The organism is Rhizobacter sp. P5_C2 (assembly GCF_054049715.1).
The window spans coordinates 1-55,205 of record NZ_JBFULV010000028.1 but is presented as its reverse complement, the minus strand read 5'-3'; the positions used below and the strand labels follow the sequence as shown (position 1 = coordinate 55,205).

General features: G+C 68.8%; 54 protein-coding genes (1 of these 54 running past the window's edge). 26 read left to right on the top strand and 28 right to left on the bottom strand.

Going from position 1 to position 55,205, the window contains the following annotated elements; all coding sequences use genetic code 11:
- Both ACXJLU_RS12855 and ACXJLU_RS12850 read right to left on the bottom strand, forming a co-directional pair.
- Positions 1 to 448, bottom strand: the start of a protein-coding gene (locus ACXJLU_RS12855; RefSeq protein WP_457331421.1) for a glycoside hydrolase family 3 N-terminal domain-containing protein. It extends 2,795 nt beyond the left edge of the window; the window shows 448 of its 3,243 coding nt (coding positions 1-448); its start codon is at positions 446 to 448; its stop codon lies off the left edge, out of view.
- A 323-nt stretch (positions 449 to 771) separates the two neighbouring features.
- A complete protein-coding gene (locus ACXJLU_RS12850; protein WP_457331419.1) occupies positions 772 to 1,614 on the bottom strand; it encodes a 23S rRNA (adenine(2030)-N(6))-methyltransferase RlmJ in 843 nt (280 codons plus the stop codon).
- A 168-nt stretch (positions 1,615 to 1,782) separates the two neighbouring features.
- Between ACXJLU_RS12850 and ACXJLU_RS12845 the strand changes: the two genes are divergently transcribed.
- Positions 1,783 to 2,790, top strand: coding sequence for a zinc-binding alcohol dehydrogenase family protein (locus ACXJLU_RS12845; protein ID WP_457331417.1), 1,008 nt, complete (start codon positions 1,783 to 1,785; stop codon positions 2,788 to 2,790).
- A 129-nt stretch (positions 2,791 to 2,919) separates the two neighbouring features.
- A complete protein-coding gene (locus tag ACXJLU_RS12840) occupies positions 2,920 to 3,972 on the top strand; it encodes an AbrB family transcriptional regulator (protein ID WP_457331415.1) in 1,053 nt (350 codons plus the stop codon).
- A gap of 6 nt (positions 3,973 to 3,978) precedes the next feature.
- Here ACXJLU_RS12840 and ACXJLU_RS12835 read toward each other — a convergent pair whose 3' ends face one another.
- On the bottom strand, positions 3,979 to 4,548 hold the full coding sequence (locus tag ACXJLU_RS12835; RefSeq protein ID WP_457331446.1) for an MOSC domain-containing protein: 570 nt from the start codon (positions 4,546 to 4,548) through the stop codon (positions 3,979 to 3,981).
- A gap of 13 nt (positions 4,549 to 4,561) precedes the next feature.
- The gene (locus ACXJLU_RS12830; RefSeq protein ID WP_457331413.1) at positions 4,562 to 5,371 is read right to left on the bottom strand and encodes a substrate-binding domain-containing protein; all 810 of its coding nucleotides are present in this window, start codon (positions 5,369 to 5,371) and stop codon (positions 4,562 to 4,564) included.
- Positions 5,372 to 5,691: 320 nt separating this feature from the next.
- Between ACXJLU_RS12830 and ACXJLU_RS12825 the strand changes: the two genes are divergently transcribed.
- Positions 5,692 to 7,569 carry a phosphoenolpyruvate carboxykinase (GTP) gene (locus tag ACXJLU_RS12825; protein WP_457331411.1) on the top strand — a complete coding sequence of 626 codons (1,878 nt, stop codon included), beginning with the start codon at positions 5,692 to 5,694 and terminating at the stop codon, positions 7,567 to 7,569.
- Positions 7,570 to 7,635: 66 nt separating this feature from the next.
- On the opposite strand, the gene ACXJLU_RS12820 is transcribed toward ACXJLU_RS12825, so the two are convergent.
- Genes ACXJLU_RS12820 through ACXJLU_RS12810 form a run of 3 tightly spaced genes read right to left on the bottom strand, consistent with a single transcriptional unit; the run spans position 7,636 to position 8,458 of the window.
- Complete coding sequence (locus ACXJLU_RS12820) at positions 7,636 to 7,872, bottom strand: hypothetical protein (protein ID WP_457331409.1); 237 nt, start codon at positions 7,870 to 7,872, stop codon at positions 7,636 to 7,638.
- Positions 7,873 to 7,915: 43 nt separating this feature from the next.
- Positions 7,916 to 8,173, bottom strand: a complete 258-nt coding sequence (locus ACXJLU_RS12815; RefSeq protein WP_143171277.1) for a hypothetical protein — start codon at positions 8,171 to 8,173, stop codon at positions 7,916 to 7,918.
- Between the two features lie 51 nt (positions 8,174 to 8,224).
- Positions 8,225 to 8,458 carry a hypothetical protein gene (locus ACXJLU_RS12810; RefSeq protein ID WP_457331407.1) on the bottom strand — a complete coding sequence of 78 codons (234 nt, stop codon included), beginning with the start codon at positions 8,456 to 8,458 and terminating at the stop codon, positions 8,225 to 8,227.
- Between the two features lie 142 nt (positions 8,459 to 8,600).
- Between ACXJLU_RS12810 and ACXJLU_RS12805 the strand changes: the two genes are divergently transcribed.
- From ACXJLU_RS12805 to hutI, 5 genes are all read left to right on the top strand, one after another.
- The gene (locus tag ACXJLU_RS12805) at positions 8,601 to 9,536 is read left to right on the top strand and encodes a LysR family transcriptional regulator (protein WP_457331405.1); all 936 of its coding nucleotides are present in this window, start codon (positions 8,601 to 8,603) and stop codon (positions 9,534 to 9,536) included.
- Between the two features lie 104 nt (positions 9,537 to 9,640).
- The gene (gene hutU / locus ACXJLU_RS12800; RefSeq protein WP_457331444.1) at positions 9,641 to 11,356 is read left to right on the top strand and encodes a urocanate hydratase; all 1,716 of its coding nucleotides are present in this window, start codon (positions 9,641 to 9,643) and stop codon (positions 11,354 to 11,356) included.
- Positions 11,356 to 11,946 (top strand): HutD/Ves family protein, encoded by a 591-nt coding sequence (locus ACXJLU_RS12795; protein WP_457331403.1) that lies wholly within the window; start codon positions 11,356 to 11,358, stop codon positions 11,944 to 11,946. Before hutU ends, ACXJLU_RS12795 begins: the two co-directional genes overlap by 1 nt.
- Positions 11,943 to 13,328, top strand: coding sequence for a formimidoylglutamate deiminase (locus tag ACXJLU_RS12790; protein WP_457331401.1), 1,386 nt, complete (start codon positions 11,943 to 11,945; stop codon positions 13,326 to 13,328). Before ACXJLU_RS12795 ends, ACXJLU_RS12790 begins: the two co-directional genes overlap by 4 nt.
- Positions 13,325 to 14,548, top strand: coding sequence for an imidazolonepropionase (hutI, locus tag ACXJLU_RS12785; RefSeq protein WP_457331399.1), 1,224 nt, complete (start codon positions 13,325 to 13,327; stop codon positions 14,546 to 14,548). The genes ACXJLU_RS12790 and hutI overlap by 4 nt, the downstream gene beginning before the upstream one ends.
- On the opposite strand, the gene hutG is transcribed toward hutI, so the two are convergent.
- Positions 14,495 to 15,301: an N-formylglutamate deformylase gene (hutG, locus tag ACXJLU_RS12780; protein ID WP_457331397.1), complete on the bottom strand. Its 807-nt coding sequence runs from the start codon at positions 15,299 to 15,301 to the stop codon at positions 14,495 to 14,497. The two genes, hutI and hutG, sit on opposite strands and share 54 nt — an antisense overlap.
- A 99-nt stretch (positions 15,302 to 15,400) precedes the next feature.
- Between hutG and ACXJLU_RS12775 the strand changes: the two genes are divergently transcribed.
- From ACXJLU_RS12775 to ACXJLU_RS12765, 3 genes are read left to right on the top strand one after another with little or no spacing between them, the layout of a single operon-like run.
- Positions 15,401 to 16,351, top strand: a complete 951-nt coding sequence (locus tag ACXJLU_RS12775; protein ID WP_457331395.1) for an ABC transporter substrate-binding protein — start codon at positions 15,401 to 15,403, stop codon at positions 16,349 to 16,351.
- Positions 16,348 to 17,121 (top strand): ABC transporter permease, encoded by a 774-nt coding sequence (locus tag ACXJLU_RS12770; RefSeq protein WP_457331393.1) that lies wholly within the window; start codon positions 16,348 to 16,350, stop codon positions 17,119 to 17,121. Before ACXJLU_RS12775 ends, ACXJLU_RS12770 begins: the two co-directional genes overlap by 4 nt.
- Positions 17,118 to 17,921 (top strand): ABC transporter ATP-binding protein, encoded by an 804-nt coding sequence (locus tag ACXJLU_RS12765; RefSeq protein WP_457331442.1) that lies wholly within the window; start codon positions 17,118 to 17,120, stop codon positions 17,919 to 17,921. Before ACXJLU_RS12770 ends, ACXJLU_RS12765 begins: the two co-directional genes overlap by 4 nt.
- Here the strand turns inward: ACXJLU_RS12765 and ACXJLU_RS12760 are convergent.
- The 3 genes from ACXJLU_RS12760 to hutH form a co-directional block, all read right to left on the bottom strand.
- Positions 17,905 to 19,191, bottom strand: a complete 1,287-nt coding sequence (locus ACXJLU_RS12760; RefSeq protein ID WP_457331391.1) for a type II toxin-antitoxin system HipA family toxin — start codon at positions 19,189 to 19,191, stop codon at positions 17,905 to 17,907. The genes ACXJLU_RS12765 and ACXJLU_RS12760 overlap by 17 nt on opposite strands.
- Positions 19,181 to 19,531, bottom strand: a complete 351-nt coding sequence (locus ACXJLU_RS12755) for a hypothetical protein (RefSeq protein ID WP_457331389.1) — start codon at positions 19,529 to 19,531, stop codon at positions 19,181 to 19,183. Before ACXJLU_RS12755 ends, ACXJLU_RS12760 begins: the two co-directional genes overlap by 11 nt.
- A gap of 160 nt (positions 19,532 to 19,691) precedes the next feature.
- Positions 19,692 to 21,200, bottom strand: a complete 1,509-nt coding sequence (gene hutH / locus ACXJLU_RS12750) for a histidine ammonia-lyase (protein WP_457331387.1) — start codon at positions 21,198 to 21,200, stop codon at positions 19,692 to 19,694.
- A 75-nt stretch (positions 21,201 to 21,275) separates the two neighbouring features.
- Between hutH and hutC the strand changes: the two genes are divergently transcribed.
- Genes hutC through ACXJLU_RS12735 form a run of 3 tightly spaced genes read left to right on the top strand, consistent with a single transcriptional unit; the run spans position 21,276 to position 23,606 of the window.
- Complete coding sequence (gene hutC, locus ACXJLU_RS12745) at positions 21,276 to 21,998, top strand: histidine utilization transcriptional repressor HutC (protein ID WP_457331385.1); 723 nt, start codon at positions 21,276 to 21,278, stop codon at positions 21,996 to 21,998.
- A 56-nt stretch (positions 21,999 to 22,054) separates the two neighbouring features.
- The gene (locus tag ACXJLU_RS12740) at positions 22,055 to 22,828 is read left to right on the top strand and encodes a UPF0149 family protein (protein WP_457331383.1); all 774 of its coding nucleotides are present in this window, start codon (positions 22,055 to 22,057) and stop codon (positions 22,826 to 22,828) included.
- A gap of 10 nt (positions 22,829 to 22,838) precedes the next feature.
- A complete protein-coding gene (locus ACXJLU_RS12735; RefSeq protein ID WP_457331381.1) occupies positions 22,839 to 23,606 on the top strand; it encodes a metallophosphoesterase in 768 nt (255 codons plus the stop codon).
- A 35-nt stretch (positions 23,607 to 23,641) separates the two neighbouring features.
- Here ACXJLU_RS12735 and ACXJLU_RS12730 read toward each other — a convergent pair whose 3' ends face one another.
- The 3 genes from ACXJLU_RS12730 to ACXJLU_RS12720 form a co-directional block, all read right to left on the bottom strand.
- On the bottom strand, positions 23,642 to 24,229 hold the full coding sequence (locus ACXJLU_RS12730; RefSeq protein ID WP_457331379.1) for a hypothetical protein: 588 nt from the start codon (positions 24,227 to 24,229) through the stop codon (positions 23,642 to 23,644).
- Positions 24,230 to 24,339: 110 nt separating this feature from the next.
- Positions 24,340 to 24,555, bottom strand: coding sequence for a hypothetical protein (locus tag ACXJLU_RS12725; protein ID WP_457331377.1), 216 nt, complete (start codon positions 24,553 to 24,555; stop codon positions 24,340 to 24,342).
- Positions 24,556 to 24,659: 104 nt separating this feature from the next.
- Positions 24,660 to 25,580, bottom strand: coding sequence for a LysR family transcriptional regulator ArgP (locus ACXJLU_RS12720; protein ID WP_457331375.1), 921 nt, complete (start codon positions 25,578 to 25,580; stop codon positions 24,660 to 24,662).
- 110 nt (positions 25,581 to 25,690) lie between these two features.
- Here ACXJLU_RS12720 and ACXJLU_RS12715 point away from each other — a divergent pair, with 110 nt between their 5' ends.
- Positions 25,691 to 26,314 carry a LysE/ArgO family amino acid transporter gene (locus ACXJLU_RS12715; protein WP_457331373.1) on the top strand — a complete coding sequence of 208 codons (624 nt, stop codon included), beginning with the start codon at positions 25,691 to 25,693 and terminating at the stop codon, positions 26,312 to 26,314.
- A 10-nt stretch (positions 26,315 to 26,324) separates the two neighbouring features.
- Positions 26,325 to 27,632, top strand: a complete 1,308-nt coding sequence (locus ACXJLU_RS12710; RefSeq protein WP_457331371.1) for a D-amino acid dehydrogenase — start codon at positions 26,325 to 26,327, stop codon at positions 27,630 to 27,632.
- Between the two features lie 7 nt (positions 27,633 to 27,639).
- Here the strand turns inward: ACXJLU_RS12710 and ACXJLU_RS12705 are convergent, their stop codons facing one another.
- The 3 genes from ACXJLU_RS12705 to ACXJLU_RS12695 all read right to left on the bottom strand — a co-directional run bounded on the left by ACXJLU_RS12705 (position 27,640) and on the right by ACXJLU_RS12695 (position 29,559).
- Complete coding sequence (locus tag ACXJLU_RS12705) at positions 27,640 to 28,134, bottom strand: tetratricopeptide repeat protein (protein WP_457331369.1); 495 nt, start codon at positions 28,132 to 28,134, stop codon at positions 27,640 to 27,642.
- A gap of 109 nt (positions 28,135 to 28,243) precedes the next feature.
- Positions 28,244 to 28,975 (bottom strand): anti-sigma factor, encoded by a 732-nt coding sequence (locus tag ACXJLU_RS12700; RefSeq protein WP_457331367.1) that lies wholly within the window; start codon positions 28,973 to 28,975, stop codon positions 28,244 to 28,246.
- Entirely contained in the window at positions 28,972 to 29,559 is a 588-nt protein-coding gene (locus ACXJLU_RS12695) for a sigma-70 family RNA polymerase sigma factor (protein ID WP_457331365.1), read from the bottom strand. Before ACXJLU_RS12695 ends, ACXJLU_RS12700 begins: the two co-directional genes overlap by 4 nt.
- 56 nt (positions 29,560 to 29,615) lie before the next feature.
- Here ACXJLU_RS12695 and ACXJLU_RS12690 point away from each other — a divergent pair, with 56 nt between their 5' ends.
- Entirely contained in the window at positions 29,616 to 30,923 is a 1,308-nt protein-coding gene (locus ACXJLU_RS12690) for an Hsp70 family protein (protein WP_457331363.1), read from the top strand.
- Here ACXJLU_RS12690 and ACXJLU_RS12685 read toward each other — a convergent pair.
- The 3 genes from ACXJLU_RS12685 to ACXJLU_RS12675 all read right to left on the bottom strand — a co-directional run bounded on the left by ACXJLU_RS12685 (position 30,920) and on the right by ACXJLU_RS12675 (position 33,452).
- On the bottom strand, positions 30,920 to 31,654 hold the full coding sequence (locus ACXJLU_RS12685) for a YecA/YgfB family protein (RefSeq protein ID WP_457331361.1): 735 nt from the start codon (positions 31,652 to 31,654) through the stop codon (positions 30,920 to 30,922). The genes ACXJLU_RS12690 and ACXJLU_RS12685 overlap by 4 nt on opposite strands.
- Positions 31,655 to 32,053: 399 nt before the next feature.
- Positions 32,054 to 32,467, bottom strand: a complete 414-nt coding sequence (locus ACXJLU_RS12680) for a PaaI family thioesterase (protein WP_457331359.1) — start codon at positions 32,465 to 32,467, stop codon at positions 32,054 to 32,056.
- Positions 32,454 to 33,452: a LysR family transcriptional regulator gene (locus tag ACXJLU_RS12675; RefSeq protein WP_457331357.1), complete on the bottom strand. Its 999-nt coding sequence runs from the start codon at positions 33,450 to 33,452 to the stop codon at positions 32,454 to 32,456. Before ACXJLU_RS12675 ends, ACXJLU_RS12680 begins: the two co-directional genes overlap by 14 nt.
- Positions 33,453 to 33,553: 101 nt before the next feature.
- On the opposite strand from ACXJLU_RS12675, the gene ACXJLU_RS12670 reads away from it, so the two are divergent.
- The gene (locus tag ACXJLU_RS12670) at positions 33,554 to 35,074 is read left to right on the top strand and encodes a CoA-acylating methylmalonate-semialdehyde dehydrogenase (protein WP_457331355.1); all 1,521 of its coding nucleotides are present in this window, start codon (positions 33,554 to 33,556) and stop codon (positions 35,072 to 35,074) included.
- Positions 35,075 to 35,077: 3 nt separating this feature from the next.
- Here ACXJLU_RS12670 and ACXJLU_RS12665 read toward each other — a convergent pair whose 3' ends face one another.
- From ACXJLU_RS12665 to ACXJLU_RS12650, 4 genes are all read right to left on the bottom strand, one after another.
- The gene (locus tag ACXJLU_RS12665; protein WP_457331353.1) at positions 35,078 to 35,764 is read right to left on the bottom strand and encodes a peptidylprolyl isomerase; all 687 of its coding nucleotides are present in this window, start codon (positions 35,762 to 35,764) and stop codon (positions 35,078 to 35,080) included.
- Between the two features lie 98 nt (positions 35,765 to 35,862).
- Positions 35,863 to 36,690, bottom strand: a complete 828-nt coding sequence (locus ACXJLU_RS12660; RefSeq protein ID WP_073462733.1) for an ABC transporter permease — start codon at positions 36,688 to 36,690, stop codon at positions 35,863 to 35,865.
- A 4-nt stretch (positions 36,691 to 36,694) separates the two neighbouring features.
- Complete coding sequence (locus tag ACXJLU_RS12655; protein WP_457331351.1) at positions 36,695 to 37,501, bottom strand: ABC transporter ATP-binding protein; 807 nt, start codon at positions 37,499 to 37,501, stop codon at positions 36,695 to 36,697.
- A complete protein-coding gene (locus tag ACXJLU_RS12650) occupies positions 37,498 to 38,532 on the bottom strand; it encodes an ABC transporter substrate-binding protein (RefSeq protein WP_457331349.1) in 1,035 nt (344 codons plus the stop codon). Before ACXJLU_RS12650 ends, ACXJLU_RS12655 begins: the two co-directional genes overlap by 4 nt.
- A gap of 231 nt (positions 38,533 to 38,763) precedes the next feature.
- Here ACXJLU_RS12650 and ACXJLU_RS12645 point away from each other — a divergent pair, with 231 nt between their 5' ends.
- From ACXJLU_RS12645 to ACXJLU_RS12630, 4 genes are read left to right on the top strand one after another with little or no spacing between them, the layout of a single operon-like run.
- On the top strand, positions 38,764 to 40,692 hold the full coding sequence (locus tag ACXJLU_RS12645) for a hypothetical protein (protein ID WP_457331347.1): 1,929 nt from the start codon (positions 38,764 to 38,766) through the stop codon (positions 40,690 to 40,692).
- A 56-nt stretch (positions 40,693 to 40,748) separates the two neighbouring features.
- Positions 40,749 to 42,110 (top strand): S1 family peptidase, encoded by a 1,362-nt coding sequence (locus ACXJLU_RS12640; protein WP_457331345.1) that lies wholly within the window; start codon positions 40,749 to 40,751, stop codon positions 42,108 to 42,110.
- Entirely contained in the window at positions 42,092 to 43,093 is a 1,002-nt protein-coding gene (locus tag ACXJLU_RS12635; RefSeq protein ID WP_457331343.1) for an FHA domain-containing protein, read from the top strand. Before ACXJLU_RS12640 ends, ACXJLU_RS12635 begins: the two co-directional genes overlap by 19 nt.
- Positions 43,059 to 43,871, top strand: a complete 813-nt coding sequence (locus ACXJLU_RS12630) for an SDR family oxidoreductase (protein WP_457331341.1) — start codon at positions 43,059 to 43,061, stop codon at positions 43,869 to 43,871. Before ACXJLU_RS12635 ends, ACXJLU_RS12630 begins: the two co-directional genes overlap by 35 nt.
- 14 nt (positions 43,872 to 43,885) lie before the next feature.
- Here the strand turns inward: ACXJLU_RS12630 and ACXJLU_RS12625 are convergent, their stop codons facing one another.
- Entirely contained in the window at positions 43,886 to 44,899 is a 1,014-nt protein-coding gene (locus tag ACXJLU_RS12625; protein WP_457331339.1) for a septal ring lytic transglycosylase RlpA family protein, read from the bottom strand.
- A gap of 50 nt (positions 44,900 to 44,949) precedes the next feature.
- Between ACXJLU_RS12625 and ACXJLU_RS12620 the strand changes: the two genes are divergently transcribed.
- From ACXJLU_RS12620 to ACXJLU_RS12605, 4 genes are all read left to right on the top strand, one after another.
- Positions 44,950 to 45,822, top strand: coding sequence for a class II glutamine amidotransferase (locus ACXJLU_RS12620; RefSeq protein ID WP_073462744.1), 873 nt, complete (start codon positions 44,950 to 44,952; stop codon positions 45,820 to 45,822).
- Positions 45,800 to 46,771: a LysR family transcriptional regulator gene (locus tag ACXJLU_RS12615; RefSeq protein WP_457331337.1), complete on the top strand. Its 972-nt coding sequence runs from the start codon at positions 45,800 to 45,802 to the stop codon at positions 46,769 to 46,771. Before ACXJLU_RS12620 ends, ACXJLU_RS12615 begins: the two co-directional genes overlap by 23 nt.
- 333 nt (positions 46,772 to 47,104) lie before the next feature.
- Complete coding sequence (locus ACXJLU_RS12610) at positions 47,105 to 50,167, top strand: di-heme oxidoredictase family protein (RefSeq protein ID WP_457331335.1); 3,063 nt, start codon at positions 47,105 to 47,107, stop codon at positions 50,165 to 50,167.
- A gap of 142 nt (positions 50,168 to 50,309) precedes the next feature.
- A complete protein-coding gene (locus tag ACXJLU_RS12605) occupies positions 50,310 to 51,257 on the top strand; it encodes a rhodanese-like domain-containing protein (protein WP_457331440.1) in 948 nt (315 codons plus the stop codon).
- Positions 51,258 to 51,370: 113 nt separating this feature from the next.
- On the opposite strand, the gene ACXJLU_RS12600 is transcribed toward ACXJLU_RS12605, so the two are convergent.
- The 3 genes from ACXJLU_RS12600 to ACXJLU_RS12590 all read right to left on the bottom strand — a co-directional run.
- Entirely contained in the window at positions 51,371 to 51,919 is a 549-nt protein-coding gene (locus ACXJLU_RS12600; protein ID WP_457331333.1) for a hypothetical protein, read from the bottom strand.
- Between the two features lie 8 nt (positions 51,920 to 51,927).
- Positions 51,928 to 53,010, bottom strand: coding sequence for a hypothetical protein (locus tag ACXJLU_RS12595; protein WP_457331331.1), 1,083 nt, complete (start codon positions 53,008 to 53,010; stop codon positions 51,928 to 51,930).
- Positions 53,011 to 53,429: 419 nt separating this feature from the next.
- Positions 53,430 to 55,205: hypothetical protein (locus tag ACXJLU_RS12590; RefSeq protein WP_457331329.1), on the bottom strand; the 1,776-nt coding region annotated here is incomplete at its 5' end.

Below are 55,205 nucleotides of genomic sequence, written 5' to 3'. Positions count from 1 at the left end.
TGCCCCAGATCAGCGGGATCGGGTTCGGGTTCGCAGGGTCCATCGACGCGGCCCACAGCGTGTCGGCCAGCGCCAGCCAGTCGGCGACCGGCGCATCCTTGTGCTGGCCGGGGAACGAGCCGCCACCGTTCAGCACCGAGCCGAGGTGGTAGGTCTTGATGTCGTCCGGCGTCACGCCCTGGATCTCGACCTGCGTCATCTGGCCGACCTTCTCGGCCAGGCTCATCTTCGCGAGCAGGGCGTCCACCTGCGCCTCGATGCCGGCATCGCGGGCCACCGCGCTCTTGATCGCGGGCCAGTCCTGCAGCGGGGTGGTCGGGATGTCGGTGCTCACGGGGGGCGGCGGTGGCGGCGGGCTGTCATCGGAATCGCCCCCGCCGCAAGCGCTCAGCGTCAGCGCAACGGCCCAGGCGAGCCCGTGCAGGGCAACGCGGGAAGAACGGATCATGGCTTGTCTCCTCTTGTGGGGTTGTGTCGCCCGCATCGGCGGACCGTGCGAACGCGGCGCGAGCATAGCCACGGCTGAAAGCGCTTGCAAGAAGACGTTTACCAATCGTTAAGGCGACGACAAGCCCAGCCATCCGTTTTGGAGACTGTGAAAAAACGCACATGACACGGTGCGACACAAGCACCCGCGCGCCCTGGCGCGGATTGCGGCGCTGCAGCTACGGCACTGCAGCAAAAAACCGTCTGACAGGGAATCTACCGAGCGTTTCGTGAAACTCGGCTGAAACCGCTTGCAACCTCATTTACCTCGGTTTGAGGCGCCGCTCAGGCGGTCTTCTGGTCGAGCAGGTAGTTCGCGTCGTCGTACTGTCCCAGCACATCGACGAGGTAGGGCAGCACGGCGAGCAGTTCGTCGTGCAGCGTGTACGGCGGGTTCAGGATGAACATGCCGCTGCCGGCCAGGCCGAAGCCTTGCGAATCGGGCACCTGCACCGTCAGGCGCACGTGCAGCCAGCCCTTGGGCGCCAGGCTCTCGAGGCGGCGCGGCAACTGCGCGGCCTCGAGCTTCTGGACCTGCGGGTACCAGACCATGTAGACGCCTTCGTTGAAGCGCAGCAGCGCCTCGCGCAGCGAGGCGATCACGCGGCCGTAGTCGCCGTGGCCTTCGTAGCTCGGGTCCATCAGGATGGCCCCGCGCCGGCTCGACGGCGGCACCTGGCCCTTCAGTCCGTCGAAGCCGTCGGCGTTGTAGATCTCGACGTTCTTCGTCTCGCCGAGGAAAGACGCGAGGATGCGGTGGTCGGTGTTGTGCAGCTCGAACAGCCGCAGCTGGTCTTGCGCGCGCATCACCATCTGCGCAAAGGCCGGCGAGCCGGGGTACTGGCGCAGCTTGCCGTCGGAGTTGAACTGGCGCACCGCGGCCACGTAGTCGGCCACCGGGCCGGGCAGGTCGTCGCGGCCCCACAGGCGGGCGATGCCTTGCTCGAACTCGCCCTTCTTGGTCGCGTACTGGCCTTCGAGCGAATAGCCGCCGGCGCCGGCGTGGGTGTCGACCAAGCGGTACGGCTTGTCTTTCTGGTTCATGTAGCGCAGCACCATGCCGAGCACGGTGTGCTTGAGCACGTCGGCATGGTTGCCGGCGTGGAAGGCGTGTCGGTAGGCGAGCATCGGCGGCTTTCTGGAGAGCGGGTCAACCCCGTATTGTCGTTGGCGCGGTCGCCCTCGTCGCCGGCTTCAAATCTTGTTTGAAGGTGATAGTTCGCGAGACCGGATTATCAATTTTTGCCAAGCGGCCTACAGTGCCGGGACTGAACACTTCCCTTCCGGAGTCGCCCCATGAAAGCCGTTGCCTACCGCCGCCCGCTTCCGATCACCGATGCCGAATCGCTGCTCGACGTCACGCTCCCCGACCCGGTCGCCGCCGGCCGCGACCTGCTGGTGCGGGTGGAAGCGGTCTCGGTGAACCCGGTCGACGTGAAGATCCGCGCCGGCAGCACGCCCGCCGAGGGGCAGCTGAAGGTCATCGGCTGGGATGCCGTCGGCACCGTCGAGACGGTGGGCGAGAAGGTCACGCTGTTCAAGCCGGGCGACCGCGTCTGGTATGCCGGCGACATCACGCGGCCGGGCAGCAATGCCGAGCTGCAGCTGGTCGATGAGCGCATCGTCGGCCACGCGCCCACGTCGATCCCGGCCGCGCAGGCCGCCGCGCTGCCGCTGACCGCGATCACCGCATGGGAGCTGCTGTTCGACCGCCTGGGCACGACGGCCGACTCCGAAGGCGCGCTGCTGATCATCGGCGCGGCCGGCGGTGTCGGCTCCATCCTGACGCAGCTCGCGCGCCGGCTGACGAAGCTCACGGTGATCGGCACCGCGTCGCGCCCCGAAACGCAGGCCTGGCTGCGTGAGCTCGGCGCGCACCATGTGATCGACCACCATCAACCGCTGCTGCCGCAGTTGCAGGCGGCTGGCGTGCCGCAGGTCACCGCAGTGGCCGGGCTCACGCACACGCCCACTTACTACACGCAGATCGTCGAAGCACTCGCGCCGCAGGGCAAGCTGGCGCTGATCGACGACTTCAAGGAGCCGCTCGACGTGATGCCGATGAAGCGCAAGAGCCTGTCGCTGCACTGGGAGCTGATGTTCACGCGGTCGATGATGCAGACCGCCGACATGCACAAGCAGCATGAGCTGCTCGACGAGGTCGCGAAGCTGGTCGACTCCGGCAGGCTGCGCAGCACGCTCGGCGAGCACTTCGGTGCGATCAACGCCGCCAACCTGAAGCGCGCCCATGCGTTCATCGAGAGCGGGAAGGCCCGCGGCAAGGTGGTGCTGGAAGGGTTCTGACGCATCGCCTTTCGCGCAGCGCTTCGACAGGCTCAGCGCGAACGGCTTGTATGCGCAGGCCCTTCGACAGGCTCAGGGCGAACGGGGGGTGTCCTCAGAGCGAACGGAACGGGCGGCTAGCATTCGCCGGTGCATTCCCTTCTTTCGCGGCGCCCGGCCCGCCTTGCCCTGACCCTCCTCGCCGGCGCCGCGGCCGCCGGCTTGTGCCTGCTGCTGCACACCCCGCTGCCGTGGATGATCGGCCCGCTGATCGCGACCGCCATCGGCTGCATGGCCGGCCTGCCGCTCGTCGCCGCCACGCCGCTGCGCAATGCCGGCCAGTGGGCCATCGGCACCGTGCTCGGGCTCTACTTCACGCCGCAGGTGGTCGGCATCGTCGCAAGCCACTGGGCGGTGATCCTCGCCGGCATCGCGTGGGCGCTGCTGCTCGGTGCCGGCTTCGGCCTCTACCTCGCGCGCGCCAACGCCGGCATGGCGCTCGACCGGCCGACGCTGTTCTTCGCCAGCGCGATCGGCGGCGCCTCCGAGATGGCAGTGCTGGCCGAACGCTTCGGCGGGCGCATGGACCTGGTCGCGAGCGCCCATTCGCTGCGCATCCTGCTGGTCGTGCTGACGATTCCGTTCGGCTTCCAGTTCGCCGGCCTGCACGGGCTCGACCCGACGCTGCCCGGCCCGCAGGTCGTCGAGTGGCACGGGCTGCTGCAATTGATCGCGATGACGGCCGCCGGCGGCGCGTTCCTGCGCTGGCGCGGCGTCTCGAACCCCTGGGTGCTGGGCCCGCTGTTCGTCGCGTTCGGGCTGACCGCCACCGGTGTCGAGCTGTCGGCGCTGCCGAAGTGGATGACCAACCTCGGCCAGCTCTTCATCGGCGTCGCGCTCGGCACGCGCTTCACACCGGCCTTCCTGCACACCGCGCCGCGCTGGCTGCTCAGCGTGGGGGCGGGCACGCTGGTGATGATCGCGCTGTCAGCAGGCTTTGCGCTCGGCGTCGCGCAGCTGAGCGGCCTGCACCCGGCCACCGTGCTGCTCGGCACCTCGCCCGGCGGCATCGCCGAGATGTGCCTGACGGCCAAGGTGCTGGAGCTGGGCGTGCCGGTGGTGACGGCGTTCCACGTCACGCGGATGGCGGCGGTGGTGCTGCTCGCGACGCCGATGTTCCGCTGGTCGGCCCCGAAGGCCTGAGCCTCGTCAGCCCTTCTTCATGCGGGCGCGGAACAGCTCCGGAATGCCGACCTCGCGCGGCCCCGGCAGCAGCTCGAAGGCCTGCCCGGCGCGCAGTGTGCCGGGCGATCGCACCGACAGGTAGAAGCCGCACCAGGCACTGGCCGCCATCATCTTCACCGCCTGGTTGAAGCCCATCGCCGCATTGAACTTGAAGCACGGAAAGCGCGGCTCGCTGACCGCGAGTTCGCAATCGGGAAAGCGCAGCACGTCGCCGATCCAGGCCTGGTTTTCAAGCATCCCGGCGAGCGTCAGGTTCTCGCCAATCGAGCCGGGCGGCAACGGCTCGTCCCAGCCGGCCACCTGCGCCTGCGCACGCACCGTCTGCCAGAACGGGTAGTGCTCGCTCGGGTAGGCGTAGACCGCCTTGCCGAGGCCGCCGTGCACGCTGAGGTCGGCCTGCTCGTCGCCGTCCAGCCCCATCGGCTGCGCCGCGACCGGGCCGTCGACGGGCTGCTTGCCGATCGCCGTCAGCACCGGCCGGCCGTTGATCAGCCGCTCGCTCGCGCGGGCGACGTTGACGCTGACGAGCCGCATCGACACCGGCGGCTCAGCCGGTCGCCGAGCGCCAGCCGCGCACGCCGGCCGCGACGCGGCGACCCTGCGGACCCGACACCCAGGTCGTGAACAGCTTGGCCGCCGGGTGGTTGACGCGGAATGCACGCATCACGTGCACCTCGGTCGCCAGCAACGGATCGCCTTCGACGACGATCGCGAGCGGCTTGGCCGGGTGGCTCAGCCAGACGCCGCGCTCCACCACCGCGTAGGCGTTCTGCGCCGCGGCCTGCGCGATGATCGAACTCTTCGGATCGGCCGCCACGTACCACGGTGCGACCGGCGCGACCTTCGACGCGCGCCACAGCGGCAGCTCGGCCAAGGCAGCGCCGCTGCCGTTGTTGTTGCCGAGGAAGCGCGCCTGCGCATTCGCGATGCCCATCAGCGCGGCACCGATGTCCTTGCCGCCGAGCACGCCGGCCGGGTCCTTGGCCTTCTTGCCCTTGCCCTCGACCGGGCCGATCAGCACGTAGTCGCCGAGCGCGACGCGGTGGCGGTCGTGCGCCAGGCCCTGCTTCTCCAACGCCATCTCGAGTTCCGGCGCGTTCGTCATCGCCATGTCGATCTCGCCGCGCTCCAGCGCCTGGATCAGCGCGGCGCTCTGTCCGCCCGACACCTGCACCGCGACGCCGGTGTCGCGGCCGAATCCTTTCTGGAAGGCCTGGCCGAGGCCGGAGTCGAGCAGCGCCTGCTCGACGCCCATCAGCAGCGGGTCCGCCAGCGACTTGCGCTGGGCCGCACGGGTGGTGAACGGGACAGCCAGACTGCTGGCGGCTGCGAGGGAAAGGAGAAGGCGTCGTCGCATCATCCGACGATCTTAAGCGGCCGCAGAAACGGCCACGAAGCGGCCGGATCAAGCGCCGCGCCGCCGGGCCAGCCGCCGCGCATAACCGCCGAAAAAGTCACAACTGCTTTGCATGTCCGTATTCCCAATTTGCATGGCCCCCCGAGCCCCGGTGGTTACGGCACGATTACAGTCGCACGACAATGCCTTGCCCGGTGGCGGCACGCCGATTGCCCTTTCGGCATGAAACCGCCTGTTCCTGGTGACGGTCACTTGCGGCATGGGGCGAGCCCGGAGGCTCGCCCGATTCCGCACTTTGACTTTGATGATTGGAGCCCACGATGAACCGACCCGCGATGGAGGGGCTGCGCCTGAACGCGCCCGCCTATGTCAACCATGCCCGGCTGATGGCCTGGGTGGCCGAGATGGCCGCATTGACCGAAGCCCGCGACGTGCACTGGTGCGACGGCAGCACCGCCGAATACGACCGGCTCTGCGCCCAGCTCGTCGCCGCCGGCACCTTCAAGAAGTTGAACCCCGAGCTGCGCCCGAACAGCTACCTGGCCTGCAGCAGCCCGAGCGACGTGGCGCGCGTCGAAGACCGCACCTTCATCTGCAGCGCGAAGAAGGAAGAGGCCGGCCCGACCAACAACTGGATGGACCCGGCCGAGATGCGCGCGCTGCTGCAGACCGGCCGCGCCGACGGCACGCCGGCGCTGTTCCGCGGCGCGATGAAGGGCCGCACGATGTACGTCGTGCCGTTCAGCATGGGCCCGCTGGGTTCGCCGATCGCGCACATCGGCGTCGAACTCTCCGACAGCCCGTACGTCGCCGTCAACATGAAGATCATGACGCGCATGGGCCGGGCCGTGATCGACGTGCTCGGCACCGATGGCGAGTTCGTGCCGTGCATGCACACCGTCGGCGCGCCGCTGGAAGCGGGCCAGAAGGATGTGGCCTGGCCGTGCAACACGACCAAGTACATCGTCCACTACCCCGAGACGCGCGAGATCTGGAGCTACGGCTCCGGCTACGGCGGCAATGCGCTGCTGGGCAAGAAGTGCTTCGCGCTGCGCATCGCGAGCACGATGGGCCGCGACGAAGGCTGGCTGGCCGAGCACATGCTGATCCTCGGCGTCGAGAGCCCCGAGGGCAGGAAGCACCATGTGGCCGCTGCCTTCCCGAGCGCCTGCGGCAAGACCAACTTCGCGATGCTGATCCCGCCGGGCGGCCTGCCGGGCTGGAAGGTGACGACCATCGGCGACGACATCGCGTGGATCAAGCCGGCCGCCGACGGGCGCCTGTACGCGATCAACCCGGAAGCGGGCTACTTCGGCGTCGCGCCCGGCACCAACGAGAAGACCAATTTCAATTGCATGGCGAGCCTGAAGCGCGACGTGATCTTCACGAACGTCGCGCTCACCGACGATGGCGACGTCTGGTGGGAAGGCATGACCGACGTGCCGCCGGCCCAGCTGACCGACTGGCAGGGAAAGCGCTGGACCCCGGCGATCGCGAAGGAGACCGGCGCGAAGGCGGCGCATCCGAACGCCCGCTTCACGGTGCCGGCCACCAACAACCCGGCGCTCGACCCGGCTTGGGACGATCCGGCCGGCGTGCCGATCGACGCGATCATCGTCGGCGGCCGCCGCTCGACGACCGTGCCGCTGGTCACCGAGGCGCGCGACTGGACCGAAGGCGTCTACATGGCCGCGACCATGGGCAGCGAAACCACCGCCGCGGCCGCCGGCCAGCAGGGCGTGGTGCGCCGCGACCCGTTCGCGATGCTGCCGTTCATCGGCTACAACATGAGCGACTACTTCCAGCACTGGCTGTCGCTCGGCGCCAAGCTTGAAGCCAAGGGCGCGACGCTGCCGAAGATCTTCTGCGTGAACTGGTTCCGCAAGGGCGACGACGGCAAGTTCGTCTGGCCCGGCTACGGCGAGAACATGCGCGTGCTGAAGTGGATGCTCGAGCGCGTCGAAGGCCGGGCGCAGGGCGCGGAGAACGTGTTCGGCGTGACCCCGAACTACCAGGACCTGACCTGGGAAGGGCTGGACTTCAGCGCGGCGCAGTACCAGCAGGTGACGGGCGTCGACCAGGGCGCCTGGAAGGCCGAGCTGGCGCTGCACGACGAGCTGTTCAAGCAGCTCGCGTGGCACCTGCCGGCGGAACTGAGCGCGACGAAGGCACGCATCGAGGCGCGGCTGGCCGGCTGACGCGACCCGCGATCGCCCATGAAAAAGGCCCGCAGATGCGGGCCTTCTCGTTGCAGCGCCGGGCGCTCAGACCTGGGCGTCGGCCCGGTCGGCTGCGGCACGCAGGTCGGCGGCGTAGCTCGGCTGGCCGTCGCTGTAGGCCTCGGCCATCGAGCGCAGGCGGCTCGCGGCTTCGGCCGGGCTTTCGAGGGCCGGGCTCAGCAGGTTGGCGAGCGCGGCGGTGGCGAACGCGTAAGCGTCCGAGAGGCGCTGGACGAAAGCCGTCGAGGCTTGCGAGTCAGCGAAGAAGGTCGATTGGTTCATGGTGGTCTCAGTGTGTGCCGCCGCCCGTGGCAGCGGCACAGGTTCAGTTGCCGTACAGCTCTTCGTGCCGGTCGGCGGCTGCGAACAGGTCTGCAGCGAAGCCGGGATCGGTCTTCAGGTACTGGCGAGCCATCACTCGCACATCGGCGGCCTCACGGGCGGCCTGGTTCTCTTCCACGTTCACGCGCTCGGCGGGCTTCAGGGCGTTCAGCAGCGCGGCGAAAGCGGCGGCGAACGGTGCGGCCAGGCGCGGGGCGGTACGTTGTTGGGGGACTTGCAGGTCCATCGTCGTCGTGGTCATCATTTTTCCTTCGGGGTTGGGGTCGCTCGTGGCGAATTCGGGGGAGGTCGGTCAGCGCTGGCGAACGGAAGCCATGGAACGCAGCTGGGCTGCAAGTTCGGGCTGCGACGCTTCGTAGCGGCTGGCCAGCGCCAGCAGTTCGGGACGGGCGCGGGTCTGGCCGGCGCCTTCCAATGCGGCCCAGACACGGCGGCCGATGCGGCCCCACACGTCTTGCGATGCCGAACCGGACGCGACGGCGCCGGCGGGCACTTGCGGGAGATTCAGGCTGATCACGGGGTTCATGGAAGGGTCCTTTCAAGACTCGCGAAATCGTTTTCGACCTCGCATGCCGCAATCCTAGGGTTTACCCCAGGGGTTGGCTACTGAAAGCTGTGAATCAGTGATATACACGCCAGTGATATCCCGGTATCGAGGAGTACGAAACATGAATTTCCGCACACTTGACTTGAACCTGCTGCGCGTGTTTGACGCCGTGATGGCGGAAGGCAACCTGACCCGTGCGGCCGAGCGGCTGGCGCTGACGCAGCCGGCGGTCAGCAACGCGCTCAAGCGCCTGAAAGACTCCGTCGGTGAGGAACTGCTCACTCGCACATCGTTCGGGGTAAAGCCCACGCCGCGTGCCGAGCAGCTGTGGCCGGAGGTGCAGGCTGCACTGGCCGCGTTGCGCCAGGCTTTCGCGCCGGGCGACTACGACCCCCAGAAGGATGTGGCGAACTTCCGACTCGCGATGGCCGACGCGACCGCGGCGATGCTGATGCCCTCGCTGGTTCAGCAGATCGAACAGGGCCAGGCGCTCGCGAACCTGCGGGTGATCCCGCTGACCACCCGCGACCCGCGGCCGCTGCTGGAACGCGGCGAGGTCGATTTCGCGGTCGGCTACTTCCCCGATGCGGTGGCCAACCTGGTCGCGCAAGGCAGCGTGAGCCCGATCCACCACGAGCGCCTGTACGACAGCGAATACGTCTGCGTGATGCGGCGCGGCAACCCGCTGGCCGACGGCGAGCTGACGCTGGACCGCTTCTGCGAGGCGCACCACCTGCTGGTCAGCTTCTCCGGCCGGCCGCACGGGCTGGTCGACCAGGCGCTGACGCAGCTGCACCGCACGCGGCGCATCGTGCTGACGGTCAACCAGTTCTTCACCGCCGGGCGGGTCGTCGCGAGCAGCGACCTGCTGACCGTGCTGCCACGCACCTTCATCGCGGCCACCGGCTACCAGGACAAGCTGGTGCAGCGCCCGATCCCGCTGCCGCTCGCCGGCATCCACGTCGAGGCGCTGTGGCACATGCGGCACGACCGGGCCAGCGCGCACCAGTGGCTGCGGGCGCGGCTCGTCGATGCGGCGCAGTCCGCCATCGACTGAGCCACGGGCTTGACGAGCAGGGCAAGTCCCGGCATCCTGCGCAAAGTGGTCTAGACCACTTCCAGGAACCCCCACGAAGGCCGCCGATGAACTCCACCACCGACATGAAGACCGTGGCCCACGCCGCGGCACAGGCCGCGCGCTCGGCCCCCGGCCGCGTCGTGCGGGCCCCGCGCGGCAGCACGCTGAGCTGCAAGTCGTGGCTCACCGAAGCGGCCTTCCGGATGATCCAGAACAACCTCGACCCGGAAGTGGCCGAGCGCCCCGAGGAGCTGGTGGTCTACGGCGGCATCGGCCGGGCGGCGCGCGACTGGGCCTGCTTCGACCAGATCCTCGCGTCGCTGCGCGAGCTGGAAGACGACGAATCGCTGCTGATCCAGTCCGGCAAGCCGGTCGGCGTGTTCAAGACGCATCCGGATGCGCCGCGGGTGCTGCTGGCCAATTCCAACCTGGTGCCGAAGTGGGCCACCTGGGAGCACTTCAACGAGCTCGATCGCCAGGGCCTCTTCATGTACGGCCAGATGACCGCTGGCTCGTGGATCTACATCGGCACGCAGGGCATCGTGCAGGGCACCTACGAAACCTTCGCCGAAGCCGGCCGCCAGCACTTCGGCGGCACGCTGGCCGGGCGCTGGGTGCTGACGGCCGGCCTCGGCGGCATGGGCGGCGCGCAGCCGCTGGCCGCGAGCTTCGCCGGTGCGGTGTCGCTGAACATCGAATGCCAGCAGAGCAGCATCGACTTCCGCCTGCGCACCCGCTACCTCGACAAGCAGGCCAAGGACCTGGACGACGCGCTCGCGCTGATCCAGCACCACACCGCGCAGCGCGAGGCGGTGTCGATCGGCCTGCTCGGCAATGCCGCCGAGCTGCTGCCCGAGCTGGTGCGGCGCGCAAAGGCCGGCGGCATCCGCCCCGACATCGTCACCGACCAGACCTCGGCGCACGACCTGATCAACGGCTACCTGCCGACCGGCTGGAGCGTGGCGCAATGGCGCGATGCGCAGCGCGACCCGCACCAGCACGATCGCCTGAAGCAGGCGGCCGCCGAGTCGTGCGCGGTTCACGTGCAGGCGATGCTCGACTTCCATGCGATGGGCGTGGCCACCGTCGACTACGGCAACAACATCCGCCAGGTCGCGTTCGACCAGGGCGTCAAGAACGCGTTCGACTTCCCCGGCTTCGTGCCCGCCTACATCCGCCCGCTGTTCTGCGAAGGCAAGGGCCCGTTCCGCTGGGTCGCGCTGTCGGGCGACCCGGACGACATCCGCAAGACCGACGCGAAGATCAAGCAACTGTTCCCGCACAACGCCCACGTGCACCGCTGGCTCGACATGGCCGCCGAGCGCATCGCGTTCCAGGGCCTGCCGGCGCGCATCTGCTGGCTGGGCCTGGGCGAGCGGCACGTTGCCGGCCTGGCGTTCAACGAGATGGTGCGCAGCGGCGAGCTGAAGGCGCCGATCGTGATCGGCCGCGACCACCTCGACACCGGTTCGGTCGCGAGCCCGAACCGCGAGACCGAGGGCATGAAGGATGGCACCGATGCGGTGTCCGACTGGCCGCTGCTGAACGCGCTGCTGAATGCGTCGGGCGGCGCGACCTGGGTCTCGCTGCACCACGGCGGCGGCGTCGGCATGGGCTATTCGCAGCACGCCGGCATGGTGATCGTCGCCGATGGCACCGACGCGGCCGCGAAGCGGCTGGCGCGCGTGCTGGTCAACGACGCCGGCTCGGGCGTGATGCGCCATGCCGATGCTGGCTACGAGCTCGCGGTGCAGACGGCGCAGGCCCAGCACCTGAAGCTGCCGATGGTCGGGTGCTGATGGGGCGGCCCCTGATGGGCGGGCGCAGCGAGACGCTGGACCTGCAGTCGCTGCCGGCCGTCGCCTGGCGCAACGGCGCCGGGGTGACGCGCGAACTCGCGGTGCATCCCCGCGAGGCCGCGACCGATTTCGATTGGCGCCTCAGCGTCGCCGAGGTCGAGCGCGATGCGCCGTTCTCGGCCTTCCCCGGCATCGACCGTTGCATCGTGCTGCTGCGCGGTGCCGGGATGCGGCTGCACTCGGCCGACGGCCGGCTCGACGAGCGGCTTGACCGCGCGCACCGGCCCTTCCATTTCTCCGGCGATGACGCGCTGAGCGCCACGCTGTTCGACGGACCGTGCCGCGACTTCAACGTGATGGTGCGCCGCAACCGCTGGCGCGCCGACGTGCGCGCGCTGCACGGCGCCACGCGCACCGAACCGGCGGCAGCGGGGCTGCTGCTCGCGAGCCTCGGTCGCTGGTCCGACGGCGCGCGTGGACTCGGCCCGCTGCAGGCCTGGCTGTGGCGCGACGGCATGCCGGCACTGCAACTCGAATGCACCGGCGACGCGCCGCGTGCGCTGCTCGTGCAGTTGGAGCCCGCCGCATGAGCGCTGCCACGACCCCGACCGGATCGCTGTTCGCCCGCCACGCGCTGCTGCCGCAAGGCTGGGCCGACGACGTGCTGCTGCAGTGGGACGACGCCGGCACGCTCACCTGCGTCGAGGCCGGCCTGCCGGCGCCGACTGGCACCGAGCGCGTCGACGGCGTGTTGCTGCCCGGACTGCCGAACCTGCATTCACACGCCTTTCAGCGCGCCTTCGCTGGGCTGACCGAACACCGCAGCGCCGAGCAGGACAGCTTCTGGAGCTGGCGCGCGCTGATGTACGACTTCGCCCAGGCGCTGACCCCCGATGCGCTGCAGGCCATCGCGACGCAGCTCTACATCGAGATGCTGCAGGCCGGCTACACCGCAGTCTGCGAGTTCCACTACGTGCACCACCAGCCCGACGGGCGCGTGCATGCCGATGCGGCCGAGATGTCGCTGCGGCTGGTCGCTGCCGCACGCGAGGCCGGCATCGGCCTGACGATGCTGCCGGTGCTGTACCAGGCGAGCGGCTTCGGCGGCAAGCCGGCGCTGGCCGAGCAACGCCGCTTCCTGAACAGCGTCGACGGCCTGCTGTCGCTGATCGGCCGGCTGCGCCACGACGGCGTGCGCGTCGGCGCGGCGCCGCATTCGCTGCGCGCGGTGCCGCCCGAGGCGCTGCGCGACCTGCTCGGCGGGCTGCATGGCGCCGACGCCAGCGCGCCGGTGCACATCCACGTCGCCGAGCAGCAGCGCGAGGTCGACGATTGCCTCGCGTGGAGCGGCCAGCGGCCGGTGCAATGGCTGCTGGAAAACGCCGCGGTCGACGCACGCTGGTGCCTGGTGCATGCGACGCACCTCGATGCGTCCGAGCGGCGCGCGCTCGCCCGCAGCGGCGCGGTCGCCGGCCTGTGCCCGAGCACGGAGGCCAACCTCGGCGACGGCGTGTTCGATGCCGAGGCCTTCGTCGCCGACGGCGGCCACTGGGGCATCGGCTCCGACAGCCACGCGTGCGTCAATGCGGCCGAGGAACTGCGGCTGCTCGAATACGGCCAGCGGCTGACGAAGCAGCGCCGCAACGTGCTCGCGAGCGCCGCGCACCCGCAGGTGGCCGATGCGATGTGGCTGTCGGCGGTGGCTGGCGGCGCGCGCGCGAGCGGACGCTCGATCGCCGGGCTGCGCGTCGGCCAGCAGGCCGATCTGGTGCGCCTGGCCTCGTTCGACGACGTGGGCCTCAGCCCATCGCAACGCCTCGCCGGCCATGTGTTCGCGACGCATGGCGCCCGCACGGTGCGCGACGTGTGGGTGGCCGGTCAGCGCCGCGTGCGCGACGGCGTGCACGCGGCCGCCGAGCGCGCCGCGCCGGCCTTCATCGCCGCGCGCACCCACCTGCTGGAGCACCGATGACCGACCTGCTGCTGACCAACGCGCGCATCGTCGACGGGCGGGACGACGCCTGCACGCCATCGGCGCCCGGCTTCGTCGCGATCGCGAACGGCCGCATCGAGCGCGTCGGGCCGATGTCCGCGCTGCCGGCCGGCCTGCAGCCGCGCGCCGAGCACGACGCCGGCGGCGCGCTGCTGACCCCTGGCCTGATCGACTGCCACACGCACCTGGTCTACGCCGGCGACCGCGCGCGCGAGTTCGAGCTGCGCCTGCAAGGCGCGAGCTACGAAGAGATCGCGCGCGCCGGTGGCGGCATCCGCTCGACCGTGCGGCAGACGCGCGACGCGACGCCCGAGGCGCTGTTCGACGCCTCGGCCCGCCGGCTGCGCGAGCTGATGCGCCACGGCGTCACCACCGTCGAGATCAAGTCCGGCTACGGCCTGTCGCTCGATGCCGAGCGCAAGTGCCTGCAGGTGGCGCGCCGGCTCGGCGAGCGCTTCCCGATCGACGTGCGCACCACCTTGCTGGCCGCCCATGCCGTGCCGCCGGAGTTCGAGGGCCGCGCCGACGCCTGGATCGACGAGATCGTCGGGCACCTGCTGCCCGCGATCGCGCGCGACGGCCTGGCCGATGCGGTCGATGCGTTCTGCGAAACGATCGGCTTCACACCCGCCCAGACGCAGCGCGTGTTCGAGGCGGCGCAGCGCCATCGCCTGCCGGTCAAGCTGCATGCCGAGCAGCTGTCGAACCAGCACGGCGCCACGCTGGCGGCCGATTTCGGCGCGCTGTCGGCCGATCACCTGGAGCATGTCGACGAGGCGGGCGTCATCGCGATGGCGCGCGCCGGCACCGTGGCGGTGATGCTGCCGGGCGCGTACTACTTCCTGCGCGACACGGTGGCGCCGCCGATCGCGCTGTTCCGCCGGCACCGCGTGCCGATGGCCGTCGCGACCGACTGCAACCCGGGCACCAGCCCCGGCACGCACCTGCCGCTGATGATGAACATGGCCTGCACGCTGTTCCGCATGACGCCGGCCGAGGCGCTGCTCGGCGTCACGCGCCACGCGGCGCAGGCGCTGGGCCTCGCATCGACGCACGGCTGCATCGAGGTCGGCAAGCAGGCCGACCTGTGCCTGTGGGACGTCGACCACCCGGCCGCGTTGAGCTATGCGATCGGTGCGAGCCCGCTACGCGCGTGCTTCCACCGCGGCATCGAGCGCCGCCTGCAGCATCCGCTGTAGCAGCGGCCGCACGCGGGCCGCGAGGTCGGGCCGGAAGCCGAACGGCGCCGGCTCGTCCATGTAGGTGCCGTGGCACATCTCCATCTGCAGCGCATGCACGCCGCGCGCCGGCTCGCCGTAGTGGCGCGTGATGTAGCCGCCCTTGAAGCGGCCGTTGCTGACCTGGGTGTAGTCGCGCTGGCTGCCGAGCACCGCTTCGACCGCCGCCTGCACGCGCGGCGCGCAGGCACGCCCCTGGTCGGTGCCGAGGTTCAGGTCGGGCAGCTTGCCGTCGAAGAAGCGCGGCAGCACGCTAGCGATCGAGTGCGCGTCCCACAGCACGGCCACGCCGTGCAGGTCGCGCAAGCGCTCCAATTCGCCGCGCAAGGCCACGTGGTACGGGCGCCAGAAGCGCTCGCGGCGCGCCTCGACCTCGGCGGCATCGGGCGCCTGCCCCGCGAGGTACAGCGGCTGCTTGCGGAAGGTGTCCTGCGGCACCAGGCCGGTCGTGTCCTGGCCGGGGTAGAGGTTGGTGTCTTCAGGCGGCCGGTTCAGGTCGATCACGTAGCGCGACATCTGCGGCACCAGCGTGCTCGCGCCCATCTGCGCGACGAAGTCGTAGAGCTGCGGCAGGTGCCAGTCGGTGTCGGCGCGCAGCAGCGCGTCGGGGGTCATGCGGGCCTCGATGTCCGGCGGGATGCCGGTGCCCGCGTGCGGGAACGAGACGAGCAGCGGGAGGCGGCCCCGCGTCAGTGCGTGCGTGCTTGCATCCATGCGTGAAAGTGGCCTAGACAACCGAGGCGCCAAGTGTAGACTGCCCGGCACAGGGCTTGCATCATGCCCGGCACCTTCCCCCTTCCCGCAGGAGTTGTGATGAATTCAGTGCGTGCCCTGGTCGGTCTGATGGTCGCTGTGTTGGTGTTGCCCGCCGTGGCGCAGGAGACTCCCGTCGCGATCGCGATCTCCGGCTGGACCGGCTTCGCGCCGCTGACGCTTGCGAAGGAGGCCGGCATCTACAAGAAGCACGGCCTGGACGTGTCGATCAAGAAGATCCCGCAGAAAGACCGCCACCTCGCCATTGCATCGGGCGACGTGCAGTGCGCGGCCACCACGGTCGAGACCTGGGTGGTGTGGAATGCCAACGGCGTCGCCACGACGCAGATCTTCCAGCTCGACAAGAGCTTCGGCGCCGACGGCATGGTGGTGCGCAACAGCATCGCCAAGATCTCCGACCTGAAGGGCAAGACGGTCGCCGCGTCGGCACCGGGCACCGCGCCGTACTTCGGCCTCGCGTGGATGCTGAAGAAGAACGGCCTGTCGGTGAAGGACGTGAAGGTCGTCACGCTCGAACCGCAGGCCGCCGCGAATGCCTTCGTCGCGAACGCCGGCGACCTCGACGCGGCGATGACCTACGAGCCCTACCTGTCGACGGTGCGGGCCAAGCCCGAGGCCGGCAAGATCATCGCGACCACGCTCGACTACCCGATGGTGATGGACACCTTCGGCTGCACGCCGAAGTTCCTGAAGGAGAACCCGAAAGCCGCGAAGGCGCTGGCCGACAGCTACTTCGATGCGCTGGAGATGATCCGCGCCGAACCGAAGAAGTCGTTCGAGATCATGGGCGCCGACGTGAAGCAGAGCGGCGAGGCCTTCGAGAAATCGCAGGCCTACCTGCGCTGGCAGGACCGCGCGGCGAACCAGCGCTTCTTCACCAGCGTGCTGCAGCCGTTCAGCAAGGAAGCGGCCGAGCTGCTGCTGGAGATCGGCAGCATCAAGCAGATCCCCGACCTGAAGGCGCTGTCGGACACCAGCTTCATCCAGTGAAGCCGCTGCATCCCGTCGAACCCGGGACGCGCATCGCGCTCGGGGCCGCGTTCTTCGTGCTGTTCGTCGCCGGCTGGGCGTTCGCCACGCTGGGCGGCTTCGTCTCGAAGACCTTCCTGGCCGACCCGCTGACGATGGTGCGTTCCGGCTGGGAGCTGCTCGCGCAGCAGGGCTTCGCGCACGACATCGGCATGACGATGTGGCGCGTGCTCGGCGGCTTCGTCATCGCGGCCGTGCTCGCATTGCCGCTGGGTGTCGCGATGGGCGCGTACAAGCCGGTCGAGGCGTTCTTCGAGCCCTTCGTGTCGTTCGCGCGCTACCTGCCGGCATCGGCCTTCATCCCGCTGCTGATCCTGTGGGCCGGCATCGGCGAGGCACAGAAGCTCTCGGTGATCTTCCTCGGCTCGTTCTTCCAGCTGGTGCTGATGATCGCGGTGAGCGTCGGCAACACGCGGCGCGACCTGGTGGAGGCCGCCTACACGCTGGGCGCGCGCGACTGGGGCATCGTGCGCCGCGTGCTGATCCCGGCCGCCGCGCCGCAGGTGGCCGAGACGCTGCGCCTGGTGCTCGGCTGGGCCTGGACCTACGTGATCGTCGCCGAGCTGATCGGTGCGTCGAGCGGCATCGGCCACATGATCACCGACAGCCAGGCGCTGCTGGCGACCGACCAGATCATCTTCGGCATCATCACGATCGGCGTGATCGGGCTGGTGTCCGACCTCGGGTTCAAGCGCCTGAACCGCCGCCTCTTCCGGTGGGCTGCGCTGTGAGCCGGCTGTCGATCCTTGGCGTGGGCCGCAGCTTCGCCGGCGTGCATGGCAGCCCCCCGACGCTCGCGCTGCAACCGACCGACCTGGAGGTCGCCGACAACGACTTCATCACCGTGCTGGGCCCGTCGGGCTGCGGCAAGTCGACGCTGCTGCGCAGCGTGGCCGGGCTGGACGAGCCGAGCACCGGCCAAGTGCTGCTCGACGGCGAGTCGGTGCGCGGCCCGGGCGCCGACCGCGGCATGGTGTTCCAGAGCTACACGCTGTTCCCGTGGCTGACGGTGCGGCAGAACATCTGCTTCGGGCTGCGCGAGAAGGGCTTGCCCGAGGCGCAGCAGCGCGAGATCGCGCAGCGCTTCATTTCGGAAGTCGGGCTGGCGGGCTTCGAGTCGCACTACCCGAAGCAGCTGTCGGGCGGCATGCAGCAGCGCGTCGCGCTGGCGCGGGCGCTGGCGAACGACCCGAAGATCCTGCTGCTCGACGAACCATTCGGCGCGCTCGACCACCAGACGCGCGCGCTGATGCAGGAGCTGCTGCTGTCGATCTGGGAGCTGCACCGCAAGACGGTGCTGTTCGTCACGCACGACATCGACGAGGCGATCTTCATGGGCAACCGCTGCGCGGTGTTCAGCGCGCGGCCGGGCCGCATCAAGACCGAGCTGGCGATCGATTTGCCCTACCCGCGCCACTACACGGTGAAGACGACGCCGCGGTTCTCGGAGTTGAAGGCGCGGCTGACCGAGGACATCCGGGCCGAGAGCATCAAGGCGGCCGGGATGGCCGAGGTCACGGGCCGGGCGTGAGGCGCTGCTGCAGGCCGGCGATGCGTGTCGCTTCGGTCAGCGGCACGCCGGCTTGCTGCGCGCAGGCCGGCCAGCGCGCGAAGACATCCGCCAGCCGGTCGATGTGGTGAGCGGGCTGCCGGATCCCGAACTGGTCGCCCACCTGCACGAGGTCTGCACGCGTGATGCCTTCGCCCTTGCCCGCGACCAGCATCTGGTGCTGGCGCGTCCATTTGCCCGGTGCCGGGTTGTGCGCGAAGCAGAGGTCGTAGGCGGGTGCCAGCGACCATGTGCCGGACTCGTCCATCAGGAACGCGAGGTTCTTCGTGTGGTCGTCGCAGTTCCTCGCCATCACATTGAAGACGCATCGCAGCCACGCCTGCTCCATCGCCGCGGCGCCGAGGTTCATCGACAGGATCGTGCGGAAGAACTGCTCGTAGCCGTGCACGTAGGGCGTGTTGAAGTCCAGGTGCTGCAGGCCGCACAGCGAATGCACATGCAGCTTGCGGTTGCCCACGCGGTCGAAGCGGCGGGTCATGAAGTGCGCCCGCCCACCTTCTTCCAGCAGACGGCATTCGCTCATCTCGATGCCGCACGCGATGGCCATCAGGTAGTGGGCGTATTCGATGCGCCCGAAGCCCGCCGCGGCGCCGAGCTGGCCGTCGTCGCCGACCCCGTCGAACTTCAGCAGCCAGTGCTCATACCCGGCCGGCAGCTCGAACTGCCCCGACACGATGCTGTTGCTCTCGGCATTCCAGCCGATCACGGCCTTGGCGCGGGCACCGCCCGCGGAGCTGCCGACGTCGATGATGTCTTGCGCGACCTCGGAGAACTCACCACGCAAGGCCCGCCGCGCGTCCTCGACGAGGCTCGCCATCTGCAACGGGGCCGCGGCCTGCGCCGAGTCGCGGTCACGCACGGCCGGCTCGAACTCCAGCGCGCCCATCGCACGGCGACCCACGTACACGAGGCGCTGCAAGCTCGTGATGCCTGAGGGCGCGATGCCGCGCCGCGTCAGGTATTCGTTGATGAGCGCGTTGCCGAAGCGGTCCGGCAGCGCGTCGGCCAGCAGCCCGGGCAACCCGAAGTAGGTGTCCTGCGGGAGCCCGGGAAAGCTGTAGCGCCGGCGTGGACTGAGCGGCATCTGCAGCGGCGACAGCTCGAGGCCTGAACGGGCGAAATCCGCGCTGTACTGGAATTCGAAGAAGCCGGGCTTGCCGCGCAGCGCCGCCACCGCGCCGACCTGTTGCCCCCACAGCCGGACCTCGACGACATGGAGGTCACTGGCCATGCTTCACCCCGAGGCTGGCGCTGGCGCGCCGCGGCGCGCGCTGGCGGACCGGCTTGGCCTGTTCGGCTTCGAGCAGGTCCAGCGGGCCCGGCCCTTCGGGGGTGGGAACCAGCTCTCCCAACCGGTCGAGGAGTCCCATCGCTCGCATCAGCGCGATCAGGTTGCGCAAGGTGATGCCACCGGTCTTCTCGAATCGCTTCAGCGGCGTCAGCCCCATGCCGCTGCGTTGCGACAGTTCGTCGAGCGTCATGCCGGCGGCATCGGGATCGAGGCGCCACGCGCGGAGCTGCTGCGCAAGCTGCAGCGCGACTTCCTCGTTGGTCAGGTGATCCAGGCTCATGGTGATCTCTTGCGATAAGAGTCTAAAGGTAGCCTGCTAACGGCCCATTGAACCGACAACAGCCTAACATTAGGCTATCACAGTGGTGACGCCGGAGTCGATGGCCCATCAGACCAACTTTAGATCCATAAGCACAGAAAAGCTCGATAGCAGACTATTTTTAGCCCTTTATCGACCCGGCATGCTCCAGCATGTCGATCGCCGCCTCGATGTCCGGCGCCATCAGCCGGTCCTCCTTCAGGAACGGCACCCGCTCGCGCAGCCGCGCATGCAGGCACTCCAGCGCCGGCGACGAGCGCAGCGGCCGGTGGAAATCGAGTGCCTGGGCCGAGGCCAGCCACTCGATCGCGACGATGCCGGCCGTGTTGTCCAGCATCTGGTGCAGGCGGCGCGCGGCGTAGGTCGCCATCGACACGTGGTCTTCCTGGTTCGCCGACGTCGGCAGCGAATCGACGCTGGCCGGATGCGCGAGCGACTTGTTCTCGGAGGCGAGCGCCGCCGCCGTCACCTGCGCGATCATGAAGCCGGAGTTGAGCCCGCCGTTCTCCACCAGGAAGGCCGGCAGCCCCGAGATGCCCGGGTCCATCAGCATCGCGGTGCGCCGTTCCGACAACGCGCCGATCTCGGCGATCGCCAGCGCCAGGTTGTCGGCCGCGAAGGCCACCGGCTCCGCATGGAAGTTGCCGCCGGACAGTGCTTCCAGCGTGTCGGCGAACACCAGCGGGTTGTCGGAAACGCCGTTCGCCTCGGTCAGCAGCACGTTCCACGCATGCTGCATCTGGTCGAGGCAGGCGCCCATCACCTGCGGCTGGCAGCGCAGGCAGTACGGGTCCTGCACCTTGTCGCAATCGAGGTGCGACTGGCGCAGCGCGCTGCCGGCCAGCCAGCTGCGGAAACTCGCCGCCACCTTGCGCTGGCCCGGCTGGCCGCGCACCTTGTGGATGCGGTCGTCGAACGGCGTGTCGGCACCCTTGGCCGCATCGACCGTCATCGCGCCGATGCCGATCGCCGCGTCGAAGATGCGCTCGAGCCGCTGCACCGCGACCAGCGCGAGCGCGGTCGAGGCCTGCGTGCCGTTCAGCAGCGCCAGGCCCTCCTTCGGGCCGAGCACCAGCGGCTCGATGCCGGCGTGTGCGAGCGCCTGCAAGGCCGGCACGCGCTTGCCGTCAACGAAGGCCTCGCCGACGCCGATCAGCACGCCGCTCAGGTGGGCCAACGGCGCCAGGTCGCCCGACGCGCCGACCGAGCCCTTCTCGGGCACCACCGGCAGCACGTCGGCCGCCAGCAGCGCGAGCAGCGCATCGATCACCTGCGGCCGCACGCCCGACACGCCATGCGCGAGGCTGGCTGCCTTCAGCAGCAGCATCAGCCGCACCACCGGTGGCGCCATCGGCTGGCCGATGCCGGCGCTGTGCGACAGCACCAGGTTCTTCTGCAGCTGGGCCAGCTGGTCATCGGGGATGCGCGTCTGCGCGAGCTTGCCGAAGCCGGTGTTGATGCCGTAGACCGGCTCGTGGCGCGACATCAGCGTGGCCACCGCCTGCACGCTCGCCTCGATGCCGGCCCGGGCCGACGGCGCGATCGTGAAGCGGGCCCTGCCGGCGGACGCATCGAGCAGCATCGCCTTGTCGAGCTGGCCGGGGGTGATCAGGTGCGCAGGCGTCGTCATGGGGGTCCTCGCAGGCCGCGGCAACGCGCCGCAAAGTGGTCTAGACAACTTTAGCACAGGGGTAAGATCGGCCCCATGAAATCCGGCGACAAGACGCTGCCCTACGAAGCAGTCAAGCATTCGATCCGACACCGCATCGCCGAGGGCGGCTGGCAACCGGGCGTGAAGCTGCCCTCGGAGCGCGAGCTGGTGCAGGAGTTCGGCTGCGCCCGCATGACGGTGCACCGCGCGCTGCGCGAACTCGAGGACGAAGGGTTGATCGAACGCCGCCAGGGCTCGGGCTCGTACGTGGCCGAGCTGCACCCGATCTCCAACCTGCTGCAGGTGCGCGACATCCACGACGAGATCGTTGAGCGCGGCCACCGCCACACCACGCGGGTGTGCGGCGTCGAGCGCGTGAAGGCGAGCGCCGAGATCGCCACCGCGATGCGGCTGCGCAAGGGTGCCGCGGTGATCCGCTGCCGGCTGGTGCACCTGGAGAACGGCGTGCCGATCCAATACGAAGACCGGCATGTGAACCCCGCCCTCGCGCCCGACCTGTTGGCACAGGACTTCACGCAGGTCACGCCGTCGCACGTGCTGTTCGAGCATGCGCCGCTGACCGAAGCCGAGCAGGTGGTCGAGGCGGTGCTCGCGACCGACGAGCAGGCGCGGCTGCTCGACGTGGCGCCGGGCAGCGCGCTGCTGCAGGTGTCGCGCCGCACGCTGTCGCAGGGCGTCGTCGCATCGGTGGCGCGGCTGGTGCACCCGGGCGCGCGCTACCGGCTGATCGGCAGTTTCTCGGCGGGCGCCTCCTGATCGGGCGCTGATCCGGACGACAATCCCGACTCGATCGTTTGTTCAAGAGACCCGCCATGCCCGCTCCCACCGCCCTGCCCGCTTCGCTGCCGCCCGCCCACGACCTGACCGATGCCGAGTTCGCCGAACTCGACGACCTGCTGGCGGCCACGCCCGAGCCCTTGCAGCCGGTCGACGCGGTGATGCTCGACGGCTTCCTGTGCGGCGTGCTGGTGCAGCCGGTGCTGCTGGAGCCGGCGACCTGGCTGCCGCATGTGTTCGACTTCGACGGCCAGCCGCTGCCCGACGACGTCGACGCCGCCTGGCTGGAGCGCACCAGCGCGCTGGTGCTGCGCCGCTATGCCGCGCTGAACCGCGCGATCGTCGAGGACGGCTGGTTCAACCCGCTGGTGCTGGAGTTCGACGACGAGCACCCGCCGGCCCCGCTGGCCGAAGGCGAGGTCGACCCGATGGAAGGGCTGGCCGAGGTGTCGCATCCGCTGATGCCGTGGGTCGCCGGCTTCCAGCATGCTGCCATCTGCTTCCCTGATCTGATGGAGCTGCCGCAGGACGAGGTGATGACCGCGCTGGCGCGGCTGTACCGCCACCTGCCGGCCGAGACCGACGAAGAGCGCGAGGTCGTCGCGACGCTCGACCGCGAGTACCCGCTGTCGACGCTGGACGACGCGATCGAGGAGATGGTCACGACCGTCGCCGAGCTGTCGGACCTGACGCGCGACGCGCGCTACAAGGTCGACACGGTCAAGCGCGAGACGCCCAAGGTCGGCCGCAACGACCCGTGCCCCTGCGGCAGCGGGAAGAAGTTCAAGCAATGCCACGGAGCCACTTGAGCCAGAGCCGGTGAAGTTCCAGCTTCTGTCCGACCTGCACCAGGAAACCGAGACCTTCACGCCCGAGCCGGCGCCCGGCGCCGAATTGCTGGTGCTCGCCGGCGACATCGACAGCACCTGGAAGGCGCTCGACGCGTTCCGCGGCTGGCCGGTGCCGATCGTCTTCGTCGCCGGCAACCATGAGTTCGACGGCCGCGAGCTGAACGACACCTGGCCGGCGCTGCGCGCGCGCTGCGAAGCGCTCGGCTTCACGATGCTGGAGCGCGAGACCTGCGTGCGCACCGGCGCCGACGGCCGGCGCATCCGCTTCGTCGGCACGGTGCGCTGGTGCGATTTCGACCTGTTCGGCGCAGCGCAGCGCGAGAAATCGATGCGCGCCGGCTCGTACTTCATGAAGGTGCAGCGCTCGACGCTGAACGGCGAGGTCTTCGCCGCGCCACAAGTCCGCGAGGAAGCGCTCGCCTGCCGCGCCTGGCTGGCCGCGGCGCTCGCCGAGCCAACCGATGCCGACGCGACCGTCGTCATCACGCATTTCGGCCCCAGCCTGCGCAGCGCCGATCCGCGCTACGGCAGCCAAGCCGGCACCGCGAGCTTCTGCAATGCCGACGACGACCTGCTGCCGCACGCCGACCTGTGGATCCACGGGCACGTGCACTGCCGGCACGACTACGAGGTGGCGCATGCGGGCGGCGTCACGCGCGTCGCCTGCAACGCGCGCGGGCACACGAAGCGCGGCGAGAGCGCCGGCTATGACGGCCTGCGGGTGATCGACGTTTGATCTGACGACGCGCTCGAGGCCGCCCGAGCAAGGCCTCAATCCGTCTTGATGCCGAACCCGGCAAGCCTTCTCAAGAAAAGGCTTGCAGCAGCGAACCGCTTGTGCGGGTCCGTTGTCATGAGAATTGCGTCGATCTCCGTCTCAACGCAGTCCTTGAGTACCGCTGGGATAGCGGGACTGTTCAGTATCTCTGCAGCGATGTCCGTGAAGGGCTTCGAATGTTCTGGGGCCGCTGAGAAATCGCTCGCCGACCATCTCTTGATGGCGCTTGGAAACTTGCACATGGCGGACTTCAACGCGGGGTCTTGATCGAGAATTTGCTCAATCTCTCCCGCCGTTTCCATGTCAATGCAGAAGTCCTGGATGAATTTGGGCTTGCTTGCGAACCCGACGATGTCGTTCCGTAATTCTTTCGGAAGAGATGGCGTCATTTCCGCCAGGACCAGTGCAAGGACCTTTCGATCGTCCCAAGTCCATGGGAGATCGAAAGGATTCACCCCGACTCCCTTTGCGCTCGATCGCTGCTGCCCGATCCGGGACTGCAAGTCGGGCTCATTCTCTCTGGGCGTGTCTTTCTTGAAGAATCGTTTGACTATCTTGCCAAGTTGTTTGCGGGGATCCATTGCTGCGGCTTGGGAAGTGGAAGGGCGCCATTGAGTGGCTCGCTTCAACAACACGGTTCCGCACCCTTCGGAGTAAATCCGGGCAACAAACGGTCAGGGCCAATGCAAGTTCATCGGCCGCGGGACGTGATGCGGCTCATCCACTGCAGCGGTGCCGGCGCGGTGGCGCCCGGCAAGAACGCATCGAGCTCGCTGTCGCGCGGCGGTGACAGGCTCATGTCCAGCCCGAACGCCGTGCCGTAGTCGGCTGCCTCGGGTTCCACCTGGCGCGGCGCGCGGCGCGTGGCCAGCGACGCCAGCCAGGACCATCCGGATGCCAGGTTCATGATGTCGCTCCACGAGTGCTTGTGACAATCAGTGTCGGATGCGACAGGCTGGTGCTGAAGCCCGAAATGAGGCACCGGGACAGTGCAGTTCGTGCCGCCGTGGTTCAAGTCACATCCAGCGCGCTGCGCGCGCCGGCCAGCAGCGCGTCGCCGACGCGGTCGAGCAGGCCGACACGCGCCGACGGCGCCGCGCCGTCCGGCCCGAGCTTCCACTGGTGCCAATACAGCCGCACCGGCAAACGGTCGCCAGGCCGCACCGCCACCAGCGCGCCGCTGTCGAGCAGCGGGCGCGCCTGCAGCTCCGGCACCACGCCGATCCCCCAGCCCATCGCCGCGGCCCGCACATAGGCCTCGGACGACGGCACATAGCGCTCGCTCAACCGAGGTTCGCGCACGCCGAAGGCCTTCGACACCCACTGCTGCTGCATGTCGTCCTTGCGGTTGAAGATCAGGAACGGCACCTGCGCGAAGTTCGCCCGCGTCAGCCCCTGCGGCAGCGTCTCGGCGATGAAACCGGGGCTCGCGACCGCGGTGTAGTGCATCGCGCCCAGCGGCACGACGCGGCAGCCGCGCAGCGCCTCGCTGACGCTGGTCACGCAGCCGAGCACCGCGCCCTGGCGCAGCCAGTCGTGCGTGAAGTCCTGGTCGTCGACGACCAGTTCCAGCGACAGGCCCTCGTGCACCAGCGCGTCGAGCGCCGGCAACACCCAGGTCGCGAGGCTGTCGGCGTTCACCGCGATCGGCAGGCGCTGGTCGGAGGCCGGTGCCTCGCCCAGTTCGTGCGCCAGGTCGGCGCGCATCGCCTGCAACTGCCGGGCAAAGCGCAACAGCAGCTTGCCGGGCTCGGTCAGGCGCAGCGGGCGCGAGCGCACCACCAGCGGCTGGCCGACCTGCAGCTCCAGCGTGCGCAGCCGTTGCGAGACGGCCGATTGCGTGATCGACAGGCGCTGTGCGGCGCGTTCGAAGCTCGTGGCATCGGCCAGCGCGGCCAGCGCATCGAGCGCGGCGGGGTCGAGGTCTTTCATAAGCAGTCCTAATGCAAGCCGAGAAATATGAATCCTTCTTCATCTCTGCGCAAGCCTTGCCGACAATCCGACGGCCGCTTCTTGCCCCTTCCCCGCCCTTCGCCAACCTGATGACCCCCGACCTCTCCGCCGCATTCGCCCAAGGCTGGTTGATGACCGCCGGCCTGATCGTCGCGATCGGCGCGCAGAACGCGCTGGTGCTGCGCCAGGGGCTGGCGCGGACGCATGTCGGCCCGGTGGTCGCGCTGTGCACCGCGTCGGACTGGCTGCTGATCCTGCTCGGCGTGTTCGGGCTCGGTGCCGCGGTGCAGTCGATGCCGCTGCTGCTGCAGGTGCTGCGCTACGGTGGTGCGGCCTTCCTGTTCCTGTACGGCCTGCGCTCGGCGCGCCAGGCTTGGCGCGGCGTCGATGCCGGCCTGCAGGCCCGCGCCGGTGCCAGTGGCCTGGGCGCCACGATGGCCACCGCGCTGGCGATGACCTACCTGAACCCGCACGTCTACCTCGATACGGTGCTGCTGCTGGGCACGGTCGGTGCACAGCAGCCGGGCGACGGCCGCTTCGCTTTCGCGGTCGGTGCGGGTCTTGCGTCGCTGATGTGGTTCGTGACGCTCGGCTATGGTGCCGCAGCGGCCTCGCGCTGGCTGCAGCGCCCGGTGGTGTGGCGGGCGATCGATGCCAGCGTCGCGGTGGTGATGTTCTGCGTGGCGGCCCAGCTGTTGTGGCGCCCGATCTGAAGGAGCTTCAATGAAAGTCGTCGTGTTGGGAGCCGGCATCATCGGCGTGAGCACCGCCTGGTACCTGCTGGAGCAGGGCCACGAGGTCACGGTGGTCGATCGCCAGAAAGATGCGGCGCTGGAAACCAGCTTCGCCAACGGCGCGCAGATCTCGGTCAGCTTCTGCGAGCCGTGGGCCAATGCCGGCGCGCCGCTGAAGGTGCTGAAGTGGCTGGCGCGCGACGACGCGCCGCTGCTGTTCCGACCCAAGCTCGACCCGCACCAGTGGCGCTGGGGCCTGAGCTTCCTGCTGCAATGCAACGACGCCGCGTTCGAGCGCAACGTCGCGCAACTGGTGGCGCTGGGCCGCTACAGCCATGACTCGCTGAAGGCGCTGGTCGCGCAGACCGGCATCGAGTACGACCGCCTTGAGCGCGGCATCCTGCACTTCTTCGCGACGCAGAAGGAGTTCGACGAAGGCGCGGCCGGTGCCGAGCTGATGCGCCACCACGGCGTCGACCGCCGCGTGCTGTCGCGCGACGAGGTGCTGAAGGTCGAGCCGGCGCTGCAGGGCTTCGCGAACGGCATCGCCGGCGGCACCTTCACACCCAGCGACGAATCGGGCGATGCGCGGGTCTTCACGCAGCAGCTCGCGCTGCGCTGCCAGCAACGCGGCGCCACGTTCCTGTACGAGCACGACATCGACGGCATCGACGCGGCGGGCGGTGCGGTGCAGTCGGTGCAGCTGCGCCACCTGCCAACCGGCGAGCGCAGCGTGTTGAAGGCCGACACCTTCGTCGCCGCGATGGGCAGCTTCACCGCGCCGCTGCTGCGGCCGCTCGGCATCTACCTGAACATCTACCCGGCCAAGGGCTACTCGGCGACGCTGAAGCTGAAGCGGCCGGAAGCCGCCAGCGTCGCGAGCCTGCTCGACGACTCGCGCAAGATCGCGATCAGCCGGCTCGGTGATCACGTGCGCATCGCCGGCACGGCCGAGATGGCCGGCTACGACACCAGCCTCGACGGCGCGACCTCGCGCGTGCGTTGCCAGGCGCTGATCGACCGCTACGAAGAGATCTTCCCGGGCGTCGCCGACACCAGCGAGCCGAACTTCTGGACCGGCCTGCGGCCCAGCACGCCGACCAACGTGCCCTACATCGGGCGCAGCAAGCTGTCGAACCTGTGGCTCAACGCCGGCCACGGCACGCTGGGCTGGACGCACGGCGCCGGATCGGGCCGCGCGCTCGCCGAGTTGATGAGCGGCGTGCGGCCGGCGCTGGACTTCGGGTTCTGCGGCGAGGTGCCGCAGGCAGGGGCCACGCGGATGGTGGCCGCCTGATCCTGTCTTACCAGTTCGAGGCGACGTACTTGTTGCCCGCGGCCTTGTAGCGCTCGATCGCCTTCTTCAGCTCGACCGTCTCGTCGCAGCTCGCGCCGCAGACCTTGTTCAGCGACGCGAGGCGCTGCTCGGCGTTCGGCAGGTCGCCCTTCATCAGGAACAGCTCGCCGGAGTATTCGAGCGTGCCCTTGTGCTTCGGGTCGATGCGCAGCGCGGTGTCGTAGAACTTCTCCGAGGCGGCCAGGTCGGGCGTCTTCGCCTTGCGCAGGCTGTAGCCCATCAGATTGTTCCAGTCGGCGCTGCCGGTGTCGTTGACCTTCTTCAGCTCGTCGATGGCGCCGGACCAGTTCTTCGCGGCGATCTGCGCGCGCGCGGCGCCCAGCTTGTCGGCGGCGGCTGCGGCCGGGGTCGGCGCCGGCGGCGCGCTGTCGGCAGCGAAGGCGCTGCCCAGGGCCAGGGCGAGCGTCGAGAGGGTCAGCAGGCGGGCGAATGTCGTGTTCATGATCGTCAGGTCCTTCGAGGGGTGGGTTGGCAGACACCATCGTCGGTGTCTTGCTGGCACTTACGGAGCGGGATGCGCCGACGGACGCATCCGCGATTGAAAGAAATTGCTACCAGAGCTTCACGCACGGGCCGATCAGCACGAACGGTCCCGACGGCGCAGCACCGGCCAGCGCCGGCGCCGCCTCCAGGCTGACCGCGAGCCGTGTCACGTTGAAGAAGAGCTTCTCGGAGCTGTCGGCCAACGCCAGTACCCCGCTGCCATGGTCGGGCACGACGCCGACCGGGAACGGCGCGCTGCCGTCGCGCGGCAGTGCCCACAGCTGCGCGACGCGACCGGCCGGCACCACCACCGGCTGCAGCAGCTTCACGCTGAGCTGGCGGCCGTGGCGCAGCGAACTCGCGAGCACGGCCGGACGGCCTTCGGTGTCGCTGAGCAGGCCGACATAGCTTTGCGGCAGCGCCTCGGACGGCGGCTGCAGCCCGATCAGCTCCGGCTGCAGCCGCAGCACCGCCAGGCACAGCAGCACGCCGGCCAGCGCGCCGCCGAGCGAGCGCGCGGACAGCAGGCCAGCGAGCCAGGCACCGAAGCCAGGCGCCTTGCCGGACGCCGCCGGGAACAGCCGGCGCTCGAGCCCTTGCCACGTCGCCTCGCGCGGCTGCAGCGGCGGCACGCTGGCCGCCAGCACCGAGAAGCGCCGTTGCCACGCACCGACCGCGAGCGAGGCCGCGGGGCTGTTGCGCAGCACGCGCTCGAAGCGGCGCCGCGCGCCGCCGGTCAGCGTGCCCAGCACGTATTCGCGCGCCAGCCGGTCCAGGCGCTCGGGTTGCAGGTAGTTCATGCGCCCACCCCCGCCGCGCTGAGGCAATCCTTCAGCTTGTCGAGGCCGCGCCGCACCCAGGCCTTCGCGGTGCCGACCGGCGCGTTCAACGCCAGCGCGATGTCGGTGTGCACCATGCCGCGGTAGTACGCGAGCGCCAGCGCCTGCCGCTGCGAGGCGTTCAGCGCCGCCATGCAGCCGTCGATGCGCGCCTTGGTCAGCCCGTCGTCGAGCAGCCGCTGCGGCTCCAGCGCCGGGTCGCCGGCGACGGCCATCGCTTCGTCGTCGAGCGCGACCGTCGAAGCCCGCTCGGTCTTGCCGGAGCGCAGCGTGTCGATCGCCTTGTTGCGCACGATGTTGATCAGCCAGGTCATCGGGGCCGCCACGTCGGGCCGGTAGCTCGCGGCGTTGTGCCAGACATTCATGAACGCCTCCTGGAGCACCTCTTCGGCGCGGCCCCTGTCGTTCAAGATACGGAACGCGACGCCCAACAGATGCGCGCAGGTGGCGCGGTACAGCGGCTCGAACGCAGCCCGCTCGCGCAGCGCGATGCGCGCCAGCAGCGTGGCCAGGTCGGGAGGTGGGGGACTGCTCGTCGGGTTCATCGCGCGGCAGTGTGCCCTACAATCCGCGCCCCCCATCCGTTGCGACCCCCGCCGCCATGATGTATTGCGCCATCGATTTCGGCACGTCCAACTCGGCCATCGCGATTCCCGATGGATTGGCCGCCGGACAGCCCACCAGCGCGATGCGCCTGGTCGAGCTCGAGCCCGGCCAGCGCACGATGCCGACCGCCGTCTTCTACTTCGTCGAAGGCGCCGAGACCAACGGCCCGCCGCGGGCGTTCGGCCGCGCGGCGCTGGCCGCCTACGTCGACGGACTCGACGGCCGGCTGATGCGCTCGATGAAGAGCATCCTCGGCAGCAGCCTGGCCGACCAGACCACCGACGTCGGCGGCGGGCGCGGCGTCAAGTACGTCGACATCATCGCCGGCTACCTGAAGCACCTGAAGACGCTGGCCGAGACCCAGGCGCAGTCACCGATCCACCGCGCGGTGCTGGGCCGGCCGGTGTTCTTCGTCGACGACGACCCGGTGCGCGACGCGCAGGCGCAGGCCACGCTGGCCGAGGCCGCCGCGATGGTCGGCTTCGACGAGGTGCACTTCCAGTACGAGCCGATCGCCGCAGCCTTCGACTTCGAGAGCGGCATCGACCGCGAGCAGCTGGTGCTGGTGGCCGACATCGGCGGCGGCACCTCGGACTTCTCGCTGGTGCGCGTCGGCCCCGAGCGCGCGCCGCGGCTGGAGCGCAAGGACGACATCCTCGCCAACCACGGCGTGCACATCGCCGGCACCGACTTCGACCGCCGCGTCGAGCTGGCCAGCATCCTGCGCGAGTTCGGCTACGGCGCGATGGGCCCGAGCAGCGGCGGTGCGCCGGCGCGCGAGGTGCCCACCGGCGTCTACTTCGACCTCGCGACCTGGCACCTGATCAACTCGGTCTACAGCCCGCAGCGGGTGGCCGAGCTGCGCAGCATGCGTGGCTTCTACGGCAACCCGCTGCACCACCAGCGGCTGATGACGGTGGTGACCGAGCGGCTGGGGCACGAGCTGGCGTCGCGCGCCGAGGCCGCGAAGATCAGCGTCGCCGAGGGTGGCGACACCACCATCGACCTGTCGCACGTCGAGCGGCGGCTGGAGGTGCTGCTGACCGAGCGCGAGGCGGTGCAGGCGATCGAGGGCGACATCGCGCGCATCGTCGGCGCGGCGCGCGAGACGGTGCGGCAGGCGGGGCTGCGGCCGGAGCAGGTCGACGCGCTGTACTTCACCGGCGGCTCGACCGGCCTGCGGCTGCTGGCCCAGCAGATCGCGGCGGAGTTTCCGCAGGCGCGCGCGGTGCGCGGCGACCGGTTCGCCAGCGTGGCGACCGGGCTCGGGCTGCACGCGCGCCGCTGGTTCGGAAGAAGCTAACGCCGCGGGCGGTGCGGGGGCCGCTGCGGCGAGCGGGGCGCGGGCTGCGGCTGCAGCGGCCGCCCGACGTCGGCCAGCAGCAGCGTCGCGCGCACCAGCCCTTCGACGGCCTCGCTCAGGTCGGCCGGCGGCTCCAGCGATTCGATCTCTTCGAGCAGGTCGTCGGCATCCTCCAGGTCCTCGGGATCGAGGTGGCGGTACAGCAGCGCGAGCGGCTCGGTCAGCGCCTGCGCGTCGCCGTTCATCAGCTCCGGAAAGGCCTCCATCGCGGTCGCGAAGCCGGCCACCCACGGCAGCACCGCCTCGATGCTCGCGTCGTCTTCGTCCGATCCATCATCCAGTTCGAACACCCACGGATCGAACCACTGGCGGCGCGTGATCGCATCGTTCAGCTCGGCATGGCGGCGTTGCGCCAGCTCGTGCAGGCGGCGGGCGTCGAAGTTCGCTGGCGGCGGGCGCCCGTCGACATCGGTCAGCAGCGGCAGCCAGCGCTGCGCCGGCACCCGCACCGGCTGCACCAGCACGCCGCACAGGAAGCCGTCGACCATGCTGGCGTCCAGCGGATCGAGCGGCGCCGGCACCGCGTCGAGGCGGGCCTGCAGCTCGTCGATCTCCGACTCGGTCAACGGCGTGGTGGGCGCATGCGTGCGCGCGGGCGGACGGCGGTGGGAAGGCGGGTGCATCGGCGGATTGTCGCGCTGCGCGGTGTGACCGTCGCGCCACAGCTTCATTCGGGATGCGAACGCATGAAATTGCATGCGAACTTTTGGCCGAACTTCGGTCACTTGCCAAGCAGGCCTGCCTCTCGCGTCGACAGGGGCCGATTCGCGCCAACCCGCGCCAATGCTGGGTTTGCCGCCGATCGCATGAGATCGGCAGATCCTCTGTGCCACAAGTTCCCTGAAAACGTTTCCCCCGTTTTGGGGATGGCCCAAACGTTTTCGTCCTCCTACAGTCCGTCCATGCTGTCACACGGGTTTGAAAACCAAACCGCGCGATACCAACGATTGCAGTAAGCCGGGGCCCACACCAGAACGACAGGCGACCGGCCGCAACGATCCCAACGACGTCCTCTCTCTTGAGGACTTCCAGCCCACCCCTTACCGGGTGGGCTTTTTTTTTGCCCGCGCTCAGCTGAGGATGATCTGGGTGCAGCGGAACAAGGCCATCTTCTTGCCTTGCGGGCTGAAGACGGTGGCCGACCAGACCTGGGTCGAGCGGCCGAGGTGGTCGGCGCGGGCCTCGCAGCGCAGCAGGCCGTCCTTCGCGGTGCTGAAGAAGTTGCTCTTCAGCTCGATCGTCGTGAAGTTCTTCGCCCCCTCGGGCAGGTGGGCGATGGTCGCGTAGCCGGCGCTGGTGTCGGCCAGCATGATCACGCTGGCCGCGTGCAGGAAGCCGTTCGGCGCCAGCATCCATGGCTGGACCTGCATCTGCGAGTCGAGGTGGCCCTCGGCGATGGCGGTGATCTGCACGCCGAAGCGGTCGGGCGCGAAGCCCGCCTGGCGTTCGTGGAATCCTTCGATGGTGATGTCAGGGCGCAGCATGGTTTCCCTCCAGCAAGTCAGAAGGCGACTGTAGCGAGACCTCGCCGAAACCGCCGGCCAGCGCCGCGCGCAGGTGCGCGACCAGCGCCTGCACCGCCTTCGGCGTGCTCGGGCTCCACGGCCGCATCGCATAGACCGCATCGCCGAAGAAGCCGACCGGCCGCCACTGCGGCAGCACCTCGCGCAGCTTGCCGGCACGCAAGGCCGCGGCCGCGCTGAAATCCGGCACCAGCGCGATGCCCAGCCCGGCCAGCGCCGCGTCGCGCAGCACCTCGCTGTTGCCGGCCCGCAGCGGCCCCTGCGCGACGACGCTCAGCCGCTGCGGCTCGGGCTCGTCCCCGTGCGCGCTGCGCTCGAACTGCCACACCGCCGGGCCGGGCCGCAGGTAGGTCAGGCAGGCGTGGCCGGCCAGGTCGGCCGGTGACTTGGGCATGCCCTGCCGCTTCAGGTAGGCCCGGCTCGCCACCAGCAGCGCGCGCGACGCGCAGAGCTTCCAGGCCACATGGTTCTCCGGCGGCGCGCTGGTGTGCCGCACCGCCAGGTCGAAGCCTTCGTGCGCCAACGTGACGAGGCGGTCCGACAGGTCGAGCTCGACACGGATGTCGGGGTGCGCGCGCACGAAGTCCTCGAGATGCGGCGCGACATGCTGCCGCCCGAGCGCGACCGGCGCGGTGATGCGCACCAGCCCGCGCGGCTGCGCCGCCTGGTCGCGCGCCTCGACGACGCTGCGCGCGATCAGCTCGAAGGCCTCGCCGGTCTGCTCGACCAGCCGCCGCCCGGCATCGGTCAGCCGCACCGAACGCGTGGTGCGCTGCACCAGCGGCTGGCCGACCGCACGCTCCAGCTCGGTGATGCGCTGGCTGACCGCCGCCTTCGACAGCCCGAGCCGCTGCGCCACCTGCGTGAAGCTCGCCAGCTGGCCCAGCAGCGTCAGCGTGTGCACCTGCGGCCAGAGCAGGTCGATGCGTTGGTCGGTGGTCGTCATTGTTCAGATTATCGAACAATGAAGTCACCGTGATCGCATTGGCAAGCGGCGGGCCGGCTCCTAGACTGAATCGGTACACCACAGCCTCAGGAGACAACGCCATGGGCGCCCACGATCCGTTCACCGCCACCGCCGAGGTCGGCCACTTCATCCAGGGCGCGCCGGTCGCGAGCCGCAGCGGACGCCGCCAGGCGGTCTACAACCCGGCGACCGGTGCGGTCGCGCGCCAGGTGGCGCTCGGCAGCCTCGAGGACGTGAACGCCGCAGTGGCCGCCGCGCAGGCCGCGTTCGACGGCTGGGCGCAGACGCCGCCGATCCGCCGCGGGCGCGTGATGTTCAAGTTCCTGGAGCTGATGAACCTGCACCGCGACACGCTGGCCGCGATGATCACCGCCGAGCACGGCAAGGTGTTCACCGATGCGCAGGGCGAGGTCTCGCGCGGCATCGACATCGTCGAGTTCGCCTGCGGCATCCCGCAGCTGCTGAAGGGCGACTTCACCGACCAGGTCTCGACCGGCATCGACAACTGGACGCTGCGCCAGCCGCTGGGCGTGGTGGCCGGCATCACGCCGTTCAACTTCCCGTGCATGGTGCCCTGCTGGATGTTCCCGGTGGCGATCGCCGCGGGCAACAGTTTCATTTTGAAGCCGAGCGAGCGCGACCCGTCGGCCTCGCTGTTCATGGCCGAGCTGCTGAAGCAGGCCGGGCTGCCGGATGGCGTGTTCAACGTCGTGCAGGGCGACAAGCTGGTGGTCGACGCGCTGCTGACGCACCCCGACGTGAAGGCGGTCAGCTTCGTCGGCTCGACGCCGATCGCGCAGTACATCTACGAGACCGGCGCGCACCACGGCAAGCGGGTGCAGGCGCTGGGCGGCGCGAAGAACCACATGGTGGTGATGCCCGACGCCGACCTCGACCAGGCGGTCGATGCGCTGATCGGCGCCGGCTACGGCTCGGCCGGCGAGCGCTGCATGGCGATCAGCGTCGCGGTGGTGGTGGGCGACATCGCCGATCGATTGGTCGACGCGGTTGCCGCGCGCGCGAAGACGCTGAAGGTGAAGAACGGCATGGAACTCGATGCCGAGATGGGGCCGATCGTCACCGCGCAGGCGCTCGAGCGCATCAGCGGCTACATCGACGTCGGCGTGCAGGAGGGCGCGAAACTCGTGGTTGACGGCCGCGGGCTGCGCGTGCCCGGGCACGACGGCGGCTTCTGGATCGGCGGCACGCTGTTCGACCACGTGACGCCGCAGATGCGCATCTACCGCGAGGAGATCTTCGGGCCGGTGCTGGCCGTCGTGCGGGTGCCGGATTTCGCGGCGGCGCTGGCGCTCGTCAATGCGCACGAGTTCGGTAACGGCGTCGCCTGCTTCACGAGCGACGGCAACGTCGCGCGCGAGTTCGCGCGGCGCGTGCAGGTCGGCATGGTCGGCATCAACGTGCCGATCCCGGTGCCGATGGCCTGGCACGGCTTCGGCGGCTGGAAGAAGAGCCTGTTCGGCGACATGCATGCCTACGGCGAAGAGGGCGTGCGCTTCTACACCAGGCAGAAGAGCGTGATGCAGCGCTGGCCGTCAAGCATCGGCCGTGGCGCCGAGTTCGTGATGCCGACGGCCAAGTGACGCTTACTTCAGCTGCTCGGCCCAGTAGGTCACCACCCGCGTGACCGGCAGGCCGTCRCTGTACACCGGCACCGCGGCGATCTTGTCGATCGTGTCCAGCCCGGCGATGACCTTGCCGAACACCGCATAGCCGTTGGGGTCGCAGCCGTTGGTCTTCTTGCCGGCGTCGAGGCAGGCGCTGTTGTCGACGGCGTTGAAGAAGAACTGGCTGGTCGCGGTGTCGGGGTTGGCGCTGCCGAGACGGGCCATCGCGATCGTGCCGCGCACGTTGCTCAAGCCCTTGTCGGCCTCGATCTTGATCATCGGGTAGGTCACCACGGCGATGCCGTCGGTCGTGTAGCCGCCGCCCTGCACGACGAAGCCCTTGACGACGCGGTGGTACAGCGTGTTGTCATAGCGCTTGGCCGCGACGTACTGCAGGAAGTTCGTGACCGTGATCGGCGTCTTGTCGTTGTACAGCTCGACGACGATCTCGCCCTGCGTGGTCAGCATGCAGACGGTGTTGGTGGCCGTGCTCGCGGCGGCAACCGTCTTGCCGGCATCGCTGCAGGTGGCATACGGCGCCGGCGGGATCGGCTCGGGGGCGGGTGCCGGCGGAGGCGGAGGAGGTGGCGAAGAATCACCGCCGCCACCGCCGCAGGCGGTCAGGGCGACGAGTGCGAACAGGCTGAGCAAGCGTGAGGTCGACATGGGTGGCGTGAACTCGGATGGTCCGGCGTGTGACCGGTGGTTGCGGGGTTTCGAGGCGGCATCCCGCCGGTGGGCAGGAATCCTCGATTGTCGGCGACTCAGAGCTTCTCGGTTTCCCCGGTCTTCGGCTGCCATTTCATCAGCCGCCGCTCGCCCCAGCCGACCGCGGCGTCCAGCAGCAGCGCGAAGGCCGTCAGCACCAGGATGCCGGCCATCACGGTGTTGATGTCGAACGAGCCTTCGGCCTGCAGGATCAGGTAGCCGACGCCCTCGGCCGAGCCGAGGTACTCGCCGACCACCGCGCCGACGAAGGCCAGCCCGACACTCGTGTGCAGCGAGCTGAACACCCAGCTGGTGGCGCTCGGCAAATACACGTGCCGCAGCAGCTGGCGCTGGCTCGCGCCCAGCATGCGCGCGTTCGCGAGCACCACCGGGCTCACCTCCTTGACGCCCTGATAGACGTTGAAGAACACGATGAAGAACACCAGCGTGATGCCCAGCGCCACCTTGCTCGCGACGCCCAGGCCGAACCACACCGCGAAGATCGGCGCGAGGATCACGCGCGGCATCGAGTTCAGCGCCTTGATGTAGGGCTCGCAGATCGCCGCCGCCATCGGGCTGAGCGCGAGCCACAGCCCGCAGCCCAGGCCCATCGCGGTGCCGATGCCGAACGCGAGCACCGTCTCCAGCAGCGTGATCCACAGGTGGTGGTAGATGTCGGCGCTGGTCACGAACCAGGCCCACACCCGGCCGAAGATCTTCAGCGGCTCGCCGAAGAAGAACGCCGCCTGGCGGTCGTTCTCGAACAGGAACGGCCGGATCAGGCCGGGCGCGGTCAGCACGTGCCACAGCACGAAGATCGCGACCAGCAGGCCGAGCTGCCAGGCGCGCAGGTTGCCCGGGCGGGGCTTGATGAACTTCCACATGGCGTCAGGCGGCGAGTTGCTGCTGATAACCCTTGACGACCTCGTCGCGCAGCACCGACCAGATCGCCTGGTGCAGCTCGACGAAGCGCGGCGCGGCGCGCACCTCGGCCACGTCGCGCGGGCGCTCGAGGTCGATGCGGAATTCGCCGATCGGGCGCGAGCCCGGGCCGGCGCTCAGGCACACCACGCGGTCGCTCATCGCGATCGCTTCGTCGAGGTCGTGCGTGATGAACAGCACCGCCTTCTTCTTGGCGGCCCACAGCGCCAGCACCTCGTTCTCCATCAGCTGGCGGGTCTGGATGTCGAGTGCCGAGAACGGCTCGTCCATCAGGATGATGTCGGGGTCGAGCGCGAGCGTCTGCGCCAGGCTCACGCGCTTGCGCATGCCGCCCGACAGCTGGTGCGGGTAGCGGTCGCCGAAGCCGCCCAAGCCGACGCGGCGCAGCCATTCCTCGGCCTGCGCCTTCGCGTCGGCGACGCCGCGGAACTCCAGCCCGGCCATCACGTTGCGCAGCGCGGTGCGCCAGGGCATCAGGCTCTCGGCCTGGAACAGGTAGCCGGCGCGGGTGTTCAAACCCGTCAGCGGGCGCCCGAAGACGTGGACCGTGCCGCTGCTCGGCGTCAGCAAGCCGGCCGCCATGTTGAGCAGGGTGCTCTTGCCGCAGCCGGTCGGCCCGACCACCGAGACGAACTCGCCGGCGCCGACGGTCAGCGAGACATCGCGCACCGCGGTGTAGCGCTGGCCCGGGTCGTCGCGCGAGATGAAGGTGCAGCTGACGCCGTCGAACTGCAGTGCAACATCCCCGCTCATGCCTTGGGGTACTTCGCGTTGGCCTTCTTCACGAAGTCGTTCGTGTAGACCGCCGAAAGATCCAGCTTGGCCGCCGCGATCTCCGGGTCGACGCTCGCGAGTGCGCGCCGCGCCGTCTCGGGCCCGGCCTCGGGCATCAGTCCGTCGACCGACAGCGCGCCCTTCGCGGCGAGGAAGGCATCGATGTAGACCGCGCGGTCACCGAGCAGGTAACTCTCGGGCACCGCCTTGATGATCTCGCCGGGGCCTGCTGCCTGGATCCACTTGTCGGCCCGCACCAGCGCATTGGCCAGCGCCTGCGTCGAGAGCGGGTTCTTGTCGATGAAGGTCTGCGGCGCGTACAGGCAGCCGGCCGGCATCGGGCCGCCGAACACCTTGTCGGCCTCGGCGACGATGCGGGTGTCGGAGACGATCTTCAGGTCGCCGCTGCGCTGCAGCAGCGTGATCACCGGGTCGAGGTTGCTCATCGCGTCGATCTGGCCGGAGCGCATCGCCGCGACCGCGCCGCTGCCGGCGCCCACGCCGATGATCGACACGTCGCTCGGCTTCAGCCCCGCCTTCGCGAGCACGAAGTTCGCGAGCACGTTGGTCGACGAGCCGGGCGCGGTGACACCGATCTTCTTGCCCTTCAGGTCGGCGATGCCCTTGAAGGCGGGCATCGTCTTCGGGTTGACGCCCAGCACGATCTGCGGTGCCCGGCCCTGCAGCACGAAGGCGCGCATGCGCTGGCCCTTGACCTGCATGTTCAGCGTGTGCTCGAACGCGCCCGACACCACGTCGGCGCTGCCACCGACCACCGCCTGCAGCGCGCGCGAGCCGCCGGCGAAGTCGGCGATCGTCACCTCCAGCCCCTCGGCCTTGAAGTAGCCGAGGCTCTCGGCGATGGTCAGCGGCAGGTAGTACAGCAGGTTCTTGCCGCCGACCGCGATGGTCAGCTTCGGCTTGTCGAGCGCCTGCGCGTGCAGCAGGGCGGGAAAGGCGGCCATTGCGCCGGCGGCGGCGCTGCGCAGGAGGATGTCACGACGTTGCATGGTGCGAGATCCGGGGATCGAGGAAGCGACAACTTTAGCCCTGATGCCCGGTCGGGCAGTGAGGGTTGCTGCGTAGGCGTTGCTGCGTCACGAAGTCACGCTCGCGAGGGAGACCCTGACTCAAGCCGGTGCTGCCCACGCCGAAGACCGGTCACCACGGGCCGCCGGAAACCGCTTCCGCCACGGCGCCGTGCGGTATTGCCCGGTTGTCGCCGGTCGCGAAGGAGCGCCATGAACCTCAGATCCCGCCGTTCGAATTCCTGGATCGGGCTCGGCACCCAGGCACTCTCCACGCTGGTCCTGCTCGCGCTGGCCGCCTGCGGCGGCTCGCCGTCGTCGCAGAGCGCCGCGCCGGTGGCCACCGTGCCGACCACGCAGCTCAGCGGCTCGGTCGCGGTCGGCGCGCCGATCACCGGCGGCACGCTGCGCATCCTGGACGCCGACGGCGTGCTCGTCGCGCACGACATCGCGGTCGGCGCCGACGGCAGCTTCACGGTGCCCGAGCTGACCGGCAAGGCGCCGTTCCGCATCGAGGCCTGCGGCTATGCCGGCGCGAACTACCAATGCCTGTACTCGGTCGCGCAAGGCCCGGGCACCGCCAACGTGACGCCGCTGACCAGCGCCACCGTGCTGCTGGCGGCCGGCCAGGCGCCGGTCGAGCTGATGGCGGGCAGCAGCAGCGTGCTCGATGCGAATGCCGTCGCGGGCGCGCAGACCCAGCTGCGGGCCGGCCTGTCGGGCGTGCTCAGCGGCAACGTCGCCGGCAATTTCGACTTCATCACCGGCGCGCTGTCGGCCGGCTCGCGCAGCGGCTACGACAAGGTGCTCGATGCCGTCGGCGTGGCGACCGGTGTCGACGACAAGGCCTTCGTGCAGATCACGCCGCGCCTGGGCAGCGGCAACCTCTACTTCGAACAGGGCTCGACGCTCGGCGCGGTGACCGTGGCCAACGGCGCGGGCGAGCTGTCGCTGGGTGGCCTCGAGACCTTGTTCGCCAACATGACGCAGGCGCTGGCCAGCGCGCCGGCCTGCAACAGCGGCCTCGCGGCGCAGATCGCCAGCGGCGCGCGCATGAGCACCGACGACGGCGCGCCGCTGACCGGCGGCAGCGCGGTGGCCGCAGGCCTGTGCGAGATGTTCGCATCGCAGGACATGTTCGGCTCGCGGCTGCTGAGCCCGACGCTCGGCCGCTGCGACCTCGACGGCGCGCAGCCGGTGTGCCGCGTCAGTTTCGTGCTGCAGGACCAGGACGGCGGCGTGCAGCCGGTGGGCAACGGCATGGGCGTGACGCGCGAGGGCGGCGCCTGGAAATTCCTCGGCGACGTCGACCCGGTGCAGCTGCATGCCTCGGCGAAGGCGCAGCGCGACGTGCGCATCGACGGCGACACGCCGGTCGTCAGCTACTCGCGTGCGATCGCGTTCGACATCCAGGCCGTCAGCGGCCTGCAGTGCGCACAGGTGGTGCAGCGCAATGCCGACCAGGCGCTGGTGACCATCGCGTACTACAAGCGCTTCGGCGCCAACGTGCCGCGGTTGTCGCTGTGGCAGCAGAACGCGTTCGGCAACACGCGCAGCCTGGATCCGGCGGTGGGCGCGCTGCGCAATGCCGACGACACCTGGGTCGCGCTGCCGGACGGCGACGTGGGCGACGTGGTGGTGCGCAACTTCTTCCGCGGCGGCCGCACCGTCACCGTCAACACCTTCAGCGACGACGCCTGCAGCGTGCCGTTCGCGGTCTCGGGGCGCAGCAGCTTCGAGGTCGATGTCGAAGGCGTGCCGCCGGTCTGGGCCGCGATGCCGAACCTGCCGTGGACCGACTTGACAGTGGCCGGCCGGCAATCGCTGCTCGACCTCGCGCTCGACGCCAACGCCGGCACCACGCTGAACCTCGCGTGGACCTTCGCCCACGGCACGCTCGGCCTCGACAGCGGCTCGGTCTGCAGCGACCGTGCGCAATGCGGCCAGGGCGGCAGCGGGCGCATCGCCGATTTCCGACTGCGCCCCGCTGCGACCTCGGCGGCGATCGCCGTCACGAACGGTGCCACGGCACTCCCGGCGACGGGCTACAAGATGCTCGCGCTGTATGGCCGCACCGGCGACGGGCTCGACCTGCAGAGCAACGCGGTCGCGTGCACCCCGGGGACGGTTGAGTGCCATTGAACGGATAACCCGGATTCGCATCCGGGCTACGGGGGCCGGCCCGTAGAATGATTTCGATGAGATCGCCACGCACCGGTTTTCCCGGATTGATTCAAGCCCTGGCGTTGGTGCTGTGCTCGGCGGTCCTCTCGCCCGCCCTGGCACAGACGGCCCCCGCCAAGGCCATCCCTCCCGACCCGCCGGCCTCCGCGCCGGTGTCGCTGTCGGCCCGCAAGGTCTACGAACAGGCCCGCTCGCAGCTGGTGCAGATCCGCACCGTGCTGAAGGGCCAGGCCAGCCAGACCTCGGTGGGCTCGGGCTTCATGGTGTCGGCGCAGGGGCACATGATCACCAACTTCCACGTCGTCGCCGAGGCTGCGCTGCAGCCCGAGCGCCACGACCTGGTGTCGGTCACCGCCGACGGCCGCGAAGCGCCGGTCAAGATCCTGATGCTCGACGTGCTGCACGACCTGGCGCTGCTCAAGCTCACCGACCCGAAGGCCGCCGCGACGTTCGACGCGCTGTCGTTCCGGCCCGAGGCGCAGAAGCTCGCGCAGGGCGAGCGCATGTACTCGCTCGGCAATCCGCTGGACGTCGGCTTCGCGGTGATCGAGGGCAACTACAACGGGCTGGTCGAGCGCTCGTTCTACCCGCAGATCTTCTTCGCCGGCTCGCTGAGCGCCGGCATGAGCGGCGGCCCCGCGCTCGACCAGGAGGGCCGCGTGATCGGCGTCAACGTCGCGCGGCGCGTCGACGGCGAGCAGGTCAGCTTCCTGGTGCCGGGCGCGCTCGCGAGCGCGCTGCTGGCACGCGGGCGCGACGCCGCGCCGCTGGCGCTGCCGGCCTGGCCGGTGCTGACCGAGCAGATGATGGTGCACCAGCAGCAACTGACCGACCGCTTCATCGCGCAGGGCTGGAAGCTCGCGACGCACCCGCGCTACCAGGTGCCGGTGCCGCCCGACCGCTTCATGCGCTGCTGGGGCAGCAGCGAGCCGTCGCGCACCGGCGGGCTCGATTTCGAGCGCTCCGACTGCGTGATGGACACCCGCATCTTCATGGGCGAGTTCACGACCGGCGCGATCTCGGTGCGCCACGAGAGCTACGACGGCCGCAAGCTCGGCACGCTGCGCTTCTCGGCGCGCTATGCGCAGAGCTTCCGCAACGAGCACTTCGACCGCCGCCGCCCCGACCAGCAGACGCGCCCGCAGTGCCACGAGGACTTCATCGACCGCGACGGCCTGCCGCTGCGCGCCGTGGTCTGCGTGCGCGCCTACAAGAAGCTGCCGCAGCTGTACGACGTCTCGGTGCTCGTCGCCACGCTCGACGAACCCAAATCCGGCGTGCAGGGCCGCTTCGATGCACAGGCCGTCAGCTACCCGAACGCGATGAAACTCGCACAGCATTACCTGGAGGCCTACGCATGGGTGCGGTCGCGCTGATCGAAGTGCTGGAGCGCGACGGCACGCCGCGCCACGGCGTGGCGGTGCCGCAATGGCCGCTGCGGGTCGGGCGGGCGCTCGACAACGACCTGGTGCTCGACGACCCGCACGTCGCGCCGCACCACCTGGTGATCGACCGCGACGAGACCGGCGCGTTCGTGCAGGTGGGCGAGACCCTCAACGGCGCGCTGCTCGGCACGCAGCGGGTGGACGCCGGCGGGCGTGGCGCGGTCGGCGACACGCCGCTCGCGATCACGATCGGCCGCGTGCACCTGCGGCTGCGGCTGGCCGAGCACGCGCTCGCGCCCGAGCTGCGGCTGGACCCGACGCGCTCGCTGGCGCAGGGGCTGCCGCTGCTCGCGCTGCTGCTGCTGCTGGTCGGCGCGATGGAGGTGTTCAACACCTACCTCGACACCGACCCCGACGGCTTCGTGCGCGCGCTCGGCAGCGGCGCCATCTCGGCGATCGTCGGGCTGATGGGCTGGTGCGGCGTGTGGACGCTGCTGTCCAAGCTGTTCACGCGCCAGGGGCATTTCGGCTGGCACCTGCGGGTGGCGCTGATCGCGGTGCTGGCCTGGGAGCTGATCAGCGGCGCGACGCAACTGCTGTCGTTCTCGCTGTCGTGGCCATGGCTGAGCGACTTCAAGTTCGTGCTCGGCTATGCCGTCGGCGCCACGCTGCTGTACTTCCACATGCTGGCGGTCGAGCCCTACCGGCACCGCCGCGTGCGGCAGGCAGCGGTCGCGATGGCGCTGGTCGGCACGGCGCTCAGCCTGTGGTTCAACTGGCAGAACGGCGACCGCCTGGGCAGCGAGCTCTACATGAGCCACCTGTTCCCGCCGGCGTTGCGCGTCGCGAAGCCGGTCGACACCGCCAGCTTCATGAAGGGCGTGGCGGAACTGCAGGCCACGCTCGACGCGAAGGCCAAACGCAAGGAGGATGCGGGCGATGACGGCGGCGAAGGTGGCGGCGATGATGAGTGACGCAGCGCGTCCGTCGGCCGGCCGCACGGTGCTGGTGACCGGCGGCAGCCGCGGCATCGGCGCCGCGGCGGCGCTGTGCTGCGCCGAACTCGGCTTCGATGTCGCGGTGAACTACACCCGCGATGCGGCCGCGGCGCAGGCGGTGGTCGAGCGCATCACGGCGCTCGGCCGGCGCGCGATCGCGCTGCAGGCCGACGTGTCGGTCGAGGCGCAGGTGCTCGCGATGTTCGCGCAGGTCGACGCCGCACAGCGCGACGCCGGACTGCCGCCGTTGCACGGCCTCGTCAACAACGCCGGCGTCGTCGACCGCGCGGCGCGCGTCGAGCAGATCGACGCCGCGCGGCTGCAGCGCATGTTCGCGATCAACGTGTTCGGCAGCTTCCTGTGCGCGCGCGAGGCGGTGAAGCGGTTGTCGACGCGCCACGGCGGGCCGGGCGGCGCGATCGTCAACCTGTCGTCGGCCGCGGCGCGGCTGGGCGGTGCGGGGCAGTACGTCGACTATGCCGCCGCGAAGGGCGCGATCGACACCTTCACGATCGGGCTGGCGCGCGAGGTGGCCGCCGAAGGCATCCGTGTGAACGCGGTGCGGCCAGGCATCATCGAGACCGACATCCATGCGTCCGGCGGCCAGCCCGACCGAGCGCAGCAGCTGGCGCCGCAGGTGCCGATGCAGCGCGCCGGCACGGCCGACGAAGTGGGCCGCGCGATCGCGTGGCTGATCTCCGATGCGGCGAGCTACACGACCGGCAGCCTGCTCGACGTGACCGGCGGACGCTGACTTCGCAGCCTGGATCAGCGCCGCTCGACGATCAGCGGCACCAGCTTCAGCGCCTCGCGGATGCGGCCCGCGGCCTCTTGCGCCTCGCCGCGGTTCGGGTAGGGCCCGGCCTGCAGCCGGAAGATCGACGGCTCGCTGAACACCGCGAGCAGCGGCGCGAGCCAGTCGAGTTCGCCCGACACGCGTTGCTGGAACTGCTCGGCACCGTCACGCTGCTTGAACGCACCGAGCTGCACCCAGAAGCCCTGCGCCGCCGTCGTGAAGGCGCGGCTGGGCTTCGAGTCGATCGGTGCGTCGGGCGCCGAGGCCGCGGGCAGATCGGGCAGAGGCACGGCAGCAACGGAAACCGGCAGCGGCGTTGACACCGCCGCAGGCAAGGGCGCGGCTGTCGCCGCCACCACGGGCGCAGGTGCCGGCGCGGCAGCCACCTCCGTCCCCCCACCATCGCGCCGCCACGACCCGGTGCGGATCTGCTCGAACGTGATGCGCTCGACCTCGACCGGCGCGACGCCGTTGAGCACGCCGAGCTTCATCGCCGCGGTGTAGCTCAGGTCGATCACGCGGCCCGGGTGGAACGGGCCGCGGTCGTTGACGCGCACGATCACCTCGCGCCCGTTGGCCGGGTTGCGCACGCGGGCGTAGCTCGGGATCGGCATCGTCTTGTGCGCCGCCGTCATCGCGTACATGTTGTAGACCTCGCCACTCGCGGTGCGCTTGCCCTGGAACTTGCGGCCGTACCACGAGGCCAGGCCCCGCTCGGTGAGCGGGCTGTCGTCGCGCTGCGGCGTGTAGTCCTTGCCGAGCACCTCGTACGGCTTGTTCGGCCCGCCCGGGCGGATCGGCTCGACCTGCGGCTGCGCATCGGGCACGCGGGCGAGGTCGGGCGGGACCTTCGCCTCGGGGCCGTCGCGTGACGACGTTTTCGGGCCCGACGCACACGCTGCGAGCAGCGCCGCGACGCACAGCATCGAGAGGTGGTGCCTGTGCAGGCACGGCGGCGTGCGGCCGATCGCATCGAACTTCGTCATTTCTCCTCAATTGGAGGACAGCATGCCGCGTATTGAACACCAGATCTGCCATGTGCCAGCTACTTGGAATGAGCTCCAGCGCGAACGCCGCGATCACTTTCTCGTTCACCGGCTTCGCGCAGCGCGGCGGCCGCACCGACGATCACGCCGACGGCTGGGGCATCGCGTTCTACGAGCGCTCCGGCTGCCGCGTCTTCCTCGACGACCAGCCAGCCTGCGATTCGCCGCTGGCCGAATTCGTCGGCCGCTACCCGATCAAGTCGAAGATCGTGCTGGCGCACATCCGCAAGGCCACGCAGGGCGAGCCGATGCTGTCGAACTGCCACCCGTTCCAGCGCGAGTGGCTGGGGCAGTCGTGGATCTTCGCGACCAACGGCGACCTGCGCGATTTCAATCCACCGCTGCGCGGCCCCGGCCCGTTCCTGCCGATGGGCAGCACCGACAGCGAAAAGGCCTTCTGCTGGCTGCTGCAAGAGTTGCGCGAGCGCTTCGGCGGCCGGACGCAAGCGCCCGGCTGGCTCGAGATGGCGCCGGTCGTGGCCGAGCTGTCAGCCTCGATCGCGCGCCACGGCAACTTCAACTTCCTGCTGTCCAACGGCCACGGGCTGTACGCGCACTGTTCCAGCAGGCTGGTCGTGCTGGAGCGCCACCATCCGTTCCCGACCGCGCGCCTCGTCGACTGCGACCTGTCGCTCGACCTGGGCGTGCTCAACCGCCGCGACGACCGCATGGTCGTCATCGCGACCGCGCCCCTGACCCTCGACGAACCCTGGTCGCCGCTCAAGACTGGCGAGTCGCGGCTGTTCGTCGACGGCGAATCGGTCTGGCGCCACACGCATCCCGACACCCGGATGTTTCCGGCCCCGACGACGCATTGCGGTCGGGGACGCATCGTTGCCGATGGACCTCCGGTGGCTCGATGACTTCCTGACGGTGGTCGACTGCGGCAGTTTCACGCAGGCGGCGCAGCGCCGCGGCGTGTCGCAGTCGGGGCTGTCGCGGCGCATCCAGGCGCTCGAGCACTGGGTCGGCTCGCCGCTGTTCGACCGCCTCGCGCAGCCCTTGCTGCTGACGGCCGCGGGGCGCCGGTTCACGCCGCTGGCGATCGGACTGCGCTCGATGTTCGACGCCGCGCAGCACCGCGAGCCGTCCTGCGGCCCGCACACCGTGACGATCGCGACCTCCGACGGCTTCGAGGCCGGCCTGTTGCCGCTGCTGCTCGGGCGCATCCGGCGCCAGTTCCCCGACACGCCGTTGCGCGCGGTCAGCCGCGACGAACGCCGCGCACGCGCCGAGCTGCTGTCGGGCCAGTCGCTGCTGTGGGTGGTGGCCCAGGACCCGCGTGCGCCGATCGAGCTGATGCCGGAGCTGTTCCACGCCAAGCGGGTCGCGCGCGACCGCCTGATGGCGGTGGTGGGCGCGCGCGGCGGTCAGCCGCTGTTCGAGTTGCCGGGCACCTGGCAGCGGCCGGTGCCGGTCATCGACTATGCCGATGGACACCCGCTGGCGACCTTCCTGAGCCAGCGCCTGGCGCGCGAGCGCTCGTTGCCGCACCTGCGCGTGGCTTGCGTCGCCGAGAGCATGCACGCGCTGCGCGCGCTGGTGGCCCAGGGCCTCGGGCTCGGCATGGCCTACGAGTCGATGGTGAGCGAGGAGCTGCGTGCCGGCGAGCTGCTGTGCGCCCAGCCGCGCTGGACCTCGGCGATCGACGTGCTGATGGTGCGGCCGCGTTGCGCGACACACACCAGCCCTGCAACCGCCGTGGCGAATGCCATCTGGGACCAGACCGCCGAACTGCCGGAGGAGCCTCGCCACCCGCCGGCCACCTCGGCCGGGCGCGGCGCGCTGCTGCTCAGCGACGTCGTGGCCTGAGAGCGTCGCGTCGAGAACTGGATCAGTCCCATCGCATAGCCGGTCTGGTAGGCGTTGCCGTGAAGCCTGCCACAAATTGTTCCCTGGCAACCCCAATCGGTCGGACTTGTATCGATCTGTCTTCGGCCTTGCAAGGCGCCGGCCCGGCCGCAAGACCGCGTGGCCCCTGGCGCCGCAACACACACGCGGTGGAACCGGTTCTACCACCGTGCACCGGCCGTGGTGCTGGCATCAAACCTGCGCACCATTTCACGCATGCACCTGGCGCTGAGGATTGGTGAAGTTCTCGATACCGCAGCCCCAAGCCAACGGACGATCAAAGGACCTGTGAACATGAACCACCCGATTTCCGAAGAACCGAACCGGCCGCGCGCAGCGCTGGTCGCACTGGGTTCCCTCTTCCTCGCAGCGGCCGTCCTCAGCGGATGCGGCGGCAAGGATGCGGATTCCTCGTCCGCTTCGGCACCGAGCCCGGTCGGCGCGCCTTCGCCGCAATCGCCGGCCCAGCCGCCGGCAAGTGATCCGAATCCGCCGGTCAACGAACCCGCGCCGGTGCCGGCGCCCCCGTCGCTGCCGTCCGGCGGTGCCCCGGCCGCGCCCGCGCCCACGCCCGCGCAGCAACTGCCCGCCGGCGTCGACATGAGCAAGCCCGGCGTCGCCGTCGTGCCGGTCAAGGCCACCGCGTTGACCGCCAACGGCGGCAACACCGCCGACAAGGCCATTGACGGCAACGCCACCCAGAACAGCCGCTGGGAAAGCTCCCAGTCCGACACCAACTGGATCCAGTTCGACTTCGGCGTCAAGACCCAGATCGGCTACCTGAAGCTGGTGTGGGAAGCCGCGTATGCCAAGGAATATTCGATTCTCGTCTCCGACGACGGCAGCACCTGGTACCAGCTGCGCTACGTGGCCGACGGCAAGGGCGGCACCGAAGAGTTCTACAACCTGAACGCCAACGTCCGCTACGTCCGCATCAACGGCGTGAAGCGCGCCTCCGGCTACGGCTACTCGATCATCGAGGCGAGCTTCAAGTCCCCGGGCAGCGACAACACGCTGGGTTCCGCGGTCGCGGCCTCGGTGATCCCGCACCCGGCCGACGGCAGCAACCTGATCCCGGCGGCCGCCCAGCAGGCACCGATCGACACCATCCAGTTCTCGCTGCCGGACGGCACGCTGGTGACGCGCGTCGGCTTCGTCGGCCGCTCACGGCACGCCCGCGAGCGCGGCGAGGACTGGAACGAAGCCGGCTACGGCGCGAACGAGACCGTCGACGCCGCCGGAAACCCGGTGGACAAGGGGCCCGGCGCGCACCTGAACTTCGTGGCCAACTACTTTGCCTTCCGCACCTGGGGCGTCGAGTTCATCGACAACAGCAAGGTGACCGGCGTCACCAAGCCCAAGGTGATCGTCAACGAGTACTTCCAGCAACCGCAGTACGGCGGCGGCCATTCCTTCGTTCGCGGGTTCGACAACCCCAACACCACCGGCTTCGGCTGGATGAGCCCGGGCGACCTGCTGGACGACAACACCTACACGCTGGGCGGCCAAGGCATCGCCGCGTGCCCCGTGGTGCCCAAGCCGCCGCAGAACGCGCTGGCCAAGCCGACGAGCGGCTACAACAACATCATCGGCGCGAACGATGGCTGCAGCGTGGTGTTCGACTCGTTCCCCGGCCATTCCGCGCTCTCGACCGACGTCAACGGCGTGCTGGCCCGCAGTGCCGACGTGCCCGGCGCCACCCAGTTCTACGACTACGCAGTGAGCTTCGACCCGGCCACCGACAAGGTGACCACCGCCACCCCGGTCGCCGGCAAGAGCGTCGCGGCGCGCTCGTTGAAGACGGGCGACGTGGTCGAGTTCTCGCCGTCGTTCTTCTCGACGACCGCGATCATGAGGGGGCTCGGCACCACCGACGGTCATCGCTACTACACCAACGAGCTGAGCTACGTGGTGGGCGCGGGCCTGCGTCCCTATTACGGTGCGCAGCCGCGCCTGAACAACACGCCGCTGCCGTCCGCGGCGTTGCAGGGCGGCCTCGGTTCGGTCTCGTACGACTACGCCGACAACTCGACCTTCGTGTTCCAGCAGCCGCACAACAACATCGGCATGCAGAACATGCAGCGCTTCGTGGAAGGCCGCCGCTGGTTCCACACCCACATGCAGACCGGCGACCACACCGAGAACGGCAACGACCGCAACACCGCCGCGGTGGGCCTGCAAGGGCCGATGTTCAACCAGTCGACCTGCTTCGGTTGCCACATCAACAACGGCCGCAGCCTGGCACCCACCGTCGTCAACCAGAAGATCGACACGATGGCGGTGCGCACGGCGCAGACCGATGCGAATGGTCAGCAGCTGCCGCACCCGATGTACGGCCTCGGCGCCCAGATGAACGCGAAGGGGTCCACCGATGGCGTGCGTCGTGACTGGGGTACCGCGGTGCACGTGTCGAAGTTCGAGCTGAAGACCGTGACACTGGCCGACGGCAGTTCGGTGGAACTGAGCAAGCCGGTGGTGAGCTTCGACGGCCCGACGCCGGACGTGTTCTCGGTGCGCAGCGCGCAGCCGGTGATCGGCATGGGCCTGCTCGAGGCGATCCCGGATGCCGACATCATTGCGCGTGCCAGGACCGCTCCGGATGCCGACGGCGTCCAGGGCATCGCGAACTTCGCGTACGACCCGGAAACCGGCAAGGTGCGCCTGGGCCGCTACGGCTGGAAGGCATCGAAGGTCAGCCTGCGCCACCAGGCGTCGGCCGCTGCGCTGCTCGACATGTCGGTCACGTCACCGGTGTACCCGAACCGCGACTGCCTGTACGGCCCGTCGAAGTGCACCACCGCGAACCGTGTCGACACCGGCCTGACGGAAGACGCGCTGAAGCTGCTGGAACGCTACGTGGCCCTGCTGGCCGTGCCGGCCCAGCGCAGTGTGGCGAGTGGCTACCCGAAGGGTGTGACGCCACTGGCCGCGCTGAACCCGGACGTCAACAAGATCACGGCCGGCGAGACGGTGTTCAACACCCTCAAGTGCCAGAGCTGCCACGTGCAGTCCATGACGACCGGCTCCACCAGCGAGTTCCAGGAAGCGCGCAACCAGAAGATCAAGCCGTACACCGACATGCTGCTGCATGACATGGGCGCCGACCTGGGCGACGGCCTGACCGAAGGCCTGGCCACCGGCAGCATGTGGCGCACGTCACCGCTGTGGGGCATCGGCTACACCGAGCTGGTCGCGGGCAAGACCATCAAGGTCGGCTACCTGCACGACAGCCGCGCCCGCACGCTGACCGAGGCCATCGTGTGGCACGGCGGTGAAGGCAAGGCCAGCCGCGACCGCTTCGTCGCGCTGAGCAAGGCCGATCGGGAGGCGCTGCTGGCCTTCCTGGGTTCGCTGTAAGGTCCGCCCCTTCAGATCTGGCCGCCCTTCGGGGCGGCTTTTTCTTTGGCAGGAAGGACGGCTCTGACAGGTTTCGAATGCGGCCCATCGCGGAATGCAGCTTGCTTGGGACAGCGATATCCTCTGCTCCTTTGCACCTATGTTGAACACCATCCTTCGCTGGCTCACCGACTACGGGCTGGGCGTTGTCTTCTTCAACGTGTGGGCAGAGCAGCTCGGCCTGCCCGTGCCTGCGTACCCCGTGTTGGTGGTGACCGGCGCGCTGAGCGTCGAAGGCCGCTACTCGGCCATCGCACTGCTGGGCGCGGCGGTGTCGGCCTGCCTGCTGGCTGACTTGGTCTGGTACGCCGCCGGCCGCCGCTACGGCAGTCGCGTGCTGCGTACGGTATGCCGCATCTCGATGTCGCCTGACTCCTGTGTACGGCAAACCGAGTCGATGTTCGAGCGTTGGGGCATCTGGTCGCTGCTGGTCGCCAAGTTCATTCCCGGCTTCGCCACCATCGCCACCGTTCTGTGCGGGCGGATGCGGTTGCCGTTGGCAGCGTTCATCATGGTCGACCTGATAGGCGCCACTCTCTATGCGGGCGTTGGCATCACTCTCGGTGTGCTGTTCCATGAGGCCATCGACGACGTCATCGCGGTGTTCGCGAATCTTGGCCGCATCGGCCTTGTGGTGCTGCTGCTGGCGCTGGCACTGTTCATCGCCACCAAGTGGCGGCAGCGGCACCGACTGATCCGGGCGCTGCGCACGGCGCGCATCACGGTGTCAGAGTTGGAACTGCTGATCAGCCAGGGCATCGCGCCGGCGATTGTCGACGTGCGTTCGGCCGGCAGCCGCGAACGTGACGGCACCATTCCCGGAGCGTTGCCCTGGCCGGTGAACGCTGCATTGGACAGTGCACCCGAACTGCCGCGCGATGCCCAGGTGGTGGTCTATTGCGCTTGTCCGAACGAGGCCTCGGCTGCCAAGGTGGCGCAGCAACTGCAGCGCGCCGGTTTCACCAACGTTCGGCCGCTGCACGGCGGCATCGACGCCTGGATCGCCGCCGGCCTGCCGATCGAGCGGCCGCTGGCGGTAGCGGTTGCCTGATTCGGCGCGCAGATATCGAACTCATCGAGATCGGGCGTTGAGCAACAGCTTCAACGCATGAACACCGAGGGCCGCTGATGCGGCCCTCGGTATTTAGGTGGTGATACTGAGACTCAGGTTTGAGATCTGTTCCCGTCATCTGTTGACACCACCACCTCGAAGGCGGATGTCGGGGCGTGCACGGGCACAACACGTATCGTGCTCCCAGATAAACGCATACCGTCCGCGTGAACAACGCGAGCTTCAAGCTCATCATTGCTCTGTCGAACCCAACCTGTTGCCCTTTGTTCGCCACCAGAAGAGAAGGAAACGGGAATCCAAAACCCCTCGACATTGCCCACCAGTGGAGCTACCTGGAATTTCAGATCTTCAACAGATACCCGCTCCCCAACGCTGGTAAAAACCTCATCAAATGGCTGAGGCACCAAGAACTCGGCAGCGTCAATAGAGATCGGAACGGGCCGACTAACCGCAAACCCTGCGCGAGCAGCCTCTTGAGGCAACACCGAGCCGCCCGAGTTCAAGACAGTTATGGCCGCACCTGATCGCAAAGCACGGTAGATGCCTTTCCCGATAGGGACGTTGGTGTCGGACACAGCCACGCCAGCCAAGAGTGCAGCACCTTTTACTCGCATTGGCTTGCGATCCAAGTCGATCAGCATGAACGCCATCAATGATTACCTGTTAAGTCGAAGTAAGAACCGTCACGGACACGCTGAATATCGTGCCGAAGTTCGAAGCGTAGCCCTGGCGAGAGGTCATAGCTGTTAAGAATTGATCGCTTCGCCAAGATTTCCAAATTCGCTGGCGAATAGCCTTTCTGCGGAAGGCCGGCCTTGATCTGCCCCCAATGAGTTGTCTCTTCCAGCATATCTACCACCCGCATTTTTTCCGGGTTGTACCTGAACCACATTCCATTCTCTATGCTTTCGCCACCGAACACACCAATGGTCGGGCCCATTTCGTTTCCACCCCTACGAACGCCCACGCCACTAGCCCTCATTTCACGCAAAGAAAGCGCGAAGTCTGTGCGCATGGGATCCCACTTCGGCAGATCCTTGACTAACGCCGCGTAGCCCTCACCACTTGCGCCGAATGTGTCCGCCCACGCCTCCATTCGCATGTTCTTCTCGAGCCGGAACCCGACAGCATCTGACCTAACCAATGACGCTTCGCTACGGAACAGCGTGGTCAATTTCGAACCACCGCCCGCAGCGAGAAGGTCCACGCCCATCCACGCAGCATCTTTCGCAGCGTCAGCGTAGTTGCCATCAACGATGTTTGTGCCGAAGGAATACCCTCCAAGCGCCATGCTCGCCGTCAATGCCGGTGGAGACACGCTGGCAGCAACCAAGTAAGAGTAGGCCAAATTCCCTCCGAGCTGGCGATCGAGACTACTCCGAATCGCTTGCTCACCCACTGACAGCGTCGGCGCTTCCATCGGTCTCGTGCTGGCTTGCATAACAGGACTTCCCGCGGGGATGACAGGCTGATCCACGTAGTCAGAGTGCAGCGTCATCGTTGCACGCGGTGAACCCAACACCAACTCGCGGAACTTGTCGTCACTTATGACACCGGCAGATCGAAGCTGTTTCAACGTAGCGATTTCATTTGCGTACGCTGGGTAGTTGTTGGCGATTGAGGCGACGCCACCCGACAGACTCGGAACCGAACCGGTCACAGTTTCTTGGGCCGCTGCTGCCAACTCGCGGCCATATGCATCAGCTCTGGCGTGTTGCGCAATCAGCGCCACCTTGGCACTGCGCGCGGCTTGCGAACGCGACGATGCTGCGCAAGTGGGTGGTGGATGAGCAACAGCATCAACGCATGAACGACAAGGGCTGCATCTGCGGCCTTCTCTTCGTTTTGATTGATCGTTACTCTGGTTGAACACCCTTCACGGCATCGCTCCACCCCTGAGCAGCAACATCCTCCGCGCTTGCCCACCCAGCGGAGCCGCCAGCAATGGCAACGCCAAGTTCCTGCACCACGAAGCTGGGAGGTTCTGCCTCAAGCGCATTCGAGCTATCGATACTCTCAGGCGAAGCCCATACCGTTTCGCACTCATCGCACATCAGCACAAGGCTCTTCCCATCGGCGCATCGCCGAATACCGATGACGCCGGTACGACACACCGGGCAACCAATTTGAACGTAGAGCATCACGATGACCTTATCGAATTGGATATGCCGTCACCACCTGGTTCCCGTTCCGGACAACAAGTAGGACATTGTTTACACCTGGATTCCCCATCACTGATCCGCCCTGACCACCAACCCAGCCAACGCGGCGCCCCATATCGACCAGATACGTATCCTTGGTTCCGACCGTTGTCTTAACCACGTTAGTGCCACCTTGTTGAGCGCTGATCCAAGCTTCGTCCACCACTTGTACCACTCCTTTGCGTCCCGCATCGAAGACACCATGCTCACCGACGCGTAGAGGTTGATCCTCAGCGTGTCGAAGAACGTGCTGAATGCGGTTCCCATACTGAGCATCAGGGCCGTACTGGAGACCTTGCGGCGACTCCCACGTGTCTTGGCTCACATACTTTAGGCGGTTTCCTGCATTTGTCGCAGACGGTGGAAGTTCGTTCACACCAGAAGGTCTATTGGTTAGCAGTTCACTATCCGCCAGCATCTGATCACGCAACGGTGTCGCGCTCACCCGGCCCGTAGCTGACGATGCGAAGGTCTCAGACCACGCGTCACTCACGCTCATTCCAAGCACAGGGAACCGATTCACGGCAGCTCCAGTAGCTAGACCGAGCCCCTTACTTATTGCGATGCCACCGCCGACAGCTGCTACAAGCTCTTGTGGCGACCCCGGCAGCATGGTTTCTATGACGGCTCCCTTCATCGCATTGCCCCACAGCGCAGCCGTATCACCACGTTGCGCCGCCAGTTCCGTGTCGATCCTGATGCTGTCGAGCGCTCCGTACTTGTACTCGTGCATGAACATGCCGCCCGCGCCGATTGCCCTCCCAGTAGGCCCGGCAATCAGCATCGAAGGTCCACCAGCACCCGAAGCGATGTCTGGCGGCATGTCACTACTAAGGATTGCGTCACCACCTGCCAACGCTGCAGCGATGACCATGCCTGAGCGCTGACCCTCGCTCAGGGCATTGGGATCCACCAAATCAAGGCGTGCCGCATTTGCCAGCGTGGGTCGGAGGTCTTCACCTTTCTCAAACGCCCGGTGAACTTGTGCAGCGTTGTACTCATCGATGGTCGACACGCCATTGATTTCCACTCGGAACGAAGTGCCCGCGTCGTTAGGCGTCTCACCAAGCATGCGCTGCATCCGCGCAAGGTTCTCTGCCCGGAATCGATCTGGATCATTTCCAGAGCCGAGACTAAAACCCTCACCAGCCGCCAGCAGCACATCGTTGCTGGTATCGCGCCCATTCGCCCAACCTTGAGCACCGCTGAATGCACCAACGAACGCATTGACTGTGTTCGGATCAGCCGCATAGGCTGCCCACTGCGCCTTCTCGAATGCCGCTTCGTCCCGCCCGGATCGCTGTTGATCTGCCTCCAGCGAAGAGCCTCTGGCCAAGCTTTCGCCCAACGCATTCCCAAACKCATCCGTGACCACCTGCGTGGCCTGGAAGCGCCCCCCGCGCGCCAGCATCGTCGTCGCCCCTGCCGCGAAGCCCACCACGCTGGCTCGCGCAACGTTCTGTGCCTGTGCAATGGCCGTCGCAGCCCCTTCGACATGATTCCACCCGATGGCTGACAAGCCCTCGCTGGCCGCCTGCCCCGCGGCACCGCCCAGCGCCGCTGCCGCCACCTGCCCCCAGCGGAACTCGTCCTGCAGATCCAGCGCCACGCCCACGCTCTGCGTGGCCGCGCTTGCAATCGCAGAGCGCACCGCCGCGTTGGCGATCGTGTGCGTCTCGCCCAGCGGAGCCCAGCCCTGCATCGCGCCACCCACGCCGCCTCCCAC

Bases quoted from the DNA above. Each gene is read 5' to 3' on its own strand.
- ACXJLU_RS12830 (WP_457331413.1), bottom strand. From the start codon at position 5,371: ATGCGACGACGCCTTCTCCTTTCCCTCGCAGCCGCCAGCAGTCTGGCT.
- ACXJLU_RS12635 (WP_457331343.1), top strand. From the start codon at position 42,092: ATGGGTGCGGTCGCGCTGATCGAAGTGCTGGAGCGCGACGGCACGCCG.
- ACXJLU_RS12805 (WP_457331405.1), top strand. From the start codon at position 8,601: ATGAATTTCCGCACACTTGACTTGAACCTGCTGCGCGTGTTTGACGCC.
- ACXJLU_RS12700 (WP_457331367.1), bottom strand. From the start codon at position 28,975: ATGAACTACCTGCAACCCGAGCGCCTGGACCGGCTGGCGCGCGAATAC.
- ACXJLU_RS12835 (WP_457331446.1), bottom strand. From the start codon at position 4,548: ATGCGGCTCGTCAGCGTCAACGTCGCCCGCGCGAGCGAGCGGCTGATC.
- ACXJLU_RS12675 (WP_457331357.1), bottom strand. From the start codon at position 33,452: ATGACGACCACCGACCAACGCATCGACCTGCTCTGGCCGCAGGTGCAC.
- ACXJLU_RS12715 (WP_457331373.1), top strand. From the start codon at position 25,691: ATGACCCCCGACCTCTCCGCCGCATTCGCCCAAGGCTGGTTGATGACC.
- ACXJLU_RS12810 (WP_457331407.1), bottom strand. From the start codon at position 8,458: ATGAACCCCGTGATCAGCCTGAATCTCCCGCAAGTGCCCGCCGGCGCC.
- hutG (WP_457331397.1), bottom strand. From the start codon at position 15,301: ATGGATGCAAGCACGCACGCACTGACGCGGGGCCGCCTCCCGCTGCTC.
- ACXJLU_RS12795 (WP_457331403.1), top strand. From the start codon at position 11,356: ATGGGGCGGCCCCTGATGGGCGGGCGCAGCGAGACGCTGGACCTGCAG.
- ACXJLU_RS12790 (WP_457331401.1), top strand. From the start codon at position 11,943: ATGAGCGCTGCCACGACCCCGACCGGATCGCTGTTCGCCCGCCACGCG.
- ACXJLU_RS12630 (WP_457331341.1), top strand. From the start codon at position 43,059: ATGACGGCGGCGAAGGTGGCGGCGATGATGAGTGACGCAGCGCGTCCG.
- hutC (WP_457331385.1), top strand. From the start codon at position 21,276: ATGAAATCCGGCGACAAGACGCTGCCCTACGAAGCAGTCAAGCATTCG.
- ACXJLU_RS12755 (WP_457331389.1), bottom strand. From the start codon at position 19,531: ATGAGCCTGGATCACCTGACCAACGAGGAAGTCGCGCTGCAGCTTGCG.
- ACXJLU_RS12660 (WP_073462733.1), bottom strand. From the start codon at position 36,690: ATGTGGAAGTTCATCAAGCCCCGCCCGGGCAACCTGCGCGCCTGGCAG.
- ACXJLU_RS12680 (WP_457331359.1), bottom strand. From the start codon at position 32,467: ATGCTGCGCCCTGACATCACCATCGAAGGATTCCACGAACGCCAGGCG.
- ACXJLU_RS12610 (WP_457331335.1), top strand. From the start codon at position 47,105: ATGAACCACCCGATTTCCGAAGAACCGAACCGGCCGCGCGCAGCGCTG.
- ACXJLU_RS12625 (WP_457331339.1), bottom strand. From the start codon at position 44,899: ATGACGAAGTTCGATGCGATCGGCCGCACGCCGCCGTGCCTGCACAGG.
- ACXJLU_RS12685 (WP_457331361.1), bottom strand. From the start codon at position 31,654: ATGAAGCTGTGGCGCGACGGTCACACCGCGCAGCGCGACAATCCGCCG.
- ACXJLU_RS12600 (WP_457331333.1), bottom strand. From the start codon at position 51,919: ATGCTGATCGACTTGGATCGCAAGCCAATGCGAGTAAAAGGTGCTGCA.
- ACXJLU_RS12670 (WP_457331355.1), top strand. From the start codon at position 33,554: ATGGGCGCCCACGATCCGTTCACCGCCACCGCCGAGGTCGGCCACTTC.
- ACXJLU_RS12760 (WP_457331391.1), bottom strand. From the start codon at position 19,191: ATGGCCAGTGACCTCCATGTCGTCGAGGTCCGGCTGTGGGGGCAACAG.
- hutI (WP_457331399.1), top strand. From the start codon at position 13,325: ATGACCGACCTGCTGCTGACCAACGCGCGCATCGTCGACGGGCGGGAC.
- ACXJLU_RS12815 (WP_143171277.1), bottom strand. From the start codon at position 8,173: ATGACCACGACGACGATGGACCTGCAAGTCCCCCAACAACGTACCGCC.
- ACXJLU_RS12730 (WP_457331379.1), bottom strand. From the start codon at position 24,229: ATGGATCCCCGCAAACAACTTGGCAAGATAGTCAAACGATTCTTCAAG.
- ACXJLU_RS12850 (WP_457331419.1), bottom strand. From the start codon at position 1,614: ATGCTCGCCTACCGACACGCCTTCCACGCCGGCAACCATGCCGACGTG.
- ACXJLU_RS12740 (WP_457331383.1), top strand. From the start codon at position 22,055: ATGCCCGCTCCCACCGCCCTGCCCGCTTCGCTGCCGCCCGCCCACGAC.
- ACXJLU_RS12845 (WP_457331417.1), top strand. From the start codon at position 1,783: ATGAAAGCCGTTGCCTACCGCCGCCCGCTTCCGATCACCGATGCCGAA.
- ACXJLU_RS12705 (WP_457331369.1), bottom strand. From the start codon at position 28,134: ATGAACACGACATTCGCCCGCCTGCTGACCCTCTCGACGCTCGCCCTG.
- hutU (WP_457331444.1), top strand. From the start codon at position 9,641: ATGAAGACCGTGGCCCACGCCGCGGCACAGGCCGCGCGCTCGGCCCCC.
- ACXJLU_RS12695 (WP_457331365.1), bottom strand. From the start codon at position 29,559: ATGAACCCGACGAGCAGTCCCCCACCTCCCGACCTGGCCACGCTGCTG.
- ACXJLU_RS12710 (WP_457331371.1), top strand. From the start codon at position 26,325: ATGAAAGTCGTCGTGTTGGGAGCCGGCATCATCGGCGTGAGCACCGCC.
- ACXJLU_RS12640 (WP_457331345.1), top strand. From the start codon at position 40,749: ATGAGATCGCCACGCACCGGTTTTCCCGGATTGATTCAAGCCCTGGCG.
- ACXJLU_RS12650 (WP_457331349.1), bottom strand. From the start codon at position 38,532: ATGCAACGTCGTGACATCCTCCTGCGCAGCGCCGCCGCCGGCGCAATG.
- ACXJLU_RS12775 (WP_457331395.1), top strand. From the start codon at position 15,401: ATGAATTCAGTGCGTGCCCTGGTCGGTCTGATGGTCGCTGTGTTGGTG.
- ACXJLU_RS12720 (WP_457331375.1), bottom strand. From the start codon at position 25,580: ATGAAAGACCTCGACCCCGCCGCGCTCGATGCGCTGGCCGCGCTGGCC.
- ACXJLU_RS12690 (WP_457331363.1), top strand. From the start codon at position 29,616: ATGATGTATTGCGCCATCGATTTCGGCACGTCCAACTCGGCCATCGCG.
- ACXJLU_RS12655 (WP_457331351.1), bottom strand. From the start codon at position 37,501: ATGAGCGGGGATGTTGCACTGCAGTTCGACGGCGTCAGCTGCACCTTC.
- ACXJLU_RS12620 (WP_073462744.1), top strand. From the start codon at position 44,950: ATGTGCCAGCTACTTGGAATGAGCTCCAGCGCGAACGCCGCGATCACT.
- hutH (WP_457331387.1), bottom strand. From the start codon at position 21,200: ATGACGACGCCTGCGCACCTGATCACCCCCGGCCAGCTCGACAAGGCG.
- ACXJLU_RS12615 (WP_457331337.1), top strand. From the start codon at position 45,800: ATGGACCTCCGGTGGCTCGATGACTTCCTGACGGTGGTCGACTGCGGC.
- ACXJLU_RS12645 (WP_457331347.1), top strand. From the start codon at position 38,764: ATGAACCTCAGATCCCGCCGTTCGAATTCCTGGATCGGGCTCGGCACC.
- ACXJLU_RS12820 (WP_457331409.1), bottom strand. From the start codon at position 7,872: ATGAACCAATCGACCTTCTTCGCTGACTCGCAAGCCTCGACGGCTTTC.
- ACXJLU_RS12825 (WP_457331411.1), top strand. From the start codon at position 5,692: ATGAACCGACCCGCGATGGAGGGGCTGCGCCTGAACGCGCCCGCCTAT.
- ACXJLU_RS12725 (WP_457331377.1), bottom strand. From the start codon at position 24,555: ATGAACCTGGCATCCGGATGGTCCTGGCTGGCGTCGCTGGCCACGCGC.